The organism is Sorangium sp. So ce327 (assembly GCF_051530205.1).
Lineage (GTDB): Bacteria > Myxococcota_A > Polyangia > Polyangiales > Polyangiaceae > Sorangium > Sorangium cellulosum_B.
The window spans coordinates 979974-1037644 of the sequence record NZ_CP150330.1 but is presented as its reverse complement, the minus strand read 5'-3'; the positions used below and the strand labels follow the sequence as shown (position 1 = coordinate 1037644).

At 68.8% G+C, this 57671-nt stretch carries 42 protein-coding genes (2 of these 42 cut by a window edge); 21 read left to right on the top strand and 21 right to left on the bottom strand.

The window, feature by feature from the left end; translation table 11 throughout:
- Together WME95_RS03825 and WME95_RS03820 are read right to left on the bottom strand one after the other, a co-directional pair.
- Positions 1-312 carry the 5' portion of an RNA polymerase sigma factor gene (locus WME95_RS03825; protein WP_437907051.1) on the bottom strand. The gene continues 447 nt to the left of window position 1, outside the view, so the window shows 312 of its 759 coding nt (coding positions 1-312); its start codon is at positions 310-312; its stop codon lies off the left edge, out of view.
- Positions 313-393: 81 nt separating this feature from the next.
- Complete coding sequence (locus tag WME95_RS03820; RefSeq protein WP_437907050.1) at positions 394-1245, bottom strand: alpha/beta fold hydrolase; 852 nt, start codon at positions 1243-1245, stop codon at positions 394-396.
- A 293-nt stretch (positions 1246-1538) separates the two neighbouring features.
- On the opposite strand from WME95_RS03820, the gene bioA reads away from it, so the two are divergent.
- Together bioA and WME95_RS03810 are read left to right on the top strand one after the other, a co-directional pair.
- The gene (gene bioA / locus WME95_RS03815) at positions 1539-2840 is read left to right on the top strand and encodes an adenosylmethionine--8-amino-7-oxononanoate transaminase (RefSeq protein WP_437907049.1); all 1302 of its coding nucleotides are present in this window, start codon (positions 1539-1541) and stop codon (positions 2838-2840) included.
- 142 nt (positions 2841-2982) lie between these two features.
- A complete protein-coding gene (locus WME95_RS03810; protein ID WP_437907048.1) occupies positions 2983-3828 on the top strand; it encodes a GFA family protein in 846 nt (281 codons plus the stop codon).
- Between the two features lie 170 nt (positions 3829-3998).
- Here the strand turns inward: WME95_RS03810 and WME95_RS03805 are convergent, their stop codons facing one another.
- The 6 genes from WME95_RS03805 to WME95_RS03780 form a co-directional block, all read right to left on the bottom strand.
- Positions 3999-8027, bottom strand: coding sequence for a serine/threonine-protein kinase (locus WME95_RS03805; protein ID WP_437907047.1), 4029 nt, complete (start codon positions 8025-8027; stop codon positions 3999-4001).
- Positions 8028-8287: 260 nt separating this feature from the next.
- Positions 8288-10171 carry a hypothetical protein gene (locus tag WME95_RS03800; protein ID WP_437907046.1) on the bottom strand — a complete coding sequence of 628 codons (1884 nt, stop codon included), beginning with the start codon at positions 10169-10171 and terminating at the stop codon, positions 8288-8290.
- A 339-nt stretch (positions 10172-10510) separates the two neighbouring features.
- The gene (locus tag WME95_RS03795) at positions 10511-10936 is read right to left on the bottom strand and encodes an STAS/SEC14 domain-containing protein (protein WP_437907045.1); all 426 of its coding nucleotides are present in this window, start codon (positions 10934-10936) and stop codon (positions 10511-10513) included.
- Between the two features lie 167 nt (positions 10937-11103).
- The gene (locus tag WME95_RS03790) at positions 11104-11529 is read right to left on the bottom strand and encodes an STAS/SEC14 domain-containing protein (RefSeq protein ID WP_437907044.1); all 426 of its coding nucleotides are present in this window, start codon (positions 11527-11529) and stop codon (positions 11104-11106) included.
- Between the two features lie 366 nt (positions 11530-11895).
- Positions 11896-12597 (bottom strand): acyl-CoA desaturase, encoded by a 702-nt coding sequence (locus WME95_RS03785; protein WP_437907043.1) that lies wholly within the window; start codon positions 12595-12597, stop codon positions 11896-11898.
- Positions 12598-12616: 19 nt separating this feature from the next.
- On the bottom strand, positions 12617-14110 hold the full coding sequence (locus tag WME95_RS03780) for a B12-binding domain-containing radical SAM protein (RefSeq protein WP_437907042.1): 1494 nt from the start codon (positions 14108-14110) through the stop codon (positions 12617-12619).
- A gap of 135 nt (positions 14111-14245) precedes the next feature.
- On the opposite strand from WME95_RS03780, the gene WME95_RS03775 reads away from it, so the two are divergent.
- The gene (locus tag WME95_RS03775) at positions 14246-14428 is read left to right on the top strand and encodes a hypothetical protein (protein WP_437907041.1); all 183 of its coding nucleotides are present in this window, start codon (positions 14246-14248) and stop codon (positions 14426-14428) included.
- 89 nt (positions 14429-14517) lie between these two features.
- Here WME95_RS03775 and WME95_RS03770 read toward each other — a convergent pair whose 3' ends face one another.
- Genes WME95_RS03770 through WME95_RS03760 form a run of 3 tightly spaced genes read right to left on the bottom strand, consistent with a single transcriptional unit; the run spans position 14518 to position 20644 of the window.
- On the bottom strand, positions 14518-15903 hold the full coding sequence (locus WME95_RS03770; RefSeq protein ID WP_437907040.1) for a trypsin-like peptidase domain-containing protein: 1386 nt from the start codon (positions 15901-15903) through the stop codon (positions 14518-14520).
- Between the two features lie 17 nt (positions 15904-15920).
- The gene (locus tag WME95_RS03765; RefSeq protein ID WP_437907039.1) at positions 15921-19595 is read right to left on the bottom strand and encodes a trypsin-like peptidase domain-containing protein; all 3675 of its coding nucleotides are present in this window, start codon (positions 19593-19595) and stop codon (positions 15921-15923) included.
- A complete protein-coding gene (locus tag WME95_RS03760; protein ID WP_437907038.1) occupies positions 19592-20644 on the bottom strand; it encodes a hypothetical protein in 1053 nt (350 codons plus the stop codon). The genes WME95_RS03765 and WME95_RS03760 overlap by 4 nt, the downstream gene beginning before the upstream one ends.
- Before the next feature lie 384 nt (positions 20645-21028).
- Here WME95_RS03760 and WME95_RS03755 point away from each other — a divergent pair, with 384 nt between their 5' ends.
- Both WME95_RS03755 and WME95_RS03750 read left to right on the top strand, forming a co-directional pair.
- Positions 21029-22249 carry a trypsin-like serine peptidase gene (locus WME95_RS03755; protein ID WP_437907037.1) on the top strand — a complete coding sequence of 407 codons (1221 nt, stop codon included), beginning with the start codon at positions 21029-21031 and terminating at the stop codon, positions 22247-22249.
- A 185-nt stretch (positions 22250-22434) separates the two neighbouring features.
- Entirely contained in the window at positions 22435-25260 is a 2826-nt protein-coding gene (locus WME95_RS03750; RefSeq protein WP_437907036.1) for a tetratricopeptide repeat protein, read from the top strand.
- Positions 25261-25538: 278 nt separating this feature from the next.
- Here the strand turns inward: WME95_RS03750 and WME95_RS03745 are convergent, their stop codons facing one another.
- Positions 25539-25697, bottom strand: a complete 159-nt coding sequence (locus tag WME95_RS03745; RefSeq protein ID WP_437907035.1) for a hypothetical protein — start codon at positions 25695-25697, stop codon at positions 25539-25541.
- A gap of 607 nt (positions 25698-26304) precedes the next feature.
- On the opposite strand from WME95_RS03745, the gene WME95_RS03740 reads away from it, so the two are divergent.
- Positions 26305-29763, top strand: coding sequence for a DNRLRE domain-containing protein (locus tag WME95_RS03740; protein WP_437907034.1), 3459 nt, complete (start codon positions 26305-26307; stop codon positions 29761-29763).
- Between the two features lie 181 nt (positions 29764-29944).
- Here WME95_RS03740 and WME95_RS03735 read toward each other — a convergent pair whose 3' ends face one another.
- Complete coding sequence (locus WME95_RS03735; RefSeq protein WP_437907033.1) at positions 29945-30412, bottom strand: hypothetical protein; 468 nt, start codon at positions 30410-30412, stop codon at positions 29945-29947.
- A 130-nt stretch (positions 30413-30542) separates the two neighbouring features.
- Here WME95_RS03735 and WME95_RS03730 point away from each other — a divergent pair, with 130 nt between their 5' ends.
- A complete protein-coding gene (locus tag WME95_RS03730; RefSeq protein ID WP_437907032.1) occupies positions 30543-32951 on the top strand; it encodes a protein kinase domain-containing protein in 2409 nt (802 codons plus the stop codon).
- Between the two features lie 225 nt (positions 32952-33176).
- Here WME95_RS03730 and WME95_RS03725 read toward each other — a convergent pair whose 3' ends face one another.
- From WME95_RS03725 to WME95_RS03715, 3 genes are read right to left on the bottom strand one after another with little or no spacing between them, the layout of a single operon-like run.
- Positions 33177-33503 carry a YnfA family protein gene (locus WME95_RS03725; protein WP_437907031.1) on the bottom strand — a complete coding sequence of 109 codons (327 nt, stop codon included), beginning with the start codon at positions 33501-33503 and terminating at the stop codon, positions 33177-33179.
- Between the two features lie 30 nt (positions 33504-33533).
- Positions 33534-33980: a hypothetical protein gene (locus WME95_RS03720; protein WP_437907030.1), complete on the bottom strand. Its 447-nt coding sequence runs from the start codon at positions 33978-33980 to the stop codon at positions 33534-33536.
- Positions 33980-34309, bottom strand: a complete 330-nt coding sequence (locus tag WME95_RS03715; protein WP_437907029.1) for a hypothetical protein — start codon at positions 34307-34309, stop codon at positions 33980-33982. Before WME95_RS03715 ends, WME95_RS03720 begins: the two co-directional genes overlap by 1 nt.
- Before the next feature lie 178 nt (positions 34310-34487).
- Here WME95_RS03715 and WME95_RS03710 point away from each other — a divergent pair, with 178 nt between their 5' ends.
- Both WME95_RS03710 and WME95_RS03705 read left to right on the top strand, forming a co-directional pair.
- A complete protein-coding gene (locus WME95_RS03710) occupies positions 34488-35024 on the top strand; it encodes an RNA polymerase sigma factor (RefSeq protein WP_437907028.1) in 537 nt (178 codons plus the stop codon).
- Positions 35011-35550, top strand: a complete 540-nt coding sequence (locus tag WME95_RS03705; RefSeq protein WP_437907027.1) for a hypothetical protein — start codon at positions 35011-35013, stop codon at positions 35548-35550. The genes WME95_RS03710 and WME95_RS03705 overlap by 14 nt, the downstream gene beginning before the upstream one ends.
- A gap of 173 nt (positions 35551-35723) precedes the next feature.
- Here WME95_RS03705 and WME95_RS03700 read toward each other — a convergent pair whose 3' ends face one another.
- On the bottom strand, positions 35724-35993 hold the full coding sequence (locus WME95_RS03700) for a hypothetical protein (RefSeq protein ID WP_437907026.1): 270 nt from the start codon (positions 35991-35993) through the stop codon (positions 35724-35726).
- 263 nt (positions 35994-36256) lie between these two features.
- On the opposite strand from WME95_RS03700, the gene WME95_RS03695 reads away from it, so the two are divergent.
- The 3 genes from WME95_RS03695 (at position 36257) to WME95_RS03685 (ending at position 39685) form a co-directional block, all read left to right on the top strand.
- Entirely contained in the window at positions 36257-36790 is a 534-nt protein-coding gene (locus WME95_RS03695; protein ID WP_437907025.1) for a hypothetical protein, read from the top strand.
- Positions 36791-38696: 1906 nt separating this feature from the next.
- The gene (locus tag WME95_RS03690; protein WP_437907024.1) at positions 38697-39002 is read left to right on the top strand and encodes a PadR family transcriptional regulator; all 306 of its coding nucleotides are present in this window, start codon (positions 38697-38699) and stop codon (positions 39000-39002) included.
- A gap of 155 nt (positions 39003-39157) precedes the next feature.
- Positions 39158-39685: a hypothetical protein gene (locus WME95_RS03685; RefSeq protein WP_437907023.1), complete on the top strand. Its 528-nt coding sequence runs from the start codon at positions 39158-39160 to the stop codon at positions 39683-39685.
- A gap of 221 nt (positions 39686-39906) precedes the next feature.
- Here the strand turns inward: WME95_RS03685 and WME95_RS03680 are convergent, their stop codons facing one another.
- Genes WME95_RS03680 through WME95_RS03670 form a run of 3 tightly spaced genes read right to left on the bottom strand, consistent with a single transcriptional unit; the run spans position 39907 to position 44129 of the window.
- Positions 39907-41451, bottom strand: a complete 1545-nt coding sequence (locus WME95_RS03680; protein WP_437907022.1) for a hypothetical protein — start codon at positions 41449-41451, stop codon at positions 39907-39909.
- Positions 41452-41489: 38 nt separating this feature from the next.
- On the bottom strand, positions 41490-43091 hold the full coding sequence (locus WME95_RS03675; RefSeq protein ID WP_437907021.1) for a hypothetical protein: 1602 nt from the start codon (positions 43089-43091) through the stop codon (positions 41490-41492).
- 45 nt (positions 43092-43136) lie between these two features.
- Entirely contained in the window at positions 43137-44129 is a 993-nt protein-coding gene (locus WME95_RS03670) for a PEGA domain-containing protein (RefSeq protein WP_437907020.1), read from the bottom strand.
- Positions 44130-44474: 345 nt separating this feature from the next.
- Between WME95_RS03670 and WME95_RS03665 the strand changes: the two genes are divergently transcribed.
- From WME95_RS03665 to WME95_RS03630, 8 genes are all read left to right on the top strand, one after another.
- The gene (locus WME95_RS03665) at positions 44475-45554 is read left to right on the top strand and encodes an RNA polymerase sigma factor (protein ID WP_437907019.1); all 1080 of its coding nucleotides are present in this window, start codon (positions 44475-44477) and stop codon (positions 45552-45554) included.
- A 119-nt stretch (positions 45555-45673) separates the two neighbouring features.
- A complete protein-coding gene (locus tag WME95_RS03660; protein WP_437907018.1) occupies positions 45674-46558 on the top strand; it encodes a helix-turn-helix transcriptional regulator in 885 nt (294 codons plus the stop codon).
- A gap of 56 nt (positions 46559-46614) precedes the next feature.
- Positions 46615-47175: a sigma-70 family RNA polymerase sigma factor gene (locus tag WME95_RS03655; protein ID WP_437907017.1), complete on the top strand. Its 561-nt coding sequence runs from the start codon at positions 46615-46617 to the stop codon at positions 47173-47175.
- Positions 47172-47384 (top strand): hypothetical protein, encoded by a 213-nt coding sequence (locus WME95_RS03650; protein WP_437299416.1) that lies wholly within the window; start codon positions 47172-47174, stop codon positions 47382-47384. Before WME95_RS03655 ends, WME95_RS03650 begins: the two co-directional genes overlap by 4 nt.
- A 1627-nt stretch (positions 47385-49011) precedes the next feature.
- On the top strand, positions 49012-49458 hold the full coding sequence (locus WME95_RS03645; RefSeq protein WP_437907016.1) for a hypothetical protein: 447 nt from the start codon (positions 49012-49014) through the stop codon (positions 49456-49458).
- A 994-nt stretch (positions 49459-50452) separates the two neighbouring features.
- Positions 50453-51364: a hypothetical protein gene (locus tag WME95_RS03640; protein ID WP_437907015.1), complete on the top strand. Its 912-nt coding sequence runs from the start codon at positions 50453-50455 to the stop codon at positions 51362-51364.
- 289 nt (positions 51365-51653) lie between these two features.
- Positions 51654-52490 (top strand): DUF6602 domain-containing protein, encoded by an 837-nt coding sequence (locus WME95_RS03635; protein ID WP_437907014.1) that lies wholly within the window; start codon positions 51654-51656, stop codon positions 52488-52490.
- 206 nt (positions 52491-52696) lie between these two features.
- The gene (locus tag WME95_RS03630) at positions 52697-53875 is read left to right on the top strand and encodes a putative sensor domain DACNV-containing protein (protein ID WP_437907013.1); all 1179 of its coding nucleotides are present in this window, start codon (positions 52697-52699) and stop codon (positions 53873-53875) included.
- Positions 53876-54342: 467 nt separating this feature from the next.
- On the opposite strand, the gene WME95_RS03625 is transcribed toward WME95_RS03630, so the two are convergent.
- A complete protein-coding gene (locus WME95_RS03625; protein ID WP_437907012.1) occupies positions 54343-56043 on the bottom strand; it encodes a recombinase family protein in 1701 nt (566 codons plus the stop codon).
- 124 nt (positions 56044-56167) lie between these two features.
- Between WME95_RS03625 and WME95_RS03620 the strand changes: the two genes are divergently transcribed.
- Positions 56168-57671, top strand: partial view of a hypothetical protein gene (locus tag WME95_RS03620; RefSeq protein WP_437907011.1) — the 5' portion only. Its footprint extends 56 nt past the window's final position; 1504 of the gene's 1560 nt are visible here — the first part of the coding sequence; its start codon is at positions 56168-56170; the stop codon falls past the right edge of the window.

Below are 57671 nucleotides of genomic sequence, written 5' to 3'. Positions count from 1 at the left end.
GAAGACCGCCGCCCAGGTCTCCTGGACGACCTCTTGCGCGCCCGCGGGGCCGGCGACCGCCCGGGCGAGCCGGAGCATGGGAGTGTGGAGCTGGGTCACGAGCTGCTCGAAGGCCCGCTCGTCCCCCGCGAGCAGCCGGCGGACGAGCGCAATGTCGTCCGCCGGCGCCGCGCAGCCGGGCGCCGCCGCGTTGCCCGGCGCGGCGGGCGCGGCGGGCGCGAGGAGCGGGCCTACCTCGGCCGATGCGCGCTGCGCCGTTGCGGCCTGTTTGCCGTCGGCGGCGGCCGAGGGGTCATGGGACACGCGGAGCACGGTATCACGCCGCCGAGCCCCGCATCAATCGACGCGGATCCGGGGCGGCTCGCCCGCGGACGACGGCGGCCGGCGCCCCGGTCAGAGCGACCTCAGCGCGTCCGCGACCTCCTTCGGCTTCGTCAGGAAGGGGGCGTGGCCCGCGTCGATCGAGATGACCTTCTCGCAGGGCAAGGCCGTGTACTGCTGCTTCTGCTCTGCAGGGCTGATGGCGAGATCCTTGAGCGCCTCGATGTAGACCCGGGGGACCCTCCCCCACCTCTCCTCCGTCACATGGATCGGCTCGTCGAACGGCTTCGCGGGCTCCTCGCGCAGGTGGCTCTCGAGCCGCGCGACGTCCTCTGGAGAGCAATCCTGGCAGAAGGCGTCCGCGGCCCACCCCTCCTTGAAGGTCAGCGTCGTGCCGTCCGCCGAAGCGGCCGCGTACGCCTTGATCGCGGCCCCTTCGTCGTCGGCCCACTCCTTGCTCAGCGACTGGCCGTCTTTCATCAGGAAGGCGGTCAGGTAGACGAGCTTCTTCACCTTGTCGGGCCGCTGCTCGGCGGCCTGGCTCACCACGGTGCCGCCCATGCTGTGGCCGACGAGGATCACGGGGCGCGAGGCGCTGTCGATGGCCTCCACCACGGCGTCGGTATAGGCCTCCAGGCCGGCGTCCGCGACGGGCGTCTGGTCCTCGCCGTGGGCGGGGAGATCGAGGGCGATCACCTCGTTGCCGCCGGCCTCGAGGAGCGGCACCACCTTGTCCCATGCCCATGCGCCCACGAAGGCGCCGTGGACGAGGACATACGTGTTCTTGTCCGAGCCCTGGGGCCCGCCGCCCCCCGTGCTCCCGTCCGTGTCGCTGCCGCCGCAGCCGGGCAGCGCGGACGACATGAGCGCAGCGGCCGAGATCATGGTGCCAGACCGCAGGACCTTGCGAAGCAGACCGTTCATGGATGTCTCCTCATCGTCGCGAGGCTCTCCTCGAGCGCGACGTCATCGGTATTTCGACGTGCGATGGATGCGCGCGCCCCTGCGCCCGGGCGTGTCCCCGGCGCCGCGACGGCTATCCCGCTACCTGCACAGTCTCGGAGGGGGGCCGAACGTTACAGCCTGTTCAAGGAATCGTCCGAAGGCGGCCGGAGCCGCGTCCGCCAGTGGGATGGCGCCGCGCGCGGAGGCGCGGTGACAACCGACGCGCCCGGCGGACCTGGTGGCGATGGGCGTTCTGGGCTAGACGCCTCGCCATGCCATCGGAGAGCGCCCTGCCTGGCGGAGACGATCTCGTCGCGCGCGACCGCCGCTGCGTGATGCACCCGTACGCCGCGCCCATCTCGAGCGCGCCGCTCTTCGCGGTCGAGCGCGCGGAGGGCGTTCGCCTCACCCTGACGGACGGCCGCGAGCTCATCGACGGCATGGCGTCCTGGTGGGCCGCCATCCACGGCTACGCGCACCCGGCGCTGACGGCGGCGATCAGCGCCCAGCTCGGGCGGATGAGCCACGTGATGTTCGGCGGGCTCACCCACGCGCCCGCGGTCGAGCTGTGCGAAACGCTGGTGGCGCTCACGCCCGAGCCGCTGACGCGCGTCTTCCTCGCCGACTCCGGATCCGTGTCGGTCGAGGTGGCCATCAAGCTCGCTATCCAGTTCTTCATTGCGCAGGGGCGGCCCGAGAAGCGCCGCCTGATCAGCGCGCTCGCCGGCTACCACGGCGACACGTTCGGCGCGATGGCGGTCACCGATCCCGTCAATGGCATGCACCACCTCTTCCGCGGCGCGCTCGCGCAGCACCTGTTCGCGGAAGCGCCCGGGCCGGCGTTCGACGCGCCCTGGTCGCCGGACGCCCTGAGCAGCATGGCCGCGCTGCTCGAGCGGCACGCGCACGAGGTCGCCGCCGTGATCCTCGAGCCGATCGCGCAGAACGCCGGCGGGATGCGCTTCTACCACCCGCAGTACCTGCGCGAGCTGCGCGCGCTCTGCGACCGCCACGGCGTGCTGCTCATCTTCGACGAGATCGCGACCAACTTCGGCCGCACCGGGGAGCTGTTCGCGTGCCACCACGCGGGCGTCGCGCCGGACATCATGTGCCTCGGCAAGGCCCTCACCGGCGGCACGATGACCCTGGCCGCCGCGCTCTGCACGGAGCGCGTGGCCGCGACGATCGCGGGCAACGAGCCGCGCGTGTTCATGCACGGCCCGACGTACATGGGCAATCCGCTCGCCTGCAGCGCCGCGCTGGCCAGCATCCGGCTCTTGCTCGCCTCGCCGTGGCGCGCGCGCGTCTCGGCCATCGAGGCGCAGCTCCGCCGCGAGCTCGCCCCGTGCCGCGCGCTCGACGCGGTCGCCGACGTGCGCGTGCTCGGCGCCATCGGCGTTGTCGAGCTCAAGCAGCCCGTCGACACGGCGCGCGTGCAGCCGGCGTTCGTGGAGCGCGGCGTCTGGTTACGGCCTTTCGGGAAGCTGGTCTATACCATGCCGCCTTACATCATCGAGCCAGCCGACCTATCGCGGATCAGCGAAGCGATCGTGGGCGTGGTGTCGGGGCTCTGAGCCGCGGGACGGCGCGCCTCGGGTGAAGGGCGCCCTTGAATCGAACCTGGACGCCCGCCTGGTAACTCCGCCGTGCTAGCGTGCGCGCGCAAGCCATCGCTCCGGCGCACACGGAGCCCGCACGACGACGGGAGGTACGAACATGACCAAGGGCGCATGTCTTTGCGGAACGGTCCGCTTCGAGATCGACGGTCCGTTCCAGACCATGCTGAACTGTCACTGCTCGATGTGCCGCAAGTTCCACGGCACGGCGTTCACCACGGCCGTCGTCGCGCCGCTGCCCGGCTTTCGCTGGCTCGCCGGCGAGGACGCCATCCGCCCCTCCTGCGCGAGCGACCGCCGCTCCTTCTGCGGCACCTGCGGCTCGGCCACGCCGATGCTCCGCCCCGAGAGGCAGCTCGCCGTGCTCCATGCCGGCAACCTGGAGGGCGATCTCGGGATCGAGCCGAAGTTCCACCAGTTCGTCGGCGCCAAGGCGCCCTGGTACACGATCACGGATTCCCTGCCGCAATTCGAGGAATGGCCGCCCCAGATGCAGGCGCCGGTCGTCTCCCGCCCCGTGGCCCCGCCGAAAGAGGGCGTCACCCAGGGGAGCTGTCTGTGCGGCGACGTGGCCTTCGAGTTCGACGGCACGCCCCTCCGCATGGTGAGCTGCCACTGCACGCGCTGTCGCCTCGGGCGCAGCGCCGCGCACGCGACCAACGTCTTCGTCGCCCTGGACAGCTTCCGCTGGATCCACGGTGACGCGCAGATCGCGAGTTACAAGGTGCCCGACGCGCGGTTCTTCACCGTCGCGTTCTGCAAGCGCTGCGGCAGCGCGGCACCCCGCCTGTCACCCGAGCGCGGCTTCGCCGTGGTGCCCGCGGGCACGCTCGACACCGATCCCGGCATCCGCCCCGCAGCCCACATCTTCGTCGACTCCAAGGCGAGCTGGTTCCCGATCACCGACGACCTGCCGCGGTTCGCCGAGTACCCGCCCCAGGCCTGACGACGGCATCACGCGAGCTGCCACGGCACCGTCACCGTACCGGCTGTCATGGAGCGGCCTTGCGCTCACGGTGCGGCTACAAGGAGCGCAGCGCAAAACACTGTACACAGCGCTGAGAGGAACACCCTCACCGAGGGAAGACACGCGAGCCGCTGCGCCGATCCGGGGGATCACCTGCCTGCCACGCCCCACACCTCCGCGAGCGCGAGGATGCGGGCATGCTCCGGCACCGCCTCGAGGAAACTGCGGCGCAGGTCGGCAGACTCGATGGCGTCCGCCTCGGCATGCAGCTGATCGCGGGCAGCGACGAGCGCTGCCCGGGCCGCGTCGACGTCACCGCAGGCGTGGAGCGTCTCGGCCCAGGCGAGGCGCACGAGCGCTTCGTCTTCATCGAGACCTCCGAGGCGCTCGACAAGCTCGATCGCCTCGCGTGCCGCGGCAAGCGCTTCCACGGCGCGCCCGGCTCGGAGCAGGGTTTGGGCGAGCGTGGCGTGCGCGATGGCCTGCAGAGCGGGATACGCCTGCGTCTCGCCGATCGCGGTGGTCGCCTGCGCGCACGCCTGCGCAAGATCGCCTAGAGCGAGCAGCGCTTGCGCGAGCAGCACCCTGGCCTGGGCCATCTGCCTGCCATTGGCGAACGCTCGCGCCTCCTCGATGACTGCGGCCGCCAGCATCATGACATCGGCTCCCTGGCCCCGTGCCATGCCGATGTGCCCTAGATAGATGCTGGCCGCGTTCGCCGCATAAGGCAGGTCGAGCTGAGCCGCAACCCGCTTTGCCTCATGGAGCGTCGATTCTGCCAGTCCGTAAGCGCCAAGTCGCCTTTGCGTCACGCCCAGATTCACGCACATCAGGCACGCGTCCCGCAGCGCGCCGCCGCGCTCGTAGGCCTGAAAAGCAGCCTGGGTGAGGTGCAGTGAGAGCTCGAGTCGACGGGGCGTGAAGCACGCCACATTGCTCCTCGTGGCGTAGATATGCCCCGCCAGGCCGGGCTCCAGATGTTCCGGCTGCACCCCGTCCATGACCCGCTCGAGGCCCTCGGCCGCGGCGTGACGCCCGAGCTCTCGCAACCATGTCGCGGCGCTGGACCAGGCGAGCACGAGATCCCGGTCGTGCACCGCATCCATGCGGTCTAGCGGCAGCGACAACGCCACCGCCTCGAGCTGCTCCGTGTTCCCGAGCGCCCCGCTCGCCCAGGCGAGCATCGCCAGCGCGGCATACGCCACCCTGCTTCCCGCGGGCGTCAGGCCCACCGCCGCCCGGGCTGCGCGCTCCGCGTCCACGAACGCGCCGCGCCAGTTGTGCGCGGTCGCCGCGAGCGCGTGCAGCCGCCCGGCGGCATCGTCCCCCGGCGCGCAGGCCAGCGCCCGGTCGACCCGAGCGAGCGCGCCTTCGAGGTCGCTCGCCTCCAGCGCCTGCTCCGCCGCCCGCTCGTAGCACCGCGCCGCCGCCTCGATCGCCTCGCCGTGCTCAAAGTGCTCTGCCAGCACCAGCGCGTCGCGCTCGCCGGCCTCCTCCAGCCACACGCCGGCGAGCCGGTGGCCGAGCCGCCGATCCACGTCGGTCAGCATGCTGTAGGCCGCCTCGCGCACGAGCCCGTGCCGGAAGGCGAACTCCGCCTCGCCGGCGAACCGTGGCTCGGGCTGCCGCACGATCCACTCGCGCCGCTCCAGATCCGCGAGCCGTGCGTCGAGCGCCGCGCTTCCCTCCTGGCGGAGGCCCAGGAGGCGCGCCGCCGCGCCACGCCAGAACACTTCGCCGAGCACGCTCCCAGCGCGCAGGAGCCGCCGCGCCTCGGCGTCGAGGTCCTGGAGCCGCGCCTGCACCATCGCCAGCACCGTCTCCGGCGCCTCGCGCGCGTCCCGCCCCTCGGCCGAGGCGCGCACGAGCTCCTCCACGAAGAACGGGTTGCCCGCGGCGCGCCGCACGATCTCCGCAACGTGCTCCGCGTCGGAGCGATCGCCCAGGGCGGCCTGCACCATCCGCTCGCAGGCCCGGCGGGGCAGCTCGCCGAGCCCGATCTCCATCGTGCCCCGCCCGGCCCAGAGCGCAGGGAAGGTCGCTCGCACCTCCGGCCGCGCCAGCGCGAGCACCATGAGCGGCTGTTCCTCCAGGAGGCGCAGCGCCGCGTCCATGCACTCCACGGTCGGAAGGTCGCCCCAGTGCAGATCCTCCAGCACGAGCAGCAGGGGGCGCTCCCGGCACTCGGCGCGGACGAAATCGACCCACGCCCGGCGGAGCTGGTCGCCCATGAGCAGCGGATCGCGCCGGGCCGCGCGCAGCTGCACGCGCCCCTCACCCGGGAACGGCGCGCCGACCATTTCTCCCAGGAACTCGGTCACCCGCTCGCGGAGCGCCGGGTCCACGTGCCGGGCCACGCGGGCCGCGAGCTGCTCCCGGCGGCGCTCGAGGGGCTCGCCGTCGATCAGGTGAACGGCGCGGCGCACCACCTGCCCGAGGAGGTCGAGGGGTGCCCCTGCGCGCGCGGGATCCGCCTGCGCGATCCATATCTCGGGCGGCTCGGCCCGCGCCCTGAGCCGCCGCACGAGCTCCAGGCGCAGGCGCGACTTGCCCATCCCCGCCGCCGCGATCACGAGCCCCGCCCGCGCGCAGGGCTCGCCTGAACACTCGTCGAACAGGTCCTCCAGGGCGCGCAGCTCCCGATCGCGCCCAACGAACGGGGTGGGTTTGCCGAGCAGCGTTCGCGCCTCATCGAACGGATCACGCTCGCCGACGACCGCTGACGCCCGGGGCCCATTCGCGATCTCGAAGCCCGGCCCGAGGAGGCTGGCCGTGATCGCGTCGACGAGCACCGGGGCCTGAGCTTCCGATGCGCCGTCGCCCGGCGTCCTGGCGTCGCCGCCGACGAGCAGCGCGGAGGCGCGGTCGATGACCGGGCCGATGGGTTGCCCGCCGCCGAGCGCGTCCCACCCGGTCGCGACCGCCAGGCGGGCGCCGGGCAGGAGCTTCCGCAGCGCGAGGCCGCACCGCACGGCGCGCGCGGCCAGGTCGATCGGCGTCGCCGCGCCCGTGAGCACCGCGGCGACCCCGCCGTCCTGCAGCGGCTCGAGGCGGCCGCCGTGCTCGGCCGCCGCGCGGCGCAGGTCCACGAGGGACGGCGCCGTCCTTGGCGGCGCCGTGACCTTCCCTCGCGCATCGATCGTGGGGGCCTCCGCGCACGGCGCCGTGGCGGCCTCGCTGCGCGACCCCGTGGAGGAGGCCTCGCTGCCCATCCGCATGGCCTCCTTGGGCCACAGCGCGGCGTGCGTGGCCGAGAGGAAAGCCACGCCCACCCTGGCCAGGATCACGCTGACGAGCCCCCGCTCGCGGCGCGTGAGCGCCGGCGCACACAGCTCCTCGACCGCGTGCTCTGCCGAGCGCGCCGCGAGCGCGCTGGCCGCCGCGGCCGCGTCCTCGGGCCGACCTTCGCGGTCCTTCGCCATGAGCCGCGCCGTGAGCAGGTCGACGGCCTCGGGCACCTCGCCCCGCAGGGCGCTCGGCCTCGGCGCGTCCTCGAAGAGCACCTTCACGAACACCGCGAACGCGTGCTCGCCCCAGTAAGGCGGCTGGCCGGTGAGGCACTCGAACAGGATGCACCCGAGCGCGTACACGTCCGCGCGAGCGTCGATGTCCAGCTCGCCGCGGATCTGCTCCGGCGCCATGTAGGCGGGCGTTCCAATGGGCACACCGGGCTCGGTCAGCCCGCCGGTCGCTGCCGCGTCGCGCGCGATCCCGAAATCGAGGAGCTTGACCCGATCCAGCTGACCGCCCTGCAGGAACAGGTTTGCCGGCTTGAGATCGCGGTGGATCACGCCGCGGCCGTGCACGAGCGACAGCGCCTCGGCCACGCGGTGGACCAGGGCGAGCCCCTCCTCGACGCCGAGCGGCCCGCGGGCGAGCCGCGACGCGAGGTCCTCGCCCTCGAGCCACTCCATGGCGAGGTAGTGCTGTCCCTGGTCAGAGACGCCGTGGGCGACGAGGCGTGCGATCGCCGGATGCCGGAGCTCGGCCAGGAGCCGCGCCTCCCGCTGGAACCGCGCGACGAGCTGCGCGTCCGAGTTCCTCAGGAGCTTGAGCGCGACCGGCTCATCATCCTGCCGATCGCGCGCGCGATAGACGTCGCCCATGCCTCCGGTGCCGGCGAGCCGCTCGAGCTCGAACCGACCGGCAAGGATCTTCGGCGACTCCCCCCTGTGCATCCCCTGATGATACCGCGCCAGGTGCCCGGTACGCGTGATGAGAATCGGAGGCGCGTGGCGATGACGACACGGCGCATTCCTGGAAGGACAGAATGCGCTCGTCGCACGGACATGCAGTCGCCGGCGGGCTCACGCTCGGGGTCTCGCCAGCGGCGAGTTCGAAGGAGCGGACCTTGACGGCCTCGAGCCCGCCGATGTGCACCTCGACGGCGCCGCCACCGGAGGTCTGGACCAGGGGAGCGAGCCGTGATCTCGATGGCTCAGAGTCTGACCACCTCGGCGATGATCTCCACAGGATCTTCCTCGTCAGGAACGTGGAAGTGAACCTCGAAGATCGCTGCCTCGTCATCCTGCATGAACAGCGTGGTGGTCTCGCCCGGGGGAAGCCGGAATTTCTCGTGTATCTTGTCGTCGACGCCATCGATCTCTTTCGCCGACACCTTGTTCCCCTCACCGAGATCGGGGCTCCTGTAGAAGCCGGGGTTTCTGTAGGTGTAATCGCGGGGAACGGTCGGGCTCTGGTCGGAAGGCCGGAGGTCGCTCTCGGCCACGAAGTACAGATGGGGAGCGGCGCCTGGAGCGCTGCGACTGTAGAAGAAATCGAGCGCGGCGTTCTTCTCCCAGTACCGGCCCACGACGTTCTCCGCGATCTCCCTGGCCCGGCTCTGCAATGCCTGGCGAAATCCGGTGGTAACATCCTCGGCGGTGATACCGAGACCAACACCGTGGAGCGCGTAGACGGGCTGGGCGTCACCCTCCGTGATCTCGGGGTCGCCATCGCCTGTCGGGTCGTGGACAGCGACCTGTGCCACCTCGGTGATCAGCTCCCAGAGGAACTGAGCGTTCGGCACCCGAGGCGGCCGATCGGGCGGGGTGGAGAGGTCAAAGTTGAATACCGTCCAACCGAGAGGATCGTCGCCTTGCCCGATGTCCACGCCCAGCGCGCATTCCCCGCTCGATCGCCAGTAACACGACGTGAATTCGCGATCGCTGTACGCGAGGTAGGCCGCCTTCGCCACGATGGGCTCGAGCAGAAACGGGGAAGCCTTCCAGATCGTTCCATCCCCTACCGGCGCATCGGGAGAATTGCCATGGCAAGCCGGCGTCTCGGTGCAAGACGGCACGCTGCTGGGCACCTCGCGCAGCGCGATCCGGAGGTCGATTATCGGGGACTCTGCGACACCGGTGATCCGAAGCTTCTCGGCGTCGTTGAAATCGAACCGGAGCGGCGCATCGCCCTCCTGGACGAACATGTCGCCGCCGCCCCTCGACAGGTCGACCCCCATGACCCGGCGGAGGCCGGACTCGGCGACGATATGCATCTCGAAATCGGGCCGGAGCAGATCGCTCTTCGTCGTGAACGTGCCATCGTCCCTGACGAGCACGCCCGGATGATCACCGGAAGCGCCCAGCTTCTCGGAGAGCGGCGTGAGATTGTTCAGCGCGTCGTGGAGGGAGATGGGCAACTTCTGACCATCCATGTCAGGAATGGCCGGATGCGTGCCGAGCGATTGATGCTGGAGCGCGCGAATGAGCTCATCCGCCGGCAAGAACGGATCGGTCCGCGAGGCACCGAGAGCTTCGGCGAGGATACTGGCAAAATCGCGCGAGAGAACCCCTGAGTTGCTGTCGAAGAATCGCTTAAGCTCATCGAGCGACGTCCCGGTCATGTCGGCGTTGGCGGGCGTCATGGTGAGCAGGCGAAGGAACGCGAACTCCGGCGATGTCCGCCATTCCGCCCCGAAGCTCTCGCCCAGCAGCGTCAGCGAGCAATCGTAGCGGGGGTCCACGGCATCATTCCGCCACGAAGCACCACACGCGTTCTGGATCTGATCGAGCGCGCTCCGGAGCAGCCGCTCGGTATCGAGATCAAGGAGCGTGAGCTGCGCTGCGCCGTCATCGCCCACGAGATCGAGCGTCTTCTTCTTGTCCAGCGTGAGCTCCGTGGTGGGCACCTGCTCATCGTCGATGCGTATGCTGAAAAACCGAGGTTCTCCGAGCGTCGTGTCGCCGCCCTGGCCGCCTGAGCCGGATCCCCCCGCGTCATCGCCAGCGCCACCACCGTCGCCGCCAGCACCGATTCTGTAGCTGTCCCAGTCAGCCCCGACGATCTGGGCGCACCCTGCCATTAACGTGATAGCCATGCCTAGGCCTATCACGCGATTCCTCAGGTACACCTCTACCATGAACCCCAACATCCTTACATTGGAGCACCATGTCAAGCGTTATCGGCAGCGCGCTTCCAGCGAGGGACGGCTATCCCCAGCTTTGCAGCGCAGCGCGGCATTGGGCAGCGCAGCTCGATTTGACCGAGCACGGTGCAACCTGGCGCGCCACCCCGCCCACGTTGCGGCGCCCGTCGCGCGTTCCGCACGCGCTGCGGGAGCGCGGCGCCGCGCAGGTGACCCGAGCGCGGCTTTGCCGTGGTGCCCGCCGGCACGCTCGACACCAATCTCCCGGCGCCCGCCCCACGGCGCGGTCGCTCAGGTACCCGGACGCCGCACGGCCCGGAGCGCGTCTCGCCGAGCGAGCAGCCACGCGTGCGCCTCGCCCTCCGTGTCGAAGAACTGCTGAGGATAAGGCTGTCCTGTGAGCATTTGCACGCCCTTCGCGAGGAGCGCCACGATCACGCGCATGGAAAAGCTCGCTCCGATCATCGCGACCGCATCGACGCGCGCTCCCCGCATTTCTTCCGTCACCGCCTTGCGCGCCAGCGCCGAGACAGGGCCCATGTGACGCGCGTCGGCGAGCACCAGGACGTCGCGGCCGCCCTCCGCCACGCGCCGGATCGCGCCGAGGACAGCGCGCACTCGGTCTTCCGTGACCTCGCCGTGGATCGCCACCCGAACGATGCCGTCGGGATCGTTACGAACATCGGGGCTCGCTGCGTTGAGGCCGAGATCGCTCATACCAGCCATACTAGCGCCTCGGCTGCGCGGCGGGGCGCAACCTCTCACGGTCCGCCGAGCTCAGCTGGATGTCCGAGGCGAGCCCGACCGCCGCGATCACCCGATCTGCCACGGCACCGTCACCGTACGGGCTGTCCTGGAACGCCCCCGAGCACACGCGCGATCGCTCAGGTACCCGGGCGCCGCCCGGCCCGGAGCGCGTCTCGCCGAGCGAGCAGCCACGCGCGCGCCTCGCCCTCTGCCTCGAAGAATTGCTGTGGATAGGGCTGGCTCGTGAGCATCTGCACGCCCTTCGCGATGAGCGCCGCGATCACGCGCAGCGAAAAGCTCGCTCCGATGATCGCGACCGCGCCGATGCGCGCGCTCCGCACCCCGTCTGCCGCCACCTTGCGCGCCGGAGCCAGCATAGAGCCCATGCGACGCACGTCGGCGAGCAGCAGGACGTCGCGGCCGCCCTCCGACGCGCGCTGCAGCGCGGCGACGAGAGCGCGCGCTCGATCTTCCGTGAGCTCGCCATGGATCTCCAGCCGCAGGATGCCGTCGGGCTCCTCACGAACATCGAGGCTCGCGTCCTCGGTGCCGAGATCGCTCATGCTCCGCATGCTAGCGCCTGTGCGGCGAAGAGATCCAAACGTTTCGGACACGTCAGGCCCCAGCTGCGCAACCTGCCCCGGAGGCACAGAGCATTCCCCTGTGCGTTGCGACCCCCTCCTGGGAAAGCTACCTTGTATCAACAGCTGACCCGCACGTCGAAGTGGCCGCCTTCACTCCGCGGCTCCGCCGTCGCCCGACGCTCTTCCGAGAAGGCCGGAGCCAGTCGTCAACACGACGGAAGCCGCCGCTCGGGCCCGCGCGCCCTCCCGGCCGTCCGGGCCCGGCTGGATGTCCGAGGCGAGCCCCACCGCCGCGAGCGCGCGGATGGACAGGAACCCGAGGTCGCGTTGCCCCGGCGCAAACCCCTAGCGGGCGGCGCGCGGGAAGGCGTGGTGGTTGTTGTGCCACCCCTCGCCGAACGTCACGAGCGCCACCCAGCCCACGTTGCGGCTCCCGTCGCGGGTGTCGAACGCGCGGCTGCCGAAGCGGGGCGCGTGGCAGACGGAGTTCACCAGGTAGGTCGCATGCATCCAGCACACGAGCGGCACGAAGAACACGAAGGGCACCGCCGCCCAGCCCAGGGCGAGCCCCGTGAGCAGCACCGCCGCCACCTGGGGCGCGAACCGCCACCGGACAAGCCACCGATAGTAGGGATCGTCGACCAGATCGCGGCAGTACTTCTCCGGATCGCGCGGGTCGGTCGAGCTGTCGTCGATGATCCACCCGATATGGGCGTACCAGAGGCCGCGGCGCGGCGAGTGGATGTCACCCTCGCGATCGGTGTGAGCGTGGTGGCGCCGGTGGGTCGCCACCCACTCGATCGGGCTGCCCTGGCCGCTGATCATCGCCACCGACACCAGCGCGTACTCGACCCATTTCGGGCAGCGGAACGCGCGGTGCGAGAGGAGCCGGTGCAGGCCGACGACGGTGGAGAGCTGGAGCGCCGCGTACAGCGCCGCGGCGAGGGCGATGAAGGTCGCCCGGATCGGCAGGAACAGCCCCAGGGCGGCGAGGGCGTGCACCAGGGTGAAGTAGGCGATCGCGACGCGGCTCGCTCGGCCCTTCATGGCAAAGCTCCCCCTCGCCTCACGCGGCCGCGCTGGAGCGGCCCGCCCGGCGGGGCCGGATCCGCGCGAGGCCGCGCGGATCGGCTCTGCAGGACGACGCCTCGATGCGCTGCGGCTCGAGGCCGAGCTCCCGCATCTTCTCCGCGTCCCAGGCCTCGATCGGATCGCGCCCGGCGATGTAGCTGCGTGATCGGTTGGCGAGCGGCGCGCGCAGGCTCATCACCTCGGGCGCCGACATGACGACGCACGCCTTGTAACGGGGCAGATCGCTCGTCATCAGCCGATTCCACACGTGGCGGCCCACGTTGTGGAGGCTCCCCAGCGCGCGGCTCAGGCGCTGGAAATGGTCGATCACCTCCGAGGGGTCCAGCCGGGGCGGGCGGTGGCAGAGGGTGTATCCATCGAGGTCCCGGCTGATCACCCCGGGAAGGAGCCGCCCCTCGGCCGCCACCTGCGCGAAGAAGGGCGTCTCCGGGTACGGGCAGACGATGCCCAGGAAGGTCGGGCAGTGATCGCCGAGATCATGCAGGTACTCGGGCACCCGCTCGAGGTACTCGTTGGTGTCCCCGTCCGCGCCCACGAGGAGCCCGAAGGAGAGGACGATGCCGCTCGCGAAGGCCCGCTGGATGACCTCCCGGACCTCGCTCAGCTTGTTCTGGCTCTTGTTCATCGAGCTGATCGACTCGGGGTTCAGCGACTCGAGCCCTGTGTAGACGTAGCGGCACCCTGCCCGCCCCATGAGGCGGACGAGCTCCGGGTCGCGCAGCACGTTGAACGTGAGCGCGCAGCCCCAGATCTTCTTGAGGGGCATCAGCGCCTCGCAGAGCTCGCGCAGGTAGCGAGGCGAGCCCCCCAGGTTGTTGTCGAGGAAGCTGAACACATTGTTGGTCACCCCCGGGATGCGCTGGTTGAAGATCATCCGGTCGCGGATGTCCCGGATCACGTGGTCGATGGGGCGATAGCGATACTGTTCGTGCCCTGTCAGCACGCAGAAGTTGCAGGAGAAGGGGCAGCCGCGCGACGCCTCGATGCCGGGCAGGCGGACGAGGTTGTTCCGATAGTCGACAAGGTCATAGCGGTAGGTGGGGATCTGCTCGGGGGGCACGGGCGGGAGCGCATAGACGGGCTGGAGCTCGCCCCGCCGGAAGTCGGCGATGAGGGCCGGGAGGTTGGCCTCCGGGTCCTCCGCGACCACGGCGTCGAAGTACTGCAGCGCGTCCGCGCGGAAATGGCTCGCGTGCCGCCCGCCGGCCACGGTGGTCATCCCTTGCCGCCGGAACAGCGTGGAGAGGACCTTGGTGTGCTCGTAATAGGCGTGCAGGTACGAGAAGAACACCAGGTCCCAGTGGCGGTCGAGCGGGATGTCCGTTTCCTTCTCGTTATAGAGCTCGATCTCGGCGTCGGGCGGGCACAGGGCCGCGAGCAGCTCGGGCACGGACGATTGCATGATCGAGCGCTCCTTGCGGAGCAGTCGGCTCGGGTGCGTATAGGTCGAGATGATTGCGATGCGCATCGAGGACACTCCTGGTTCAGTTCAGGACGTATCACACCCTCGAGGCAAGGAGGACGGAGACGAGGAGGCGGGCAGGAGCGGCACAAATGAGCCCTACACTGGGCAGGGGTCAGCCCAGCGAGCACTCCACACGACATGAGGACACAGGAGGAACCTTGGTCGGGTCAGCGGGACACCTTCCGCGGGGACCGCGGTGACACTCCGAGCGCGAGCTACAACGTGGCCGACGCGCGGTTCTTCACCGTCGCGTTCTGCGCGCCCTGCGGCGGCACGGCCCCGCGCCAGTCACCCGAGCGCGACTTCGCCGTGTGCCGGTGAAGGGGAAGGTGAACAGCGATGACAGGAGCGTCCAATAAGGCCGTTCGGACGTACCCTGAGCGGGCCCTGGCGATCTCGTGGTCCGGTGCTCAGGGCGGCGGCTCGAAGACCACGCCGTTCGCCTCGCACATCGCGACGATCAGGCGCATCGGGATGCCCTGGTTGTAGCCGGGCTTCTTGAATGCGTCGTGCTGCGGGTCGCCGGCCTGGTGAAGCGCGACCAGGTCGAGGCGAGCGTCGAGGCACGGCGAGCCCGAGGAACCGGACAGGGTGTTGGTGTCATAACGGACGCGCCGGGGGCCGATCTTGAGAAAGTTCCCGAACGTGAGCTGCAGCTCCTGGCCCTCGGGATGCTGGAGGATGAACGCGCTCCCTTCCTCGACCATGAGCGCAAGCGCGTCGTCCTTCATGGCGCGGAACCACCCGCGGGGCCGGCCCGGCAGCGCCTCCTCCGAAGCGCCGACGGAAAGGCGACCCACAGGTGCCGCGAGGCGAATGAGCGCGAAGTCGAGCTCATCCTCCGCGGGCTCCTGGTCGCCCGGATTCGCCATCTCGTCGACGGCGCTCGGCGGCGACGAGAGCACGAGCCAGTCGTCGGCCGGGTCCACGAGGGTGCCGTCGAGTACACTCACTCCATCCGTGGTCCGCTTGTAATCGAAGCGGAACCTGAGCTTCCCCTTCACGCTCGGCGCGCCGATGAGGGACTGGACCACGTGGTGGTTGGTCATCAGCAGATCGGGCCCGACAAGGAAGCCGGTGCCGTTGGGGCGCCAGCCGCCGTTGATCTCGAGCTCGACCCGGGCGATCGCCGACTCGTGGCGCGCGAGCTGGGTACGCCACACCGCGACATTAACGAAGGGTGTCCTCTCTCGGACGATCCTCTCGAGCCGCGTGGCGGCCCCCTGCACGCGGGCGATCAAGCCGCGCTTCTCGGCGAGCTTCACCAGCGCGGCATCGTCGATGCGCTGCGCGAGCAGCGCGGCCAGCAGGGGATCGAGCCAGTTGCCCTGCGCTGCGGCCGACACCACGCGGAGCGGGTCGTTGGTGGCTGCGCCGAGCGCGGTCGCCTGCGCCGCGAGGCGTCGCTCGACTGCGCTTTTGAGCTCGCTTTCCCTCCATGAGAGCAGCGCCGCCGTCACCTCGACCGCCGCCGCCCCGAGCGGCTGGGCGAGCGCGCGATCCAGCTGCTCGATCTTGGCCTTGAACACCTCGCCCTCGATCATGTCCCTCGTCCGCGCGTAGGCGTTTCGTAGCCACTTGCGGAAAGGGATGGTGCCGTCGGCCAGCCTGTCCCGGTTGAGCCTGCCGAGATCGATCTGGAGCTGCGCTGCCGGACCGCCGCCCGTCGGGATGGAGAGGAAGTAGCCCGGCGAGAGGGTGGCGAACAGCGCTTGGCGGTCCGCGACAATGCCGCTGTTGATGGCGGCGTGAAAGATCGCCTCGATATCGTCGTCAGATAGGTAGGGGCCAGGCACGGTCGATCTCCTTGTGATCAGGGCACGAGCCCGAGGGTCTGGAGAGCACGCTCGAAGGTGGGGGTGGCTGCCGGCGCGGACGAACGCGCGAGCATCAGGGCGGCGCGGAGCCAGGAGCCGAGCGGGCCCGGGGCATCGGCGGCGAGGACGCGCAGATCAGAGCGGAGCTGCGGCCCGGCGCCGGACAGCTCGGGCAGGCGCGGGATCGTATGCTCTTGAGAACGGACGGCCTGCCGGAGCTCCGTCGCGGCGCCCGGCTTCGCGGCGGCCAGCTGATCGAGCGCGGCGCCGATCTGGTCCAGGTGGTCCTCGGCGAAGAGCGCGCTGGCCTTCGACAGCGAGGCGCGCTCCCAGCGCCCGAGAGCGGCGAAAAGGCGCTCATGGATCACCGCGCCCCCGCGGCGCAACCACAAGTCGGCGATGACATCGCCGAGCTCGAAGTCCTTCGCCACGAGGCTCGCCAGGATCAAGTTCGCATCCTCGCGGTGATAGGCGGCCTTGAGGACAGCGAGCCAGGTATCGCGGGTCGAGCCGGAGGCATCCACGCCGAGCGCGCGGGCCATCAGATTGACAGAGCCGCGCTCACGCGTGCCCAAGGCCAGCGCCTCGGCGTCACTCTCAATCTCGAGTTCGCTGTGGCTCCCCAGGCCGAGCACCTCGAGCGCGCGCCGGATCGGCTGCGCGGACGCTTCGATGCGGCAGAGCACCGCGTAAACGTAGCGGGCGAGGTCCGGGTCCGCGCGGAGCGCCTCCTCGTCGCGCAGAATCGAGCGCCGCCCCGTGTCAAGGTCGTAGCGCTGGAGTGCGCCGCCCTTCTCGAGCCAGTAGGCGAGCAGCGCCGTTTCGTACGGCTCGCCCAGTGGTACATTGATGGAGAGCGCCTGCGCAAGTCGCTCCCAGACGGCGCGCGCACCCTCGCCGAGCTCCGCGATCATCGCCTGCATCAGCCGCGCTCGAAGGACCTCCGCCGCGACCCCGAGCGCGGTGGCGCGGGCGGCGGCCTGCTTGGCACGAAAGGCGGCGAGCGGCCGCTGGTCCGCGCCGAGGGCCTGAATCGCGTCCGCTTCCCTATCCGACAGGACGATGGACAGGAACCACGGAGCGTCCTCCGACCCTGCAGTGGCCCATACCCGCTCCCGCACCCGGCGCACCGGATCGACGGCCTGAAGGGGAGCGGCGTCCATGAACGCGAGGAGGCGCCCATGGCCCTTCTCGTCGAGCCACTCTCGCGAGCGATCGGGGAGCCGCTCCTCGGGGTCGAGCCGCAGCGCCTCGCCGACGCCGGGGACCCAGAGCCCGTCGAGGACCTCGGCGGGCTCGCCCAGCCGCAGGCGGTGGTAGAGCTCCTCGGCGCGCGCCTCGGGGCCGGGCTGGCGCCGGTAGAACTCCGCCGCGGCGGCGTCGACGCGGCGGACCAGCTCCGGATCGTTCTGCTCGATGAGATCGAGCGTGATGCGCCGGAGCTCCGGCCGGTGCACGAGCACGTCGGGCTGCTCCGAGTAGGCCAGGAAGACCTCCTTGCGCAGCGCCTCGAACAGATCGCGCACCTGCTCCTCGGTGCTCGCCTCGACCTCGGCGATCGGCGCAAGGATCTCCCGCAACAGCGGCACGGTGACGCGCCGCAACACCAGGCCTGGGCGCGCCAGCTTGCAGATCCGCGCGTCGTGGAGCCGCTCGAGCACGCGGTCGTAGAGGACCGCCTGGACGAGGCGCTCCGATACCTTGCGGAGCGCCTCCTCCAGCTCCGCTGCGCCGTGCCGCGCGAGGAAGGTCGCGCCGACGGACAGCGTGAGCGGGACGCCCCGGGCCACCGCGACGAGCTGCGCCACCGCGCGCGGATCGGTCACGCCGAGGCTCTCCAGCATCCCCTGCGCGGCCTCGTCGTCGAGCGGCCCCAGCGCGAGCTCGCGCGCCCGCTTTCCAGCGACCTCGAGCTCCCCGGCAGGCGCGCGGCCGAGGATGACGACACGCACGCGCGCCGTCGCCTGGACCAGCGCGTCGAGCCACTGAGTCGGCGTGCCTTGCGGGCCGCCAGCGCGGAACTGGACCTCTTCGAACGAGTCGAGCACGAGCAAGAACGGCGTATCTCCCAGGCGCCGGCACGCCTCGTCGATCGCCGCGGCGACGTCTGCGGCGGCCTCGCGCAGCGCATCGGGCGACGACAGCTCGCGCGACGCGATCGGGTTCGCCCCGGCCACCGCGCCGCCCGGCGCCACGAGCGCGATCTGGCGCAGGATCTCGGCGTAAAGGCTGGCGGGCTTGCGCGACTCGAGGATGGCGCGATCGAAGTCGAGGTACGCGAACGGGACGCGCACCGCCCCGTCGACGCCGACGCAGCGATCGAGGATGAGCCGCGCCGTGAGGGCCGACTTGCCGCTCCCGCCGGGGCCGTGGATCAGAAGCACGGCCGGCGCATCCGCTCCCGCGTCGAGGTGCTGCGCGAGCTGAGCTAGCTCGCGGCGCCGACCGCGGAAGTGCAGACCTGCGAGGCGCCCGAACGGATCGAGGATGCGGCGCGAGGAGAGCCGCCGATCGAGGTCTTCTGCTGTCGGGAGCCCGGGGACGAAGGGCCGGAGCGACTCGGCGAGGGTGCGCAGCCACTCGAGCTCCTGCGTCGTCATCCGCGCGGGATCGACGCCGCTCCCGCCTTCGAGCAAGCGATCCAGGAGCGCTTGCGCGCCCGTGGACTCGACAGCGTTCTGCCGCCGCGCCTCGCGGAGCCTCTCGAGCGAGCCGAGATCGCGGAGGGCCTCGGCGCGCACCCCGCTCTTGAGCGCCCACCGCGACGTGCCGTCGCCCTGCCGCACCGAGACGACGTCGTCGAGCAGGAGCGAGCGCGCCGTGCGCCCATGGTGCTGCCTCGGGAAGGGCACGAGCGCGCCGGGCTCAAAGGACCAGAGCACCGCCGCGCTCCGCAAGTAGGCCTGCCGCGCCGCCTCGTCGCCGCGCCGGGCCGCCTGCTCGTCGTCGATCTTCGTCCGCACGTCGTGCGAGGTCTGCAAGCCGTGATAGCGGCGCACCTCGTCCCAGAGGTCCGGCCGGCGCTCCGAGAGGTCCGCGAGAAACGCGTCGATCGACACGCCACGATTGATGCTCTGCTCGGGGACGCCCAGAAGGTGACGGCTGATCAGGTGCATCCCGAGGATTTCGCCCCGGGTTGTGATGATCGGACCTCCAATAGAGCCCGGGTCGAGGCTCACCTCGTAGAGGAGCGCCCCCTGGTCCCCCTCCTTGAGCTGGCCGAAGCTCGCCATCACCTCAAGATGCCCGTGCGGGCACGAAAGGAGGAACACCCACTCAGACCGCGTTATTTCCACGGCGCTCGCCGAGGTTGGTTTCAATGGCCTGACCTCGACGGGCTCGCTCAGGCGGAGCATGGCTACATCATCATCCCTGCTGCCGAAGTATTCGAGTACCGCGCGGATGCGGAAAGAGCGGGATGGGTCGCCGACCGTCATCAAGTCGACAGACATCTCCGTTATGCGTTTGCCATCGAAGTGAGGGTTGGTAGGATCCACAACGTAACCGGCGGTGAGAACGAGCTGGGGCGTGAGCAGAAAGCCCGAGGCGAAGAACTCGAGCATGCCCGAGCTGGTCCCGATCCTGACGCCGATACGCACGACCGCGCGCATCGCCTCGAGCAGCGCCGCTAGCGTGCGACCGCTCAGATACTCCGTCTGCCGGATGATCACGGCACACCCGCGAGCGCCGCGCGGGTGCGCGCCTCGAGCGAGGGGCCGAGGGCCTTCAGGAACTCCGCGCCGGACGGGTCCAGGCCGCCGAGGAGGCTCTGGAGCTCCGAGGTCAGCGCCTCTTCCGTGAGCGGCTTACCGGCGAGCTCCCCGTGGAGCCACAACAGGTAGTCACGGACATCCGCCGCGCGAATCGTGCCGTACACGAGCCGATCCCACTCGATCGCGCCGGCGGGGATCGCCTGCGGCGAGTCGATGCGCGGGTAACCGATCAAGACCAGCCGCATGCCCATGGTCGTGGGCGCCAAGAGCTGCATCAGGTGATCGCAGAGCTCGACCACCGTGCCGGTCTCGGGCCCGATCTCGTCCAGCACCACCCAGAAGCGCCGCACATTCTGTTGCCTCAGCGCCGCCTTGCCCGCCGCGAAGATCCGCGAGCACTGCTTGCGGTACCAGTGCGAGTCCGGCGAGGGCACGGGCTCCACCTCCCACGCCTCGGCCCCGAGCTGAAGGAGGATCTGCTCCGCCGTCACGGCGGCGCCGAGCTCGCCGGTCCCGAGCACACACACGTAGGGATGCCCGTGGGTGGTGGCGATGTGCTGGACGAGATCGGCGCTCTTCGACTTGCCGCTCTTCGTCTCGCCGGTGATGAGGAGCACGTTGGGCCGCTCCGCCTCGTGGAGCATCTTCAGCGCGGTGCGCAGCGGTCCGCGATCGAGGACGACGCTCCGCTTCCAGAGCAGGCGCTCAATCCATGGATCGCGCGTTGGGTCGGGGAGCGCGCGCTCGTAGACGCGGGCGACGAACAGGAGGTCCTGGCTGTTGGCCTCGTACGCCTTCAGGATCTTGAGCAGCGTGCGGGGATCGCGCTGGTCGAGGTGATCGAGGATCCCACGCAGGTCGCTAGCGGGCGACGCTCCCTCCGACACCGCGGCGATCAGCTCGGTCGAACTGAGCCCTGCGAGCGCCGCGCGCATGGTAGCGATGCTCGGATTCACCGAGAGCAAGGCGTTGACGATGGTGTCGACTTCCGGATCCTTGAGGCGCATCCCGATTCCCTTTTCAACCTCGCCGTTCGACCCGGCGCGAGTCTATCAGCTTCGCCCTGCGGCGGGGCGGGACATCGGGCGCGCTGTTCACGCCGCAAAGCAAGGTGCACGCGGGCCGACCACGGGACGGATCGCTATTCGGCAAGGCGCCGGCCGATCTGTCAAGGACCCGTCGCGGATCGACGAGCGGCGCAATGTCTATGCCGCCGAGGAGAGCAGGTAGATGGCGGCGCCGCGGCACCGCCGGTGGCACCGGCGCCGTGCGCCTTGAAGGCGAGCGGGAGCCCCATGTACTCTTGAGCGCGCCCGTGTCCGGGCGAGGAGGCGTTCGTGCCGTACATGGATCAGGACGACGTCCACGAGATCCGGGAGGGCGATTGACCCTTGTGGCACGGGCATGTCTACGGAGCGCGCGCGGTCTATCGCGACGGCAGCGCCGTCGCGGGGGCGTCGTTCGCGTTCGAACGCGGCACCGCGCCAACGCCGGAGATCGCGCTCATCACCGATGACGAGGGTCGGCTCTCGGTCGCGCTGCCCGAGGGGGTGTTCCACGCGGTCCTGAGGACCCGGAGAGGCCATGTCGCGCGCGCCGTCCTGCGCACCGACGCGCTGCCGCCGAACCTGCTGTTCCGGCTCGACGTCCACGCAGGGCAAGAGGAGGAGACCATGAAAGAGGGTATCGCGTCGATTTCGAACGACCAGGCACCGCCGAGCCGCCGGCTCGGCAGCGTGAGCAACACCGACACGGAGATCGAAGGGATGGTCGAGCCGCCGCGCGAGATCGCGTCGCTGCCCGGCGCCGCCGGCACGGATGCGGGCCCGAGCATCTCCGCGCCAAGCCTGCTCGTGCGCGGCACGGAGCCGCTCCGGCGCTCGACGCACATACGCTCGGCGCTCGAGTCCATCCTCGGCCCGGACGAGCGCGTGCGCATCCTAGACACCGAGGCCGCCCCCTGGCGGATGATCTGCTCGCTCTCGATTCGAGGCCAGAGGGGCGGCGCCGTCGGGACCGGCTGGTTCGCCGGCCCGAGGACGATCGTCACCGCGGGCCATTGCGTGTACCACCCGATGCTCGGTGGCTGGGCGAAAGACATCACGATCTTCCCGGCGCGCGACGGCAAGCGCGCGCCGCTCGGCCAGCTCGCGTCGAGGCGCTTCTCCACGACCGATCGGTGGTTGACGCACCTGGACCCCGACTTCGATTACGCGGCCATCCACCTCAGCCCGGAGGCGGAGGAGATCACCAGGAAGACCGGGTGGTTCACGACCGCCGTGCTGAACGACGCCGGCCTCGCGGGGCAGCGCGTGAACCTCTCTGGATACCCCGGCGACAAGGGGATCGACGAACTCTTGGGCACCGAGCAATGGTTCCACGCCAAGCAGATCGTGCACCTGACGCCGCACCGCATGTTCTACGACATCGACACGATGGGCGGGCAGAGCGGCGCCCCCGTGTGGCTCCACCGGGACGACGGGCCGAAGGTCGTCGGCATCCACGCTTACGGCGTCGGCGCCGCGGCGCACCTCAGCGTCCAGGCGAATTCGGCGCCGCGCATCACCGAGGAAGTGCTCGGGGTGATCCGCGGGTGGGTGAACAAGGCGTGAGGCCGGGCGCGGACCGGGGGCGTTCGGAAGAGCGGCAGAGCAAGCCTGGTGACTAACATCCTCAGGCGCTGAGCCGCCTCCGGACATGGTGCGCGCGCGGCGGCGCATAGAGCTTGACGGCGTTACCTCAGCGGACGATATTCAGGATTTCTGGTCGCAAGCCCTGCGCCACACTCCGCCAGACGATGCCGAACCCGCGCCTGCTAAGCTTCGATCAGATCGGCGAGATCTACGCAGCCGCCGTTGAGGCGGGGCTCGACAAGCACCGCGACAGCCTCCTCGCAGGGCTCGATCCGTACTTGACGGCGGGGATGAGCTCCGCTGGTGCGCCAGGCGCTCAGCTCTTGACGGACCTCAACACGCTCAACGGGGAACGGCTCGCGGATGGGAGCGCGCCGCTCACTACCTGGCTCAAAAATGCGAAGCGGCTCGCGGGCGGCGTCGTCGAGGCGAACGTCTTCGAGCGCATGCTGCAGGCCATCCCCGACGAGCCCGGGAATCGGCAGCGCCACGTCGTTCACAACATCCCCTGCCGGCCAAACACCCAGTTCGTCGGCAGGAGCGACCTGCTCGCGCGCCTGCGCGAGCTGCTCGCTGGATCAAAGCCACCCGCGGTCAGCCTGTGTGGGCTCCCGGGGATGGGCAAGACGCAGATCGCCCTCGCCTATGCGCACGAACACCTCGACGCGCGCAAGACGGTCCTCTGGGTCAACGCCAAGGGCCCCGAGCTCACGGCCCGCTTCGCGGCTCTCGCCACGACGCTCGGCCTGCCGCGTCCGCCCATGGAGCTCGTCACCGAGACGGCCGCGGCGGTCCGCGCCGCGCTCGAGCGGGGCGGACCTCACCTGCTCGTGCTCGACAACGTCGATGACCGCACATGCTATCTGCGTCACCTGCCTCGCGTGGGGAATACGAGGGTGCTCATCACGACACGTCGCACCGATCTCGATGGCACGCTCTACATCAACGTCGAGCCGCTGAGCAAGGATGTCGCGCTCGCCTTGCTGCTCGGTACGGAGCGCTTCGACGACCGAGAGCGCGCGGCGGCGAACGAGCTCGCCGAGGCGCTCGGCTACCTGACGTTCGCGCTGATGGTCGCCTCGCATCTCCTCGCCAAGAGGGTCCGCACCCCCTCCACGCTGCTCGCCGATCTACGGAGCAAGGACGCGTCGCCATGGCTCGATCGGCCCGAGTTCGACGTGGTCTACAGCAACGACCAGAGCATCAGCCGCCTCATCGACGCCAGCGTGGGCCAGCTCGACCAGGCGAGCCCGCTGGATCGGTTCGCGCTCCAGGTCCTGCTCGTCGCTGGCTGGTTCGCCCCGATGCGCATCCACGGCGACCTCCTCTTGGACGCCGCGCGCCGCGCCGTGCAGCCGGCGGACGCGGGGGAGAGCTTCAGCGAGGCGCTGGAGCGCCTGCTCGATCTCGGCCTGGTCCGCTACGACGCGCCATTCGTGGTATTCCACCGGCTCATCCAGCGGTACGCGCGCGACCGCGATCACAAGGTCCAGAACGGCACGGCCGAGCGGGCGGCGAACGACGCGCTGGCAAACCTCGTAAGGAGAATCCCCAGCGACCCTCTCTCGCTCCTCCAGCTGGCGCCGCATCGCCCGCACATCGAGCACACCGTCGAGAGGCTCGTCTCCGCCGCCCCCGTCCAGCCGGAGAGCATCGAAATGACGCTGCGGCTCGTGCAGCACCTGCTGGTGATCGGCGAGTACGCCCGAGCCGCCGAGCTCGCCCGTCTCGCGGCGAAGGGGGCGGACGCGACGCCGCTCCTCGGCGAGCTCCTTCACGAACAGGCCCGCGCGCTGGAGCGGCAATGGAAGCACGATGACGCGCTCGCGCTCTACCGGCGAGCGCTCGCGATCAAGGAGGCGACGCTCGGCGACGCGCATTGGAAGCTCTCGTGCACGCTCGGCGCCATGGGGCAGGTCCTCTGCTACGAGGGCCGGTACACGGAGGCGCTGCCGCTGTTCGAGCGCGCGGAGCGGATCGTGAACGCGACCCCGGACATGCCGCGCCGCGAGGTCGCGGAGGTGGACATCCTCGCGGGGCGCGCGCACATCCTTCGCGAGGATTACGGCCGCGCCATCGCGCACCTCTCGAGGGCGCTCGGGCTCCTCACGTCCGAGTACGGTGACACGGAGCGGCCGGAGCTCTCCCACGCGCTGCACGCTTATGGGCGAGCGCTGGCCGGGCAGGGTCGCTATCCCGAGGCGATCGACGCGCTCGAGAAGGCGCTGCGGGACAATGAGCGGCTCCTCGGCCTGTGCCATGCCGAGACCGCGCGCAACCGGCACGCGCTCGGCTGGGCGCTGATGGCGCAGGGCAAGTATGCGGACGCCCGAGAAGCCTTCGAGCGCGCGCTTGCGATCAAGCGTCAGCTCGCGATCAACGAGGCTACCCCGGGAACCGATGGTCCGGAGACCGCGCGGACGCTGCACGCGCTCGGCTGGGTGGCGATCTACCAGGGTCGTCTCGAGGAGGCGGTGACCCATCTGGAGGCGGCGCGCGCGATCCAGACCCGCACGCTGAAGCCGAACAATGCGTACGCGGCGAGCACGCAGTACGCCCTGGGCTGGGCCTTCGCACAGCGGGGCGAGCTCGCCCGGGGCCACGAGCTGCTCCAGGGTGCGCTCGCCGCGCTGCGAGGCGAGCCGGGCATGGATGCCGAGACCGAGCCTCTCGTCGCGCGGGTGCTCCAGGCGCTGGCCTGGGTCCTCGCGCGGCGTGGGCAGCCCGAAGAGGGCCTCCGCGCGATCGATCGCGCCGTCGCGATCGCGGATCGCACGCTCGGCGCGGAGCACGATCAGACGCTTCAAATGCGCTTCGAGAGAGGCCGGCTCCGCCTCGAAGCCGGAGATGCCGCCGGGGCGGACGAGATGCGCTCGGCGGCGAGCGGGCTCGCACTGAAGCTCGGCGACGAGCATCCCGTCGTCCTGGGGCTGCGGTCGCCACCATCCCTCGAGATCGCCGGATCCAGCGGACCTGCCACGATCACCTAGCGTCTCGGCACCCTTGCCCCCACGCGCCGGAATCCGGCAGGCGGGCACGCACGCCTTCACCACGAAGGCAACCGATGGGGAGGTGGGGAGAACGGAGTCTTGCATCCCAGCGCCGCCCGACGACGCGCTGTACTTCTTTACCGTCCTGCCGAAGGACGGTAAAGAGAGCCTCTCTTACGTGGACCTGCTCGGCGAGGGTTCTCTCGATACGTGCAATGGCATCCCTATCCACGATGCGATCGTCCCTGTTCGTCCAACGAGGGCGCAGCCCCCTCGCCTCACGCAGCCGCGCTGGAGCGGCCCGCCCTGCGGGGCCGGATCCGCGCGGGCGGGCACAGGGCCGCGAGCAGCTCGGGCACGGACGATTGCATGTTCGAGCGCTCCTTGCGGAGCAGTCGGCTCGGGTGCGTATAGGTCGAGAGGATTGCGATGCGCATCGAGGACACGCCTGGTTCAGTTCAGGACGTATTACCCCCTCGTGGCAAGTAGGGCGGAGACAAGGAAGCGGGCAGGAGCGCCACAAATGCGCCATACGCCGGGCACGGGTCAGCCCAGGGAGCACTCCACACGACATGAGGGCACAAGAGGCACCTCCGTCGGGTCGACGCCACCCCCGCCACCCGGTCCTCGATCGCGCCCTGGGTCCCGCACCAACGGCGGGCCGGTCACCACCCCGCCACCCCCGACCCGGGTCGGGTCACGCCAGCCTCGGCGAACACGACGGCGAACCGCACGAGGACGTGTCGTCTCTGTTGCGACTCCCCGACAAACTTATCATCGAATCGAAACATCTCCTCGCGCAGCATCCCGGGCTCCGGGGGTCGGCCGGACTGGCCAGTTGCGATTTCATGGAGACGTGACATTCACAACGCGCATTCCAGCGTAGCGTGAAAGTGGCCGCTGCTGTCTGCTTCGGCCATTCCTTGCAATCGCCTTCGAAGGCCAACAGGTGTCATCGTGCTAAAGTTACCCTTGTTCCCGCGCGCCCTCTCGCGCGCGGGGTATTCTCTTCTTCGGCGTGACCGCGTTCGATGGACGGCGGCCATGGCGCTCGCGACCGCCTGGGGCTGCGGCGGCTCACCTGAGCCCGGTGAGCTCGGGGCCGCCGAGCAGCCCGGCGATCTCGGGACCGCCGAGCTCGCCGCCACCCTCCCGAGCGGGCGCGTGGTCATCAGCCAGGTGTACGGCGGCGGGGGCAACGCTGGGGCCGTCTTCACGCACGACTTCATCGAGCTGTTCAATCGGTCGAACGAACCGGTGTCGCTCGCGGGGTGGTCCATCCAGTACGCCAGCGCCAGCGGGACGGGCGCCCTCGGGGCCACGACGACCCAGCTCACGGAGCTGCCCGCGATCACCCTGCAGCCCGGACAGTACTTCCTCGTGCAGGAGGCCGGGGGCTCGGGCAGCGGTGCGCCGCTCCCCGCCGCCGACCTCGTCGATCCGACCCCCATCAACATGAGCGGCTCGGCCGGCAAGGTCGCCCTCGTCCGGCAGGCCACGGGCCTCGGCTGCAACGGCGGCACCGCGCCCTGCTCGGCGGCCCAGGAGGCGCTGATCGAGGATCTGGTCGGCTTCGGCGGGGCGAGCTACTTCGAGGGCGCCGCGCCGGCGCCGGCGACCGCCAACGCGACGGCGTCGCTCCGGCAGGGCGCCGGCTGCCAGGACACGGGCAGCAACGTCGACGACCTCTCGACCGGGGCGCCTACCCCCCGCAACACCTCGACCGCCGCGCTCGAATGCGGCGGCGACACCCCACCGGCGGTGACCTCGACGGCGCCCGGCGACGGCGCGACGGGCGCCGACCCGACCGCGAGCCTGAGCGTGACGTTCAGCGAGGCGGTCGTCGCGGCGGAGGCCTTCGAGCTCTCCTGCGCGGGCAGCGCGCGCCCGATCGCGGTCAGCGGCGGCCCCCTCGCCTTCACGCTCACGCCGGCCGAGCCGCTCCCCCCGGGCGCCGCGTGCCTCCTCGTCGTGCGGGCGAGCGGCGTGCAGGAGCAGGACCCGGGGAGCAACGGGACGATCGACCCCTTGCCCGCCGACGTCTCGGTCTCGTTCACCACGGCGCAGGCGGCACAGGCGCTCGCGATCCACGACATCCAGGGGCGCGCGCACCTCTCGCCGCATTCGGGCGCGGTCGTGAAGACGACAGGCCTCGTGGCGACCTTGCGCAGCAACGGCTTCACCGTGGAGTCGCCGGCGCCGGACACCGATCCGGCCACCTCCGAGGGGCTGCTCGTCTTCACCGGCGCCGCGCCGTCGGTGAGGGTCGGCGACCTCGTCGAGCTCACCGGCGAGGTCACGGAGTACCGCGCCGGCTGCGCGGACCCGTGCACGCCCTCCCGCGGCAGCGCGTACCACAACCTGACGGTCACCGAGCTCGCCCGCCCGCAGATCACCGTCCTCTCGAGCGGCCACGCGCTGCCGGCCCCGGTCTCGATCGGCTTCGCGCCCGGCGCGCGCCGCCCCCCGACGCAGGTCATCGAGGACGACGCCAGCGGCAGCGTCGAGGCCGCGAGCGGCTTCGACCCCGAGGCCGACGGCATCGATTTCTGGGAGAGCCTCGAGGGCATGCGGGTGAGCATCAACGCCCCGGCCGTCGTGGGCCCCACCCGCGAGTTCTCGAGCTCCGGGACCGCGGAGATCGCGCTGGTCCCGGGCGACCGCGACGCGGCCACGGGCGACGCGGCGGGCCTGCGCAGCGAGCGCGGGGCCGTCGTCGTCAGCCCCGGCGACTTCAACCCGGAGCGGATCCTGCTCCAGGTGCCCCTGCGCGCCTCGCCGCCCGCGCTGGACGTGGGCGCCACGTTCGCCGGGCCGATCGTGGGCACGGTCGACTACAACTTCGCCAACTACAAGCTCTTGCCGGTCGACGAGGCGCTCCCCGCGGCGACCTCGACGCTCTCGCGCGAGGTCACGTCGCTCGGACCGCGGACCGCCGACGACCTCGATGTGGCCGCCTTCAACGTCGAGAACCTCGATCCGGGCGACCCGCAGGACAAGTTCGATCGCCTCGCGCGGATCCTCGTCGAGAACCTCGGCAGCCCCGACCTCGTCGCGCTCGAAGAGGTCCAGGACAACAGCGGACCGACCAACAATGGAGTGGTGGACGCCTCGACCACGTTCGCTCGGCTCATCGCCGCGATCGCGGCCGTGCCGGGCGGGCCCAGCACCTATCAATTCCGCAGCATCGATCCGGCCGACGGCACGGACGGCGGGGAGCCCGGCGGCAACATCCGCGTGGGCTTCCTGTTCCGGACCGACCGCGGGCTCGAGTTCGTCGATCGCCCGGGCGCCGGCGCCCTGACGCCGAACGAGGTGCTCGGCGGCGCGGGCGGCGTGTCGCTGCGCTACAGCCCCGGCCGCATCGACCCGGGCAATCCGGCCTTCGCCAGCAGCCGCAAGCCGCTGGCGGGCGAGTTCCGCTGGAACGGACAGCCGCTGTTCGTGGTGGCCAACCACTGGAACTCCAAGGGCGGCGACGAGCCGCTCTACGGGCGCTTCCAGCCCCCGACCCTCTCGAGCGAGGCCCAGCGGCGGCAGCAGGCCACCGTGGTGGCCGGCTTCGTGCGGCAGATCCTCGACAGCGATCCTTCCGCCAACGTCGTGGTCCTGGGCGACCTGAACGACTTCCAGTTCTCGGCGCCGCTCGGCATCCTCAAGGACGCCGGGCTGACGACGCTCATCGAGACGCTCCCGCCGGAGGAGCGCTACACGTACGTGTTCGACGGCAATGGCCAGTCGCTCGACCACGTGCTGGTCAGCGCCAACCTGGCCGGGCCGAAGCTCATTGGCTTCGACGTCGTCCATGTCAATGCGGAGTTCGCCGACCAGGCCAGCGACCACGACCCCGGCGTCGCGCGCTTCCGCATCGCGCCCGACATGGATGGCGACGGCGTGCCCGACGCGAGCGACAACTGCCCTGCCGAGCCCAACGCCGCTCAAGGCGACTCCGACGGCGACGGCCTCGGCAACGCCTGCGACCTCGAGTGCATCAGCGTTCGTCGCGGCGCGTTCGGCGCCGTGCAGGACTCCTTCGTCGAGGGTCCCACGACGGGCTGGGCGTACGGCGCGTATCCCTACCTCATCACCAGCGCGAGCGCGGTCCAGCCGGCGACGGCGGTCCTCGCCTACGATCTGTCGTTCATCCCGGAGGGCTCCAGCGTGACCTCGGCGACGCTATCGCTGTCTTATGCCTGGAAGCCCGCGGGCAGCGTCGTGACCGTGCACCGCGTGAACGGCGCCTGGGAGGAATCGACGCTCCATGGGGGCGGGTTCAGCGGATACGGCCCTGCCGTCGAGGCCTCCCTCGCCACGCTGGCGCAGACCGACGCGTTCGTCACCGCCGATCTGACGTCCCTCGTGCAGGGCTGGGTCGATGGCGCTCAGCCGAACCACGGTGTCGCGCTGGTCGACGAGAGCAACAGGACGGACTTCCGCGCGAGCGAGTATCCCGACGCCGCGCGCAGGCCGAAGCTCGACGTCTGCTATCACGCGGCCGAGTGATCCGCCGGATCGACAGCGCGCGCCGCGATGGACGCCTACACGTCCACCGTCGGCGCGACGCGCGTCCACGGCCGGGTCCGGCGGATCGCAGCCGGGCGATCCAGCGAAGGCGGCGCGCGCGGGACATTCCCACGCTGAATCAGAGCGCTTCAGGCTGGCGCCCTCGCCTCGGGCCGGCGCGTCACTTCGCGCCGGCGCGCCGCAGCACCTCGGCGCGCTCGGCGTCGGTCGGCTCGCGCTGGCAGTCCTTCCCGGCGCTCTGCAGGACATCGAGCTGGCGGACGAGATCCTGGGGATCCACGCTCAGGCATCCTTCCTCGAACTCGGAGCACTCGGCGACCGAGAGCGCGGTCCCCGCCACATAGCGGCAATCGGGGTCCCCGGGTGGGTACCTCAGGAAGGTGGAGGCGTTCGTGAGGAGACACGCCGCGTCCGACGGCGTGTTCGCCTTCTTGCAGCGGGCGGCGGCGATACGCGCCATCCGGTCCAGCTCGGCCGCCGGATACATGGGAACCCGGGGGCGAACGGGCTCGGCGCTCGCGGCGCCGGCGGCCCGCGGGCCGGCGGCGGGCTGCGGCGCTCCGGAACACGCGCTCGCGAGGAGCGCGCACGCGCCGGCGAGGACGAGCAAAGACCCCCCAAGCATCATCAGGCGAGACGTATCATATCCGCCTCATCACCCGCAATCCGGCCATCCCGCGCTGGATGCTCGCTCGCCCAACCTGGGTCGGGTCGCCGCCCTTGCGGCGGCGGCGAGCGAGGAGGCAAGCTCCTCCTCGATGCTCCCGGACAGCGTGATCGACGGCCGCTTCGAGGTGAATGCGCTGGCCGGCGCCGGCGGGATGGGGACGGTCTACCGGGCCCACGACCGGTCGAGCGGCGCGACCGTGGCCCTCAAGCTGCTGCGCGAGGCCGACGCGCATTCGGCGGCGCGCTTCGTCCACGAGGCGCGCGTGCTCTCGGGCCTCGATCACCCGCACATCGTGCGTTACGTGACCCACGGGACGGCGCCGTCGGGGCAGCCGTACCTCGTGATGGAGTGGCTCGCGGGGGAGACGCTCTCGGAGCGCCTCCTGCGCGGCGCGCTGCCCCTCGAGGAGGCGCTCGCCGTCGTGCACGCGGCGGCCGAAGCGCTCGGGACGGCGCACGCGCGCGGCATCGTCCACCGCGACGTCAAGCCGAGCAACCTGTTCCTCGTGGATGGCTCGATCGAGCGCGTGAAGGTCCTCGATTTCGGGATCGCACGCCAGCATGTGACGGCGACGCGGCTGACGCAGACGGGCACCATGCTCGGCACGCCCGGGTACATGGCGCCGGAGCAGGCGCGGGGGAGCTACGCGCTGCTCGACGCGCGCGCCGACGTCTTCTCGCTCGGCTGCGTGCTGTTCGAGTGCCTGACCGGGCTGCCGGCGTTCTACGGGCAGCACGTGATGGCGCTGCTCGCCAAGCTGCTGATGGAGGAGCCGCCGCGCCTGCGGGAGCTGCGGCCCGAGATGCCCGCCGAGCTCGACCACCTGGTGGCGCGGATGCTGGCCAAAGAGCCGGCGGCGCGGCCGGCCGACGGCGCGGCGGTGGCGCAGCTCCTCGACGGGATCAGGGAGGCGAGAGGCCACGCGGCCTCGGCGGATCGGAGCGTCGCGCCGATCACCGGCGACGAGAAGCGCCTCATCTCGGTCGTGGCGGTCCAGCCGACCCGCGAGCGCCCGAGCCCCTCGCAGGAGACCGTGCCGCTCAACGCGGTGTCCCTCGACGCGCTCGCACAGGTGCGGCTCGTCGCGACCCCGCTGGGCGCGCGGGTGGAGCAGCTCTGCGATGGAACGGTGGTGGCGACGGTGACCGGCGCCGGCAGCGCGACCGACGTGGCCTCGCTCGCGGCCCGCTGCGCGCTACGGATCCGCGCGACCCTGCCGGCGAACGCATGGAACGTCGCGCAGGTGACGGGCCGGGCCGAGGACACGGGGCGTATGCCGATCGGCGAGGTGCTGGAGCGGGCGGCCTCGCTGCTCGATGCGCGCACGTCGGTCGGCCGCGCGCTCGAGCGCGAGGAGCGCCACCAGGGCGTCCAGATCGATGCGGTCACGCTGGCATTGCTCGACGTGCGCTTCGATGTGCTGGAGCAGGGCGGCGCGCTCTGGCTGCTCGCCGAGCGCGAGGTCGGCGAGGAGGCGCGCAAGCTGCTCGGCAAGCCGAGCCCTTACGTGGGCCGCGACCGTGAGCTGCGCGGCCTCCTCCAGACCGTCGAGGGGAGCTTCGAGGATCGGCAGGCCGCGATGGCGCTGGTGACGGCGGCGGCGGGGATGGGCAAGTCGCGCCTGCGCCACGAGCTCCTGGAGCTGCTGAAGCGGCGCTACCCCGCCATGGACCTCGGCGTGGGCCGCGGCGACTCCATCGGCGCGGGCTCGGCGTTCGCGATGCTGGCCGGGGCGCTGCGCAGCGCGCTCGGGATCGCGGCAGGCGAGGCCGCCCCGGTGCGCCGCGAGAAGATCGAGCGAGCCGCGGGGCGCCTCCTCGCCGAGGCCGATCGCGCGCGGGTGGCGGCGTTCCTCGGAGAGCTGATCGGCGCGCCCTTCCCGGACGAAGAGCTGCCGCTCCTGCGAGCGGCGCGGCAGAGCCCGGCGCTGATGGCAGAGCGGGTCGAGCAGGCGTACATCGATCATGCGCGCGCCGTGACGGACGCGCAGCCCATGCTGGTGGTGCTGGAGGATCTGCACTGGGGGGACGCGCCTTCGGTGCGGATCTTCGATCGGGCGCTGCGCGAGCTGAGCGATCGGCCGTACGTGGTCATCGCCTTCGCGCGGCCCGAGGTCCATGACCTCTTCCCCCGGCTCTGGATGGATCGGGGGCGCTCGGAGCTCCAGCTGCGCCCCCTGCCCGCCCGGGCCGCCGAGTTCCTCGTGCGGAGCGCGCTCGGCGAGGCGAGCGACGCGCCGACCGTCGCCGCCATCGTGGCGCAGGGAGGCGGCAACGCGTTCTACCTCGAGGAGCTGATCCGCGCGGTCGCCGAGGGGCGCGCCGGCGCGCTGCCGGAGACGGTGCTGGGGATGGTGGAGGCGCGGCTCGCGGCGCTGGGGTCCGAGGAGCGGCGGCTGCTCCGGGCCGCGAGCGTCTTCGGCGAGGTGTGCTGCAAGGGAGAAACAATTTCCACACGCAAAAACAATCCCGAATGGTTCCGGACTGTTGGCTGCTGAACCTGGCAGCTGTGGCGGCAAGCGCGGGGAGGCCGGGGGAGCTGTACGGGGCCATGGGCGCGCGCCCGTGCCGGTGCTGGCGGTCGCGGGTCGTCAAGGGCGCGGCTTCGGATCGCTGCGCTTGGCCAGCCTGCGAGGAGGCAGTCCACCTGGGCACCGAGCATCTGGACCGCGCGCCTCGCCTCCGGGAGGGGCAAAGCGCGGCGCCCGCGGTAGCGGGACAGCCTACCGGCGCGGCCCGAAGGTGATGATGGCCATGCCGATCAGGCACACAGCCGCGCCGATGATGTCCCAGCGATCTGGTAGCTGCTTTTCGACGAGCCACCCCCACACCACCGCGGACGCGACGTAGACGCCGCCATACGCCGCGTACGCCCGCCCCGCGCTCGGATGAAACGAGAGCAGCCAGGCGAAAAGCCCGAGCGCGACGGCCGCGGCGAAGAGCAGCAGCAGCGACCGACCGCCGCGCATCCACAAAAACACGAGATAGCAGCCCGTGATCTCGGCGACTGCTGTGATCACGAACAACGGGACGATGGCGAGCGGATTCATCCGAGGCGAGAGTGTACCGTTCGTCCCGTTTCAGCCAGGTTCTACCGGCAGGCTGATCCGTCCGGCTTCGGATACGAACGTGAGCCCGGCGTCGCCGAGGGCGCGCTGCATCGCGTCGAGCGTCGGCTCGCTACGCAGCGTCTCGGGGAGGCGCATGAACTCCTCGAGCACTCCGGCGGCGCTCTCTGGTCCGCGCGTCTCCCAGACGATCGAGGTGCCCTCGCGCGTGATGCGGAAGTCGAAGAAGCGGCAGCATTCCTGCTCGCGCCGCGCCAGGGCGCGGAGGTGAGCTTCGAGCGCGGGCTCGCCGCGGAAGTGCCAACGGAAGGCGCCCTCCAGCGGCTCCGTGCGCTCGAGGTGAACGAACGCGTCTCGGAACTCGGCTGCGCGCCTCGCCTGCTGTTCCTGCCCCGTGAGCGTACAGACGATCGGCTCCGCGAACGTCGCGCAGCCGCACGGCGAGGGGTCCTTCGACATCACGCGCTCCTCGTCGCCGCGCCGCGAGCGCAGCAGCTTCCGTCAACCTTGCAGGCAGGACCACACCCCGAGGCATCGTTCCTCTTGAACCACCTCCGGGCGGCCATCACGCCCAGAGCGACGACAAACACGCTCCCGCCCACCAGGAGCTCAGAGCCCGGGCGGAACACCGACGAGAGCGTGGCGATGGCGCCGCTGCCGAGGCCCGCGGCGGCGAGCAGCGGGATGGCGCAGCAGGCAGCGCAGCCGATGAAGGCGGCCACGCCAGCGAGACCGAGGTGGCGCTTCGAGAGGATGGGTTCTGACGTGTGGACCGAGGGCGTGCTCATTCGTGGGCTCCTTTGGACGGCTCACCGCGAGCCGCGCGCCCCCCACTAGGCAGCCTCGGACCGAGCGTGACCCACCGGCCCGGACGATTTTCGGGTCACGCGCGAACGCCGCCCGCCTACCGTAGCGTGCCCGAGTGCTTGCGATCGTTCGGGGTCGTCGAGGTAAGGCCAAGTACGCATGGACGCAGCCCGCCGGAAAGCCATCCACCACGCCATGGTTCGGCTCTCCGATGGAGACCGGACCGCGTTCGACGTTCTGCTCGACGACCTCTGGCCCGTGATCCTCTCGTTCGCGGAGCGTGGGGTGGGCCGGGGCGCGGATGCCGAGGACGTCGCGCAGGAGGTCTTCTACAAGGTCTGCGCTCGAATCGCCGAGTTCGATCGAAGCCGCGACGGCCTCTCTTGGGCGTTCGGGATCGCCAGCTACGAGATCATGACGTACCGCCGCCGGCTCCAGCGCCGCCGCGAGGTCTTCGACGAAGCGTCCGTGGCAGGCCAGCTGGATGGCTCGGCGTCGCAGGAGGAGCAGCTCCTCGCGCGGGAGATCGCGCTCGCCTTCGAGCAGGCCGTAGGCTCACTCACGGAGGAGGATCGGGTGTCGCTCGGGCTCGTGGACGGCACGTCCGATGCCGCCGGCGCCACGCTCCGCAAGCGCAAGCAGCGCGCGCTCGACCGTCTGCGCGGAATCTGGAGGCACATCCATGGTGAACCGTGAGCAGCTGAAGCGCCTTGGCCTCCGCGCATACGAGGTCGGCCGGCTGCGCGTTGCTGCGCGCGCGGCGTGGATACTGGTGCCTGTCGTGCTCGTCTGCGTGATCGAGACGGGCGAGCGCGAGACCTGCGCGTGCCTCGGAGTGCTCCTGCTCGGCGCGAGCTTCTTCCTGCGCTGGCGCGACCGGCAGGGGGCGGACTCGGTGCGCTACGGGCTCCTCGCTGGCGCGCTGCCGCTCCTGGCGGGGCTCGCCGTCGCCCGGGTGGCTCCGGCCTGCGCGGACGCGCCGCTCGTCTCGGTGTGCACCGCCGTGTGCCTGGGCGTCGGCGTTCCATCGGGTGTGTGGCTCGGCACCCGCCTCGTCCGGGGCTCGGCGCCCGCATCGACCTGGCTGGGGGCGAGCGGCATTGCGGTCCTGGCCGCGAGCTTGGGCTGCGCGGGCCTCGGCATCTCGGGTCTCATCGGCGCAGGCGCTGGCGTGGTCCTCGGCGCTGCGTCCGCGAAAGTGCTCTTGCGCGCTCCGACGTAGCTGACACGGGGGGCTTCCGTGGGATCGCGCGCTCGGCATTCTGGAACTTTCAGCGGGAGCCCAAGCCGCGCGAGGATCTCCCTCGCCCTCGCTGGCTCAGGCAGCCCGCGCGAAGCCGCCGCGAAGCGGCGCCGAAGTCCGGCCATCCCTGGCCGGACTTCGGGCGGGCGGAACTAGCCGGCGTCGAGGTCCTCGGGCACGAACTCGGGGCCTCCGTCGTCCACTTGGGCACCTTCAGGGCCGTCGCAGATGTCGAGGCGAACGTCGGCCAGCTCGGGGCAGTGGCTCTCCACCTGGCCGAGCGCAGGAGCACGCTGGCAACGGGCGAGCGTGGCGCCGTCGCCCATCTGGCCGAGTACAGGAGGGGCGCCTGCGACGAGGCGTGTGGGCGCGAGCTCGGCGCGGCCCTTTCCGCCGCTGCGGTGGTAGAGGTCGAAGCGCATGCCGGGAAGCACGGTGTGGCCGCCAGGGTCAAGCCGAATAGTCGCGGCGCTGCGGATTTACGGGCGAGGGCCGTTCGCCAACCAAATGGTTGACGAACACTCCAGCCGCGTAGCCGCCTCGCGCACCGGCGTACACCTGGGACGGGTCGACCCCCATCCATGGCGGTTGCACTGCAGCGTTTCTCGTTGACGCCCGCGCCACACGCCCAGGAAAATCGTTCGTGCCCCACAGCGCGCGTCGCGAGCTGGCCAGGGCTTCCGCCATGTCCATGTGCGCTCACGCCAACGTCGGCCTGCTCTGCGCATCCGCACTCGTCCTTGCTCCGGCGGCGGCGCAGGCACTCGAGTTCAGCGGTGGCGTGAGCGTGGGTGGGATCCAGGTCGGGACCGAACCCAAGCTGGCTGTCAGCCCCTTCGCCGGCTGGCTCTGGCGAAAAGAGCGGGACTTCCGGATCGAAGTCCACAACATGCTCAGCATCATTCCGGGGGCACGTGTAGGAGTTTACGATCGAACGGCGGTTACCGTTGGATATGTCACGAAGACGGGCAACGTCAGCCTTGGTCCAGCCCTGTCGCTCTACTCCATGCCGGTATGCGGTGCCGTGCTCTGTAACCGCGTGATGGGGCTTGCTCCAGGCGGGCGCGCACAGTCCGACTGGTACTTCGCTGGGCGTCTGGGCGTATCCACGAGCCTCAACGTGGACTGGGCCGGCGGAAGCAGCAGTTTTCTTCCGGGGAGCGTGGTCGTGATGGTGACCGCTGGGCCTATCTGGAGATTCGGGGGAGAGTCGAAATGAACAAGGTGTTTGCTCTTCTATGTTTCGGTGTAGCGGGGTGCAACTTCGATGTCGGAGACTGCTACCTCCGGAGTGAGGGCGAAAGCGGCGCCGGCGGCATCATCATCACCGCGACAGGAGCAGGCGGCTACGGGTTCGGCCAGACAGGGGCCGGCGGCTTCGGGCCCGTACCGCTGGAGACGCAGGACATGGATCCGCCTTCTCCTCCAGTCTGCAACATCGCGAGCCAGACACCATGTGAGGAAAAATGCGAGGCGGACTACGAGTCTGACAATGTTCAGTGTGGAAAATCCGAGGACGAGGCGCAGCGAACAGCGTGTCAGGATAGCGCACACGCTAGATATAAGAGCTGTCGAGAAGGTTGCGAGCAAACAAGTAATAAAAGCTGTAACGAGAAGTATCAGGATTGCATGAACCGCGGCCCGTGGTCTTGTGCACGACCAGGATCGGGAAGCGAAGGCTCGAAGTGTCGGAGCTGCTTTAAACGGTGTGAGTCCGGGGATCCTCCATCGCCGGAATGCAAGAAGTGTTTATTCTGAGGTTCCAATGACTGTTCACGTCGCTACAAATGAGGACATTCGGAGAGCGGTCCAGCGCGGGCTTCGCCTTCCTGTGCATCGCATTGGCGACAGCATGCTTGAGGGGCCGTGCGCGTCCGATCCCGAAGTCCATTGTGAGCAGCGGTGCGATTATTGGCGCATTCGAGGGCGGGAAAGGACGCGATTTCGTTCGCGGTTCCATGATGTTATCGATGCGTTGAGATCGCGTCAGGAAATCACTGTGTGGACGTCCGGGCTGTGGAGCGATAGGCTGATGCTGTGGGCGCTCTGCGCATGGAGGCTCCGCTATCGGCCCGAGCACCCGGACCTCGACATCGTCATCCTGGGAGATGCGCCGGAGGATGGATTTAGCCGTGGGTTCGTCCATGTGAAACCGGCTGATGCGCGCCGCGGTTTGGACGACGCGCGCGCTCTATCTCGGACGCGCGTCCAGCACATGGCGCGCTCTTGGCGAAAGGTATCCGGTCGGTCTCCGGTCCTGGCCACCGAGGGGGGGCGCAAGGATCTCGTAGCGCTCGGCACCCATCAAGCGGCATTTTTTCCTCGGGTGGACGGTAGCAAGCTCACCCTATCTCGGATTGACGAGCTCTTACTCTCGTGTCTCGGAAATGACTGGCTGACGCCCGTGGACGTATTGACGCACCGTTCATCTGCTGGCGCGGAGCTGCTGAAGACTTGGATGATACGCATCAGCGATTGCTATTTTGCTATGCGGCTGCGCCAGTGGGCCGAGCACCGTGGGACTGAGGCCGCGCTGGAGAGTGTGCCCTACAGGACGGACAGAGCACCTATGCTGGAGGCTCGCTATAGGTTGACGGCTGTCGGCGATGAAATTAGACGACACGGTCTTGCTGAGATCGCTCAAGGAGCGCCGCTGAGGGTGTGGGGTGTCACAGCGTATGATCCGCTGGCTCCTTGGGTCGTGGTGGACGGCGGCACAGCTCACCAGCGCATCCAGCGACTTGAAGATCGCGCTACGCAGGACGAGGAATGACGCCTGCGCCCACACGCGCGTCCGTCTGGCCGAGTTCCGCGGATGCCTCGGTCGCCGGCGGCGGACGTTACGGCGGTCACGCGATGGCGGATCGCCCGAGGCGTACGCCGCTCCGTAAGCGCCCGGCCAACGCCATCGTGACCACCCCGTCGGGGGCGGTTACCAGTCCCCATCGCGACGAAGGAGGAAGCGATAACGACAAAGGCGGAGTGGGCCAGAGCCGCAAGGGGCTGTGCCCATGGCGATGGTCGGACGCTTACGGTGTGCGATGATGTAGGATGTTCTTCGTTCCTCAAACTTTGATGTTGCATCCTCAAGCTTTGATATTACACTGCCGAGTATGGATGCACCGGTGACCGCGAAGGCGGCCCTACTCCAAGCCCTCATATCTGGGCCCGGTTACGGGCTCGACCTGATTGAGCGGGTGAAAAAGCATACAAGCGGGAGGCTTGTACTCGGTCAGGGCAGCGTCTATCCCGCGCTGAGAGAGCTCGAGAGAGAGGGGCTTCTGGACAGCTACGAAGGAGAGCCTATTCCCGAGCGCGGAGGTCGCCCTAGAAGGTATTATAAGCTGAATGCGATCGGGGCAAAGGCTGCTATGGAGCAGAAAGATGTTGTAATGGGGCTCTTTCTGGGTGTTCCGGGTGGTGGGCAATGAATTTCGACCCTTGTCGCAGGGCGGAGATCGAGACAGCGGTGGTGCTGTGGATGCGGTCCTATCCGCGCTCTGGATCTCGTCGCCAACCGAGGCAGGAAATTAGGATCGTCTTAGATTGGCGATTGCGTCCACACTTCGAGAATGCATATTCGCCTGTGATGGTTGACTATATTGTCGAGGACATGGCTTACAGGCTCGAAGAGCTGGTGGGAAATTCGGAGCTTAAGTGTGAGCACTTGACAGGCCATGTGATGGCGCAGCTGCTGAGCATTCAGCTTAAGGAAATTCTACATGGTAGCGATGAGCTTTTTCGCGAGGTAGCGAGGAGAAGGCAGAATAGTGGGCGTCGTGGCTTACAGGAAGCCTTTGGAGTGGCCGCGCTTCAAGAGCTTCGAGTTAAGCACTCTTGGATCGTGGAGCTGCCAGCTGATCAGGTGATTGCTGCGCAACGCACGATGATTCATGTGGAGATGTTGTACCGGCTCACGCGACTCTTCGTTCCTTGTCGTTTGGTTGATGAAGAATTCGCTGACGCCATCGAGGTCGTGGCCAACCATTTCAAGCGTTCGGCTGTTCGCTGGCCCGCTTACATTAAGCTGGCGAGCGCCACGTTCTGGCTTATGGTTCATGCCTTCGGTTATGCCGCATCGAAGCTGAGAATTTCTAGGTCCTCAGCAGAATGATAGCGTATTCCGTTCGGTAGAGCCCATCCTGACGCCGAGCAGGCCAGGGACATAGGCTTGCCGTGCGATGCGGGGGCGGCGACGCGACGCCGGCAACGGCGACGCGATCTCACAGAGGGACCCCGAAGTGACCAAGGAACGCGCGACCAGTGACGCTGGCGTGCGGAAGTGGTGCCCCGCCGCTCCCAGCGTTTACAGGGTTCGCCTGATGTGCCGTGATCCTATTCGGGGAAGCGCTGCGTCTCGGCCTGGATGCCGTCCTCCCCCGTGATCACGTCGCCCGACCAATCCCAGCTCACGCCGCCCTTTCCCGGCGGTCCCAGCTCGTAGGTCACGCCCTCCAGCGTGAGCTGGTCCTCGTCGAGATAGGCGATGCCGATCGAGTCGCCGCCGCGCCCGGGGCCGCCGTAGCCGCCGTCGCCCCCTCGGCCGCCGTCGCCACCCTGACAGGACCATGTGCCGTCCCCCACGGCGCCGCCTAGTTCGCCTCGGCCCCCATCGCCGCCTTCCTCGGGCTCCCCGCCGTTGCCACCTGGGCCCGCGTCGATGGTCGTGACGACGCTATCGCGCAGCGTCAGCTTGGCGTGGAGCGCGACGATGCCGATGGTCGGGTGCCCGTTTTCGCCCCCGCGGCCGCCCCTGCCGCCGCAGCCGCCGGCGCCTCCCGAGCCGCCGCCGGCGCCTCCCTTGGCGGCCACGCCGCACGCGGTGAGCCCCCCTCGACGGCCGCCGCCGCCTCCGCCGCCTTGACCCGGCATGCCCCTGCCGCCGTCGCCTGCCCAGTCGGCCACCCAGCCTGTCTCGGTGATACGCCCGATGCCCTGACCCGCAGTGCCTACGACGCCGTACATGCCGGAGATCCCGTTGTTTCCACCGTTGCAATGGATGCCTGGCAGGTCCCCGCCTCCTCCCCGGCCAGCGTGCGTGGCGTCTGGAGTTGGCGTCGGCTCCCCGTCATCCCCGTCCTCCGCGCCGTCGGGGAGCCCGTCACCTCCCTTGCCCCCAACGCTCGGGATTCCACCGTCGCACCGATTCACCACCGCCGAGCCGCCGGAAACGGTGTCTGCCGAGCACGCATCGTCGCCGTACACGCCATCCGGTCCGATCGCTGCGTGATTTAGCCCGTCCCATTCCTCCCCATCGTGACCTGCCCATCCGTACGACGTGCCAACCTCGCTCCGGATGAGCTCCACGACCGTGCCGGATTGCACGACCATTCCGATCGGGCCGGCCGACTTGAACCGCATGTCGACGATCGTCGATACCCCGTCCGAGGCTCCCGTATCTCCGGCGCTCGCCGGTACGACGGTCAGGGCGATGCCGTCGGTAGCTGAAATCTGAATCAGCGAGCGCGCGAAGCGGGGCATCCGCTTCCAGTCGATGCAGCTGAAGCCGCCGATGAGATCCACGCCGGAAGGCAGCGTGAGGGGCCCGAAGAAGCCGTCGGCGCACGCGAACACGCGCCCGCGTGCGGCACGTGCGAGCTCCACGGCACGCTGCAACGTGCGCACAGGCCGCTCCTTCGTACCCGGGCTTGCGTCGTCGCCGTCGCCCCAGACGCCGGCCACGAACACCCCGCAGCCATCCTCCCACACGTCCGCGGCGAGGCGCTCGAGACAGAACGACTCTGTCGGCGCGTCACCCTGACACGACGAGGTGCCGTCGCACCCCGTTCCGCCCGGCTCGTTGGGACCCGGTGCGGTGCCGCAGCCGGCCGCGACCAGGAGCAGCGCGGGGGACAGATAGATCGCTCTTGTGGTTCGCATCGTTCTCCCTCGATGTCGTGTCGCGCATGGGGGGACATTCACTGGGGCGGTGGGGGATCGGGAACGTCGAATTGACGGTAAGGCACTGAGTCGCCCTGCTGGCCCTTCCCGACGTCGTCATCAGGCGCTGCATTGCCGGCCAGGCCACCCTCCCCACCTCTTCCGGCGTTCGCGGGGGCGTCCGGACCGAAGGCCACGTAGGCGCCCACGGACGCGACGCCATACGAAGGGCCGCCGAGGCCACCTCCGGCATCGCCTCCGCGGCCGCCGGTGCCTCCTTGGCCTCCGCGGCACGCAGGCCACATCTCACCAATAGCTCCGCCACCTGGGCCGCCAGTCCAACCCAAGCCGCCCGGTTGGCCCGTCCCGCCGACCCCGCCGTTGCCACCGTTGCCCGCAAACACCTCCGTCCGCTCGAGCGTCAGCGCGCTCCCCTGCAACGCAATGATGCCGATGCTCGCCCCGCCATAGCCGCCGCCCTTGCCTCCCTGGCCGCCGCAGCCCCCGCTTCCTCCCGAGCCGCCGGCCGCCCCGGCCTGAGGTCGGCCCGCCGGGCACGCCGTCATCGCGCCGCGCGATCTGCTGCCGCCACCGCCGCCGCCCCCCTGGCCGACGCCGCCCTTTTTCCCGTCCTCACCCCGGACGCCGATCCAGCCATCCATGCTGAGCTGGCCTATGCCCGCCGCGCCGGCCGCGCGACCGCCGTCAAGGCCGTCCATCCCCTTTGCGCCAGCACTGCAACGCGCACTCCCCGCGCCAGTGCCTCCAAGGCCTTTGCCTTTTGTATTCTCCGCGGGCACCGGCTGCCCCGCAGCGCCATCGCCCCCCGACTCGAGCCCGCCGTAGCCGCCAGGTCCACCCGTCGACTCGATGCCGTCGTCGCACACCGTCACGACGGGGAGAGCGCCCATCGCCACGTCCGCGGTGCAGGCGTCCGCGCCGTCGTTGCCCACCACGCCGCCGTTGGCCGGTTCGCTGTGCGCGTCCCTTCCCGGCTCCCCGTCCTTGCCATTGCCCGCGATGATCTGGCTGTCCCGCAGGATCGCCCGGGCACCCGAGCTCAAGATCATCGCGATCGACGACTTTCCATCACTCGCGGAGGCGTCGGCCGCCACGGCGCGAACGCCGAAGATCACCGACGTCGCGTCGTCCCCCGCGATGCCCGTATCGTCGCCCCCGAGGACCCGCACCGGGATCCGCGCAGGCGGCGCGATGACGGTCGACGCATTCGGCCCGATGCCCGACCATTCATACGACCAATCGCCGCCGTCATTACAGAGGCGGCTGCCCCAGAGGTCGACCCCAGAAGGCAGCGAGATCTCCTCCTCGAACAAGCCGCCGCACGCAACCACGCGCCGAGTCGGCGCCTCGCCGTGGTCTCGTCCGCTCGCGGCGAGCCCGATCGCATGCTGCAGGGACTTCACCGGCGCGCCCTTCGTGCCGGGGTTGCTGTCGTCACCCGACGACGCGCTGACGAACACCCCGCATTCGTCGAGCGCCGGCGCCGTGGTGGGGTCGCCGTCACAGAGAGACGTCGGTGGTGTGACGCAGAGGCGTCGGTCGTAGCAGCTTTCGTCGTAAGCGCACCCGGAGAGGCCGCCCGCGCCGACCGTGGAGACGGTGCCTACAGCCAACAGCATCCGCATTCGTCGCGGTTCGAGAAGAAGCATGGCCTGGCCCCCTGATCACCACGCGCCGTACGCCACGAGGCCGGCCTGTGTCGGCGCGACCGTCGGCACCAGCGCGACCCGGGCTTTGGTCGGTTCAGCCTGCAGTAAAGAGAAGTCCGTGAGGAACGAAGCCAGAGTCGCAGCGCCCACCACACCGCTCGTCACCACCATCGCCGTGCCGAGCCCGGCGAAGAGATCCCGCTCTCGTTGGAGACTCGTCAGCTCGCCGCACGCGGAGGGTTTCGGCGTTCCCCGACATACCCCTTGAGAGACGCCCACGGCGTCGAGCTTCGCGTTCCGCTCGTCCAGGTCTCCGTCGGCGGCCCTCGCACGAACCATGAAGACCGCACCGAGCGAGCCTGTCGCCAAGGTCAACCCGATACCGGTGATGCGCAGGGCGCCTGGCCAGGATGCCCAAGGGCTGGGCGGCCGGCCCCGCGCTGCAGGCGACGAGCTCCTGGTCTTCGGCGTTTCCTTCGGTGAACCCGGCGCGCTCTCCGGAGCTTGGCTCACCGCCATACGCGCCAACGGCATTCTGACGTTGTACGCCGTTGCGGCCACAGCCCCGAACTCATGGAAACCATCCTGGCGGCCCGGGGCGCGGGCCCGCACCATGCGTTGGCCGGGCTCCAAGAACAGCTTGTACGTCCGCGCGACCCGGCCTACCCACTTGCCGTCGACGAGCACCTCGGCATCCGGCGGATCGACCGAGAGCACGAGTGTCGCGACGTGCGATGTTGCCTCGCGTTCTCCTTTCTCGAATCGTAGCTGAAGCGCGAGCGGCAGCGCCGTGCGCTGCTCGAGGCTAAAGGCCAGGTGCTCGGCGGCATCGCGGTACTTGCGCAGGGCGAGCTCGCAGAGACCAAGCTCGCCGGCGAGCTCCGCGCGCTCTCGCTCCGTGCTGGACGCTGGGTCTGCTGCCTCCAAGGCGGCCTTGAAGGCGGCGTATGCCTCGGTCCACTGCCCGGCGTTGCGTGCCTTGCGACCGCGGCGAACATGGTCCTTCACCGTTGCGCCGTCACGTGGTCCTGGCGCCGGATAGGCGTTCTCCGCGCTGGCCGAGCTCGCAGCGCCGGATGCGGCGAGGAGCGCAGAGAAGAGCAGAGCGCATGCGGAACATCGCATGGTTGGACGGTACTCGCGCCAGCCGCGCGGCGTCAACGAGAGCGAATCGATGCAAAGTGGCCCTGGCAGTGGCAAATTGCGTTCGGGTGCGGCAATGCGATCGCCTCCTCGCGGCAGCGAGGGCTCGATCGCCTGAACGCATGTATCGGTGCCACCTGGTGCTACCAAAGTTGCCGCTCCTTGCACTTTCCTGCACCGTTTCGAGCGGCTCAGGGATGCTACCTAACCGTGGGCAAGCCAGCGACCCATCTCCTCAGCTTCAACCGCTTCCGGCGCCTGGCCAGGCTTCACGGCGTGCCGGCGCGCGACGCCGAGGACGTCGCGCAGAACGCGCTGCTGCGGGGATTGGAAGCGGCGAGGCGGGTCGAGCCGAGCGGCGATCCGGCGCGGTACTTCGTCACGATCGCCCTCAACGAGGCACGGAAGCACAGGCGGAACGAGCGCCGCCGCGGAGAGGTGCTGACGTCGTTCGAGGAGCGCGATCCCCGAGACGAATGCCCCACGCCGGAGGAACTGCTGCGCTTGCGGGAGCGGGAAGAGCTGGCCCGGGACTTGCTCGACCGGGTCGGCCCCAAGTACCGGGAACTCTTGGTCAAGCACGAGCTGGAGGGGACACCGCTCTCCACGATCGCCGCCGAGCTGAACGTCCCGTTGGATACGGTGAGGGCGCAGCACCGCCGGGCTTGGGATCGACTCGATGCGGCTTCAAAGCGGTGGAGGGCCCGGCAACCCGCGCACGGTAGGGACGAGAGCGCCTGCGTCCCGCTGGTGCTCGGGCTGGACCGCCGTGCGTCGTGGACGGCCTGGTTGCGCCGGCTGGGCGTGAGGATCGTCGTGCAGGGTGCGTTTGTCGTGTTGACCGGCGCGCTCCTCTCGGCGGTGCCGCCGCTGCCCAGCGCGGAATCGTGGCTGCACCCGGCGGCATTCCGCGCACCTGGGCGCGCGCCCGCAGCAGACGACGTCACAGTGCAAAGCTCACGTGACAGCGCGCATTCCGCTGCCGCGCCCGCCGCGCCCGAGAGCTCGTCGTCGGCGGCAACCGGCAGTGCGCGCGCTGAGGCTGTGGTGAGCAGCACGCCCGCGCCCTCTGTGACGACAGCACCTCGTATCTCGTCCCCGGTGAGCCCCGTGTGGCCAGCGGTCACCGCACGCGAGATGCGCCTGATCAGCCAGGCCCGAAGGGCCATTGAGGACAACGACGGAGAGGGCGATCACGAGGCGCGCCAGCTGCTCGAAGCCCATGCGCGGGAGTTTCCGCGCGGTCGGCTCGCAGCGGAGCGCGAAGCGCTGTTCAGGCACATTCGCTGAATCGTCGACCGTCGATCGACGGCGAGCTGACGGTGACGCTGATGGTGTCTTCAGACCAGACAGCACAGGGCCGAGATCTGTCTTGCGTAGGAATGCTTACGTCCAGGAGGAGAATTGCTATGGAGGACATGCTGGGTGCGATGTGGCTCGCCTCGCCGCTCGGGCTCGCGATGATCGCCTGCGTCGCGATCGGGTTCGCGGTCACCGCGCGCGAAGCGCTGGGACGGGAGCGCGGGCTTCGCGAGGCGCGCGAGCACGCGCACGAGGACGAGGAGTCCGCCCTCATCGATGCGAAGGAGCAGGCAGTGGGGGAGCGGGACCGATACCGGCGCCTTCTGGACTGTCATGTCGACGCGGCGCTCGCAGAGCTGACAGACGCCCGCGCGCGCCCCGTCCCCTGGCCAGGAAGAGTGCTCGAGTCGTTCTGCGCGACGATGCCTTCGTGGAGAAGAAAGCTGGCCGAGAGCACGGGGTTGGAACCGAGGGAGGTGGAGCGGTTGCTGAGGAGCGACCTTCCTATGACGCCCGGACTTGCCCGGCAGCTGGAGGCCTTCACCGGCACGCCTGCTCGGTACTGGGAGCGCCTGTGGCAGCTGCACGACGACCACCGGACGGACGCAGAGGAGACCGTGGTGATCCAGGTCGGCGAGCCCGTCACCAAGCGCGAGAGCTCGGCGCGTCCCGCGTCGTCGCCGGCGCCGCCGAGTCCGCCGCCGATACCTCCCCGCGCGCTCGACGTTCCTCCGCCTGTGGTGCCGTCGCCCGAGCTCGCGGCCATGAGCCCGCGCGCGAAGCTCCCGCCGCCGCCGCAGCCGCGCCTTAGGTCGCCGCTCCCTGTCCGCGCCGCCACGGGGACTGAGCCCGCCCGGCGCGCTGCCACGCTGACGAGCTTCCCGCTACAGCGTGACGAAGGCGGGCCGGGTTCCGCGAACATTGCCGATTGGGAGGACGTTGAGCGCTCTCCGCTGAACACGACACTTCCGGGAGTAGGGAGCCATGGGTGAGCGCAGCCGTGCCTCGCATTCATCATAGGGTGCGATTTCGCAAGGGGGGTAAAGTCATGGATTGTCCGGATGAAGGAAAGCGCGCTGCGGCGTACGCGCGCTTGTTTTGCCCGATGCTGGTTCGTGCGGTGTTGCTCTGGTTGGAGAGGATGGGGGTCCCTCAGTGCCAGCGTGGCGATGTCGCGGGCCAGGTCTGGCTCAACGCCTGCGAGAGCTGGCCCAGGTTCGATCCGAAACGCGGCAGGCCGGAGCGCTGGTTGAACGCGATCACCGTACACGTTGCCTCCCACTACCACGAGCGTGCGCGAAAGCGCAGGGAGGAGTTGGTCAGTTCGATCGAGGTGCTTGATCCAGCGCCAGATGCTGCTGCTGTGATGGAGTCCGACAACGTCAGGGCCAGCGCCATGGATGCAGTGAATGAGCTCGATCCGGTGCTGCGACTCGTTCTCGTGGCACACGATTTGGGCGGAGTTTCGATGGCCCAGATCGCCCAAGATGCAGGGCTGCCCCTCTCGACGCTTTACAGGCGACGCGCACGGGCCATCGGTGAGTTGCGTAATATCCTTATGCTTCGGGAAGCCGGCGAGATCTCTTCGCGGGGAGTGGGACTGCAATGAGCGTCAAGGGCCTGGTTGTTCACTTCCGGCGCGACCTGGATGACGACGAGGCGGAGCGAATGATCGACGCTCTGATGATGCTGAAGGGCGTCGCCAAGGTATCATCTGTCAAGGCCGGTTACGAAGACGAACTGAACCGGCAGCGGGTCAAGCGAGAACTGCTAAGCAAGATTGATGGGCTTCTGAGAGATGACGAGGTCCCGATCTAGCTGCCGACGAACCCGCGTCGTCGTGGTGTCGACGCAAAAGGCCCGCGGTGCCGCCATCGGGCCGCGCTCGCGGGCGACGCTGACGCCCGGACGACGTCGTGCCGCTCCAGGCGTGCGCCTCTGATCACGATGCGCGAGCCGAGCGCGGCGAATCGGCATCGTGTGGGTTCTACGCGCACCTGCCAGGGGTCGCGCTGGATTCCATTCCCACAAGAGATGGTGTTTACCGTGCGCAGTTGAAGCCGAGCGGACGCGAGGGAGCTCGGCGAGCCTGCGACGTCGGCCGGCAGCCCCATGGTCTCGTACGCGATCGACGGGTGCAGGGCCCCAACGTGGCGCCCGCGTTCCGCGTCGCCATGCGCGGCCCGGATCGGCGCGCGTGGACGTCCGCGCGCGAGGCGCCCTGGGAGACATTTTCTCGGGAGATAGTCGGAGGCGCCAAGCTGGCCGATCGCGCGCGCCATCGTCCGGTCTGCCCGGTCTGACGTGAAGGGCCGCCGCTGCCGCTTGGCCTCGCGCCCGTGACGGGCAGAAATCTGCGGATCGGGGTGGCCATCAACAGGGCGCGCCGACCGCCGCGACGCCGGCCCGCTGGCGTGGCGATGACGCCGTCCGTGCGCCGGCGTTGTCCGCCTCCCGGCCCGGCGTGGCGCCGTGGGCAGGACGGCGCTCGACTGCGTTGGCGGAGTGTTGGCGACCACGCGGCTGGAGCTACACGACGTCGCCCATGCGTGGCCGTGCCGCGCGCCGGCGGCTCGTCGGAGCGCGCCGTGGGGCAGGTCGCGGTCACCGTACGCTGACGGCCGAACGCCTGGGGCTGCGCACGATGCCGCCCGTGCAGCAGCGTCGCCCGCCAGCGCGGCCCGACGACCGCGCGTCGGGGGCCGCCAGAGCGCGAGGGTAGCTGCTCCTGCCATATACAAACCTCGGTTGTTGTGTGTTTCGGGTTCGGGACGGAGCCTGAACGAGAGCCCGTGAGGAGGCTCGAAATGGTAATTCTGACGATCCGGTATCTCGTCGCGAGTTACCGGGATCTGGTCAGGTGTGGAAACCGCTCTGGTGACGCGCAGTTAGACCGCTTCGAGGGAGCGCCCGAGAAGCCAATTTGGGGGGGTCGCGAAGGGGTCGATTTGGTAATTTTGCGCGGGGTCGGCTGAGGGGCTCCGGCGAGCCGCCTACCTCCGTTTTGTTGCGTACGCGTGCCACAGCGACGGGCACGACCGCGGGGCGGCCTGACGCGGGGCGCGAACTCGGCGCACGAGGCCGCGGAGCTCGTCCAGGCGGGAGGCTGGCGCAGGCGCAAGGCGGAGCTCGCCCAGGTGGATGCCAGCGCGGCTCGCGACCGCGGCGCCGGGCGAGCTGGCCCCGCTCGACGGTCGGGCCGTGGGACCGCCCGGGGGGGTCACCCCGCACACCGAGGTCACGTCATCGGGCCCCAGCGAATGCCAGTCAGGTCACGGTGTCACGTGAGAACCGGCGTCCTCTTGGTCGCACGCTACATCAGACTTTAATGCCGTCGCCGTCGCCAGGAGCCGACTCTTGTACTGTGCTTTAACGCTCTTTAAAGTTGAACGGAAAATGAAGGCTTCGCTCTGGCAGGTTTCTGGTTCGGTGCTTTTGTAGACGCATGAGCTCGCGTCGCTGGTACGAGCTCGCGTGCGGAGTTGTCCGCGCGCCGAGCCACGTCCTGGAAGAGTGTTTCCAGATGAACAAGCAGACCCGGTGCCACCTGCGCGCGATCGCACGGCTGCACCCCGAGATCGGCAACCTGTGTGATGAGCTTGAAGCGCCCTGGAACGCCGTGCGAAGGATCGCGCACGCGCCGGGTGCGGCGGAGCAGTGGGAGCGCGCGGCGCAGGTGCTCGGTGAGCTCGTGGAGAAGCGCCGGGCGACGGTGCCGCGCCGGTCGAGGCTGGAGGCTGTGCGCCTGGAGGCGCTGAAGCGAATGGGACCGCCGATGGAGGGGGGAGGAAAACTTGAAAGCAGCCTGCGAGCCGCGTGGGAGGCGGCGGAGCGCGGGACGGCCGCGGTCCCAAGCCCACGTTCGGGCGATCGGCAGGCTCGTCTGCGGTGAGTCGCTGCCCGGTGGGAAGCGCGCCAGCCGAGCACATGAAGCGGCGTCGCGTTGCACTTCCGCCGCGTATCTCTCCCATGCGTGCCTACCGCGCCCGTTCGCTGATCCCATTCAGGGAGCGGGCGACGCTGGCGCACGGGCGACGTCGTGCAGCTCCAGGTGCGTCAACGAGTGCTGTCACGGCGCCGGTATGGCGCCGCGCTCCGCCCGAAGGACGATGCCGAGGGCGCAACGCTCGCCGGCGTCTGCCTCAGTCGCTGCGCCGGCGTCGCGCTCGCCCGGGGTGGACCATGGTGGCCCCCGAGCTCATGCTCGAGGATCTCGATGCCGGCTAGGCGTGAAGCGGTGCCCCGACCGGCGAGCCGCCCCGTCTGCTCCGGCGTCATGAACGACGCCAGCGCGATCGCGGCCTCCCCGGCGTCCCTCTCGATGCCGCAGCCGCTCCGCGGTTCGACCAGGCTACGGCGCCGAGTCTGCGCTCGAGGAGTCTGCCGGCGACGTGGCTGACCTCCACCAGGTGGACGGCCACAGCCCCGGTGAGCGTGAAGATGATCTACACCCACGTGCTGAACCGCGGCGGCCTGGCCGCGCGCAGCCAGCTCGACGGCCCCTTCGGACCGAGGTTGTCAACGGACCGGGATGTGTCCGGCAACCTCCGATGAGACGGCCGCGCCGTGTCAGCCGGGCGCGACGCGGCGCGACGCCTCCGGCTGCGCGTCCGCCGCGCCCCCTCCAGGCGCCCCCGGCCACCCGGAAAGACGACTGCCGTCGGTGTTAGATGGGATCCACCCTATGGCGTTGGACAGCATCTGGGCCTTGCGGCGCAGACCCGATCCGTGAGATTTTTCGCGGGGGAGGTCGCAAAAGATGACGATCTAGACAGACCTGGTCCGGCGGCTTCGGTTGAGCAATCGACTAATAGTTGGGAAGGCACGTTGACGGTCGACACGCGCGAACATCACCGTAACAGTTGTGCACCTGGAGAGGAGTGGCTGTGAAACCTAAAGAGCTAGGCGTACTGAACCCGGCCGGTGGAGGATCGATCGACTCGATGAGAGTGCTCACTGACGCCGAGGTCAAAGCCATCGCCGAGGCAAACGAAGGACTCGTACAATTTCAATTCATGGAACAGCTTTTTGATATTGTCGCACTGAGCCGTGATGCGTTCGGCGACTTCACCACTTCATCTTTCGATCGACACAAACAGGAAACTAGCACATCGATACTCGGAATGATGCCGCGGAGCACCGGCGCACGCAAGCTCACCTTGCTTGCTAATATGTACCTCCTAAATTTTCTCACAGCGATGCGCACTTATCTGGACCACGTGGAGACCGGTATCAAGCGCTGGTATGGCGACAAGTCGCCCGAGGTGGCCCGTTTCAAGAGCGCGGTCTCAAAGCAGTACGACACGACCGACTCCTACGCGTTCGTGTGGAAGCTCAGGAATTATTCGCAGCACTGCGGATTGCCGATTGGTGGAATTTCCCTAAGTGCATCGGTTATTCCTGGTAAAGAAATATTCGGCACGCTCGTCGACGGTTCAGGCCTGAGAGCGCTGCGCATGTACTTCAATAGAGACGATCTGTTGCGTGAGTTCGATTCATGGGGAACTAAGGTAAAATCATATCTCAGTGCTCAAGAGCAGGAGATTGAGGTCACCGTTCACGTTAACAATGCATTCTCCAGCCTCTGCGTCATCCACGAAGAAGTTGCCGCGCAGACGAGAAAGATCGCAAGGGAGCACGCTAAGACGTTGAATCGATTTGTCGCGGAAGTTCGCGCCACTTGGTCCGACTGTGATCCTGTTATTATGCAGCAGAGCGAGACCGACCCAAAGCGCTACACTATCCAAGGGTTCATGCTGGACGAAATCTCGCTTCTGCTGTCGGGGGCGACGACATGATCCTCTCGCTCGAGCGTCCGTGTGACTCTGCCGCTCGGCCGACACTTCCCAATGGAATGTGTAGCGCAGCCCAACTTGGGGTTGGTGACCGACGAGTGGGAGCGCTGCGGGCACCCGCTCGCGGCACAAACCTAGTCGTTCGACGGGCTGAGGCGTCCCACGACAGTCAAGGCGAGGTTGAAAGGCGAAGCACTGGTGATTGCATTCCTCCCGATTCTATGGCCGGGGTGGCCTGGACATCAGTATACTTCACCTTCCTAATATACCCGAAACTCGAGAGGCGTCCGTAATGGCTTCACACTTCAGGGACATCAATCGTTCCTTGTCGCGCCTGTTGACGGAGCAAGCACGCGCCATCGGCGTGTTTGATCACCCTACCGCTAAGGGCGACGGAAGAGAGGACCTCCTTCGGCGCTTCCTTGCTGAGCGGGTAGGGACAACATTTGGCGTCTCGAAAGCCGAGGTAGTCGACAGCAACGGGGGTACCTCTGGTGAGTTGGACATTGTGATCTTCGAACAGAGCGTCGCATCCTGTCTGAATGTACACGGAGAACGCCGCATCGTTCGAGCCGAGGCCGTCGCAGTGACCATCGAAGTCAAGTCGAATTTTCAAGCCTCGGGTTGGGCAGCGGAGCATGGCAGAGTCCGCCATGGGATTGGCAGCCTGCGGAGGTATTATCGACCAGCGCCCCTGCTCGATGTGCTTCGAGCCCCGATGCCCCCTGATAGCTGGGTGGAATCAGAAGCCACCTTCCGCAGCGGCCTGAGTACCCTTGAAGATCATCTTGGCATTCCCGCAGTGATTTCCGCTTACTTCGGTTTCGACGGGCCGAGCGAAGAAGCGATCAAGTCTTTCATTGAGACACCTTTGTTGGACGCAGTATGCGTACTAGGAAAGTATACCGTAGCCAAGAAGCGGCCTGGCTTCAAGAAGGGTGCAAACGGAACGGAAGACGCTCTCGGGCACGTCTGGGGTCGCGGCGATGATGCATTGGGCGCATTCCTGCAGGTTATTGAGGTGGCATTGTCTAATGTCCTCGCCGCGCGAGCTTTTGTGCACCCACGGCTGCGGTACTATCTACCACCGGGGGCGGACCCTACGAGCGAGTCGGATGCGGTCACATGATCGCGGGGAGTATGCCAGTTGTAACCGAAGCACGTGTGTCCTCTACTGGCGCGACAGATGCCGCCGAACTCTGTGTTGACCCGCCGGTGGGGGTACCCCCGGCGGGTCAACACAGAGTTCGGCGGGCGGGTTCCTTAGCAAGGACCCAGCCTCCGAGCGGCGCAGAGAACGACGTCCAAGCAGCAATGAGCGGAGCCCGATAAGCCATGAACTCCGACGCTGAAATTGTCGAGCAGGCGTGCGCGCGCATACCTGCCGGAGCTTCGAATTTGACCGGCTGGGCTCGAGATGTTCTTGACGCCCTCGTCCCGATCGTCATGCAGGCCAGCTTAACGAGAGAGGAGTCTAACTACATCCAGTTCAGTTTGGCAATCGTACAATTCCCTACCGAGTACGCATGGGACGGGTATCTCTTCGATGGCTCCGTTGAATGCACACCTTCAGCGCTTATAAAGCTCGCCGGACTCACGACCGCTGGTGAGACCTATCTCATTGCCCGAAAATTCAAGAACAGAATGTTTGTTGTTGGAGTTGGGCGACCGCAATCATTCTTTGGCGTTAGAATGGATCACGATCTTGCCTCAAGAATGCCGATGCACAAATATGCATTCATTGCCGCGACCGTACTTGGTCCCGGCACTGTGCTGCTCGAGGGATTTTCTACAGAGCTTGCGTTTCTTTTTGAGGGTCAATTGCAGCCTGTCGCCGACGTTATCCAAGGCGATGGTATTCGGTTTATCAATAACCATCTTAAGTCGAAGAATGTATTGTTGAAGTACGAAGACTGTCCGCCGGCGCCGGTCGAGGCGCTGCGACCGATCGCCGGCATTCGCGTCATCGAAAGAATAATCAGGGGAGCCTGGTTTGCGGGCCGTGGAGGGCTACTTGCATTCTCGGTCATCAGGGGTCGTTGGCCGCGGTCTGCTGCTCCCGCCGCATTTTGGCTCAACGAGACTGTGTCACTGCTCGATCTGGCTCTAGATGTGATCGTTGCGCAAAATGAGCGAATCACAAGTCAGACTGCTGAATCTATCATTGATTTGTTGAATACTGAGAGAGTGTTCGAGCAAAACGTATCTAACGCAATACGCGCATCCACGTTAGATGGAGCAGTGTTGTTCGATAATGGTATGCGGCTTTGCGCGTTTGGCGCGAAGCTGAGGCCGCCGCCGCTAAAAGACTTGATGGTTCGGCACGCGAGCGGTGGACCACCGCTGAATCTCAAGACCAAAGGTACGCGGCACCTTTCGGCGGCGAGTTGGGTTGCCGCGGGTCGGTTCAGGATGGCCATCGTGATTTCACAAGATCGATTGGTGCGCATTTTTGAGCGCGACGCGGACGGTAGGCTTGTGTACGTGAGCGTGCGTCCAAGACTGTTTGATTAGCGCTTGTATTGGAGAAGTGCGTGGGTGCGGGTGATCGGGCGACATCAGGTCGCGACGCTCGGGGCTGTTGACGCTCAGGCTGGCTGATGGTCCGCCGAGCAGGCCGCTTGATGGCGATCGCGGGCGTGCGCGGTTGTGGTTGTCGACGTGCATCAGAACCCGCGGAAATTTGAGCGCGGGATTTTGAGCACCCCCCGCGGTTCGGAGCTCCCGCCGGAGGCCCGGTTGCCCATTGCCCGAGGTTCCGCCCTGGGAGGGCGGAGCACGGGGCAAGGGCGGTGCAGCCGGCTCGCGTAGCGAGCGGACCTTCGACCCGCGCGAGCACTCCCGGATGCTGACTGCACGCTGGGCCGACTTCACCGATTTTCTTCACCGATTTTCCGTGCAAGTACGAGCTCACCAACACCCAGCATCGTCGACCCCGGCGAGAGGCGCAAGGGGTCGTGCCCATGGCGATGGCCGGGCGCTTACGCGTCAGCTTCGGAACGCTCGACTCGAGCGACGGCAATTTCTGGCGAGCCGAGGTAGTCACGCGCAGACATGGTCGGCGCAGGGAGCGCAGCGACGATCGGGGACAGCGAGTCGATGGGCGAGGGGGCGGGCAACGCAGCGACGTTCGGCGCAGGGCGGAGCGCAGGCAATTCCTGCGCTCCGTGCGCCGCTGATATCTGCGACGGATCGCGCCATGTGGTCCTGATCTGCTTGTCCTTCGTCGCTTCGACCTTCGAGGAGAACGAGCGGATCAGTGCTCGCTGGATGTCTAGCGGCAAAACTTTCCACTCGTCGACTATCTGCTGGACATACGCGTGTGCGTTCTTCCGAGTCTCGACGGTGTCGTTGCCTGCTGTCTCCTTGAACTCGGCTTCCTTCGCCTCGATCGCTGCAAGCGCGTCGTCGAGGCGATTCAGTTCCATCTTCACGTCGTCGACGGTGAAGAGACCCTTTGCGACAAATTCCACGACTCGCTGTCGCGACATCTTGATCTCGCGGCGCTGGGCGGCAAAGTCTGGCTTCTCGATCTGGCGCGGCGGTCTAGTCAGCGAAGTGAGGAGCGAGCGAGCAAACGTCAAGAATTGCTCGCTTGCGGCGGCGTCCGCGTCCGGCTGGCGAAGCCATGCGCTGAGCTTACATCGGACGCCTTTCTCCTTCTGCTCCACATGGCCACGGCAGACGTAGTAGCCCACCTTGTGTCGGCCCTTGCGGTCCACCGGAATGGCAGCGACGCTACCGCCGCATTCCCCGCAGCGGCAGAAGCCTCGCAGTAAGTGGTTGGATGTCGCAGACGTAGCCTGGGGCTTCCTCCCGCGGCGACGGCCTCTCAACGCAAGCTGAGCGTTGTTGAATGTCTCATCGTCGATGATCGCCTCATGTGCAGGGATCCACTCGGCCGGAAGTTGCACGGCGCCGCGCGTGGCGCTCGGCCGCACGCTGGTCTTTGCGACACGGCCCGTGTAGGTTCGGTTGCGCAACGCGACAAGAACCCAGGCGCGCCCGAACGCCTTGATGCTGCCGTACTCCTGGCGGAGCCGCTTGGCGGTCGCGAACACGCTATGGCCTTCGAGGCAGAGCGCGAACATGCGACGCACCACCGCGGCGTGCTGCGGAACCACGCGGAGGGGAAGCGGCGTCTTCGTCCCTTTGGGCTTCGGCTGGCGTTCGTAGCCGAACGGCGGATGCCCTTCGACGAAGTGTCCTTGGGCGCGCAGGTGCTTCCGCCCGCCTTCGGTCCGCTCCTTGATCCGACGGCGCTCCTGCTCCGCCCCGACCGCCCAGTTGGCGAGCGTGTCCTCTGCCATCGGCGAGCGCGAATCGAACCCCTTGTCAATGGCGACGAACACGGCGCCCTTGCGCATGATCTGCCGAACGTTCTTGACAATGAAGACCACGTCGCGCCCGAAGCGGTCGATGTCCGTCACGATGACCATGTCCCCCCGGCGGACGTCCGCCAGGAGCGCGGCGACCTTCTTCCGGTTCACCTCGTTCTCCTCGCCGCCGCTCTCTACCTCCGGGAACAGGATCGGCTCCGGCAGCGAATGGAGCCGGCAGTAGTTGCCGATCCTCTCGGCCTGGGCGTCCAGGGAGACGCCTGCGATCTCCTGCTCCCTCGTGCTGACGCGCGGGTAGCCGAGCGTCCGCCGGATCGCGGCGTTGGGGGTTGCGTCTTTCATTTGTTTCACCTGTCGGAAAGGATGATCGTAGTTCAGCCCGCCCGGCTGAGCAAATCGCCGGTTTTGGCCGGAATTTCGGCCTCCTCTGCGTGTACTAAAAGTTCCGCTACTCTGGGCCGAGGGCGTGCGCGCCCTCTCGGGTCCCCCGACGCCCGGCGCGCGGGAGAACGATGCCTGGGCCGCGCTCTTCGAGCGTGAGATCCTCGAGCGCCGCCCGACGCCGCGCTTCGTGGGCCAGGACGAGCTCACGTTCCGCCACGCGCTCCTGCGGGAGGGCGCCTATGCGATGCTCACCGACCGCGACAGGCGCCTCGGGCACAGGCTCGCTGCAGAATGGCTGCTCCAGGCCGGCGAACAGGATCCCATGGTGCTGGCCGAGCATTTCGAGCGCGGCGGGGAGACGGCGCGGGCGGCGGAGTTCTACCTGCAGGCGGCCGAGGAGGCACAGCGCGCGGCCGATGGGCCGGCGGTGCTCGCGCGCGCCCGGCGGGGTATCGCCTGCGAGCCCGCAGGGGAGGTGCTGGCCAAGCTCCATAACGTGCTGTCGGAGCAGCTCTTCCACATGGACGACCTGGCGCAGTCCTCCACGCACGCGCTCGCGGCGCTGGAGAGCTCGTCGCCCGGCAGCGATCAGCACCGAATAGCCATGGCGTTCGGGCTCCTCGTCGCGACCCATACGGAGGACCGGCAGGTCGCCCGCGACCTGGTCCAGCGCATGCCCCCCGCAGATCTCCCCCTCGATCGCTGGCAGGTGGCGGTGACCTTCACCACCTTCGCCTTCTACGCCCTGCTCCGGGAGGGGATGCCCGACCTGGCCCGGCGATACCTGCAGAGGATCGAGCAGGACGTGGCGCCGATCATGGGGGACGATCACACTGCCGGGGCCTCGGTCGCCGCGATGCGGGCGTGGTGGTACGCCCACGCCGAGCGAGATGAGTGGGCAGCGCGCCAGCAGTACCGCGCCGCGATAGATCACGTCGAGGGCCTCGGCAATCGCTTCGGCATGCAGATGATGCGAATGTACGCGGCCCTGGACGAGCTGATGCTCGGCGCTTTCGAGCTCGCCGGGCAGAGTGTCGACGCGTTGTTCGCGGAGGAGCACGCGCCGGCCTACGTCCTGTTGACGGCGCTCTCGTTCCGGATCATGGGGCTGCTGGAGCAGCGGCGGGTCACGGACGCAGAGGAGCAAGCCGAATCGATGCTCCGGAGGGCCTCGGTCTCCAACAGTTTCGCGCACGTGGCGCAGGCGCGCCTCCTCCTGTCGGAATGCCGCCTGAAGCGAGGGGATCTCCTCGGGGCCGAGGAGGAGGTGCGCGCCGTCGGGGATACCGCCAGGCTGGTGCCCTTCCTTCAGTCCGTGCGCCTCTCGCTGCTTGCCGAGATCTGGCTCCGGCAGGGGCGGGCGGCGGAGGCCGTCGCGCTGGCCCGCGAGGCGTTCGCCCTGGAGCGGTCGACCGCGTGTTTCTTCGTGCTCCGGCAGGAGGTGGTCCCCGTGCTGCTGGCCGAGGCGCTCCACGAGAACGGCGAGGTCGAGGCGGCCCGCGAGGTCCTCCGCGAGGCGCGCGCCGAGCTGCTCGCCCGCGCCGACAAGATCGCGGATCCGGCCTACCGGAGGAGCTTCCTGGAGA

Excerpts from the sequence above, each read along its gene's own strand:
- WME95_RS03820 (WP_437907050.1), bottom strand. The coding sequence starts at position 1,245 with ATGAACGGTCTGCTTCGCAAGGTCCTGCGGTCTGGCACCATGATCTCG.
- bioA (WP_437907049.1), top strand. The coding sequence starts at position 1,539 with ATGCCATCGGAGAGCGCCCTGCCTGGCGGAGACGATCTCGTCGCGCGC.
- WME95_RS03810 (WP_437907048.1), top strand. The coding sequence starts at position 2,983 with ATGACCAAGGGCGCATGTCTTTGCGGAACGGTCCGCTTCGAGATCGAC.
- WME95_RS03805 (WP_437907047.1), bottom strand. The coding sequence starts at position 8,027 with ATGCACAGGGGGGAGTCGCCGAAGATCCTTGCCGGTCGGTTCGAGCTC.
- WME95_RS03800 (WP_437907046.1), bottom strand. The coding sequence starts at position 10,171 with ATGGCTATCACGTTAATGGCAGGGTGCGCCCAGATCGTCGGGGCTGAC.
- WME95_RS03795 (WP_437907045.1), bottom strand. The coding sequence starts at position 10,936 with ATGAGCGATCTCGGCCTCAACGCAGCGAGCCCCGATGTTCGTAACGAT.
- WME95_RS03790 (WP_437907044.1), bottom strand. The coding sequence starts at position 11,529 with ATGAGCGATCTCGGCACCGAGGACGCGAGCCTCGATGTTCGTGAGGAG.
- WME95_RS03785 (WP_437907043.1), bottom strand. The coding sequence starts at position 12,597 with ATGAAGGGCCGAGCGAGCCGCGTCGCGATCGCCTACTTCACCCTGGTG.
- WME95_RS03780 (WP_437907042.1), bottom strand. The coding sequence starts at position 14,110 with ATGCGCATCGCAATCATCTCGACCTATACGCACCCGAGCCGACTGCTC.
- WME95_RS03775 (WP_437907041.1), top strand. The coding sequence starts at position 14,246 with ATGAGGACACAGGAGGAACCTTGGTCGGGTCAGCGGGACACCTTCCGC.
- WME95_RS03760 (WP_437907038.1), bottom strand. The coding sequence starts at position 20,644 with ATGCGCCTCAAGGATCCGGAAGTCGACACCATCGTCAACGCCTTGCTC.
- WME95_RS03750 (WP_437907036.1), top strand. The coding sequence starts at position 22,435 with ATGCCGAACCCGCGCCTGCTAAGCTTCGATCAGATCGGCGAGATCTAC.
- WME95_RS03745 (WP_437907035.1), bottom strand. The coding sequence starts at position 25,697 with ATGCGCATCGCAATCCTCTCGACCTATACGCACCCGAGCCGACTGCTC.
- WME95_RS03740 (WP_437907034.1), top strand. The coding sequence starts at position 26,305 with ATGGCGCTCGCGACCGCCTGGGGCTGCGGCGGCTCACCTGAGCCCGGT.
- WME95_RS03735 (WP_437907033.1), bottom strand. The coding sequence starts at position 30,412 with ATGATGCTTGGGGGGTCTTTGCTCGTCCTCGCCGGCGCGTGCGCGCTC.
- WME95_RS03730 (WP_437907032.1), top strand. The coding sequence starts at position 30,543 with ATGCTCCCGGACAGCGTGATCGACGGCCGCTTCGAGGTGAATGCGCTG.
- WME95_RS03725 (WP_437907031.1), bottom strand. The coding sequence starts at position 33,503 with ATGAATCCGCTCGCCATCGTCCCGTTGTTCGTGATCACAGCAGTCGCC.
- WME95_RS03720 (WP_437907030.1), bottom strand. The coding sequence starts at position 33,980 with ATGTCGAAGGACCCCTCGCCGTGCGGCTGCGCGACGTTCGCGGAGCCG.
- WME95_RS03715 (WP_437907029.1), bottom strand. The coding sequence starts at position 34,309 with ATGAGCACGCCCTCGGTCCACACGTCAGAACCCATCCTCTCGAAGCGC.
- WME95_RS03710 (WP_437907028.1), top strand. The coding sequence starts at position 34,488 with ATGGACGCAGCCCGCCGGAAAGCCATCCACCACGCCATGGTTCGGCTC.
- WME95_RS03705 (WP_437907027.1), top strand. The coding sequence starts at position 35,011 with ATGGTGAACCGTGAGCAGCTGAAGCGCCTTGGCCTCCGCGCATACGAG.
- WME95_RS03700 (WP_437907026.1), bottom strand. The coding sequence starts at position 35,993 with ATGCGCTTCGACCTCTACCACCGCAGCGGCGGAAAGGGCCGCGCCGAG.
- WME95_RS03695 (WP_437907025.1), top strand. The coding sequence starts at position 36,257 with ATGTCCATGTGCGCTCACGCCAACGTCGGCCTGCTCTGCGCATCCGCA.
- WME95_RS03680 (WP_437907022.1), bottom strand. The coding sequence starts at position 41,451 with ATGCGAACCACAAGAGCGATCTATCTGTCCCCCGCGCTGCTCCTGGTC.
- WME95_RS03675 (WP_437907021.1), bottom strand. The coding sequence starts at position 43,091 with ATGCTGTTGGCTGTAGGCACCGTCTCCACGGTCGGCGCGGGCGGCCTC.
- WME95_RS03660 (WP_437907018.1), top strand. The coding sequence starts at position 45,674 with ATGGAGGACATGCTGGGTGCGATGTGGCTCGCCTCGCCGCTCGGGCTC.
- WME95_RS03655 (WP_437907017.1), top strand. The coding sequence starts at position 46,615 with ATGGATTGTCCGGATGAAGGAAAGCGCGCTGCGGCGTACGCGCGCTTG.
- WME95_RS03650 (WP_437299416.1), top strand. The coding sequence starts at position 47,172 with ATGAGCGTCAAGGGCCTGGTTGTTCACTTCCGGCGCGACCTGGATGAC.
- WME95_RS03645 (WP_437907016.1), top strand. The coding sequence starts at position 49,012 with ATGAGCTCGCGTCGCTGGTACGAGCTCGCGTGCGGAGTTGTCCGCGCG.
- WME95_RS03635 (WP_437907014.1), top strand. The coding sequence starts at position 51,654 with ATGGCTTCACACTTCAGGGACATCAATCGTTCCTTGTCGCGCCTGTTG.
- WME95_RS03630 (WP_437907013.1), top strand. The coding sequence starts at position 52,697 with ATGAACTCCGACGCTGAAATTGTCGAGCAGGCGTGCGCGCGCATACCT.
- WME95_RS03625 (WP_437907012.1), bottom strand. The coding sequence starts at position 56,043 with ATGAAAGACGCAACCCCCAACGCCGCGATCCGGCGGACGCTCGGCTAC.